This window comes from Cryptocyanus atlanticus LEGE 06306, assembly GCF_056633155.1.
Genome location: NZ_JBSJOZ010000001.1, coordinates 55,662 through 111,176 on the forward strand (window position 1 = coordinate 55,662; position 55,515 = coordinate 111,176).

Here is a 55,515-nt window from a genome sequence, read left to right on the forward strand (position 1 = left end):
CACCCGGGTGAAGAAGCGGGCCATCGTCGCCAGCAGACCGTCCCAGCCGCCCCAGGCGCTCAGGATCGCCAGCGGCACGGCCAGGGCCAGGACCGAGGCGATCAACGTCAGGGCCAGCCGGCGGCGGCTGAACCGGGCATGGGCGGGAGTGGGGGTGTCGTCGCCGTGCAGGGGTCCGATCGGCGCTGGCGCACCGGTGGGCGCGGGACGGGAACCACCGGGTGGGGCCAGAGCAGGGGAGTTGGCGGGGGCCGTGGGGTTGGAGGGGGCGTTGGCGGCCGGCCTGGGACGGAACAGGTGCGGTCGCACGCGGCCACCGATCCAGCCGACCAGGGCGGCCACGCCGATCAGGACGGGGAACGGCAGCCGGGCCAGCGTCAGGCCGAGGAAGGCGAGCACCGCCACGGCCGCCAGGGCGCCGTTGTGGAGCACCCGCTGGCCCAGCCGCCAGGCGGCCTGCATCACGATCGCCGTCACGGCGGGCTTGAGCGCCCAGAACACGGCGGCCAGCAGGGGGAGCTGCCCCCAGACCGCGTAGACGGCGCTGAGGGCGATGAGCAGCAGCAACGAGGGCAGGATGAACAGGCTGCCCGCCACCAGCCCCCCCGGCAGCCCGTGCATCAACCAACCGATATAGGTGGCCAGTTGCTGGGCCTCCGGCCCCGGCAGCACCATGGCGTAATTGAGGGCATGGAGGAAACGCCGCTCCGACAGCCAGCCGCGCCGCGCCACCACCTCGCTGTGCATCAGCGCCACCTGGCCGGCCGGTCCGCCGAAACTGATCAGACCCAGTACAAACCAGTAGCGCGCCGCCTGGCGGAAGGGCACCGGAGCTGCGCTCACCCAGGTTGACCGGCTGGAAGGCCCCCATGATGGCCGAGGTCAGCGGATGGATCCCGGCGATCGGTCGCATCGGCTACATGGAGGGCTGAGCTCGGGCCTCAGGATCCGCTAGTTGCCGGTTCGGGGTGATGCTCCATGCCCCGTTCCACCCTCCAGATCCTCCATCATCCCTGACTCAAGACAATGAAAAAGGTTGAAGCGATCATCCGCCCGGTCAAGCTCGATGATGTGAAAACAGCCCTGGTCGATGCCGGGATCATCGGCATGACCATCACCGACTGCCGTGGCTTCGGTCGTCAGAAAGGGCAGGTGGAGCGCTACCGGGGCGCCGAATTCACCGTCGAATTCATCACCAAGGTGAAGGTCGAGGTGGTGGTCGACGACGACAAGGTGGACGCCGCGATCGAGGCCATCGCCGGCCCTTCCCGCACCGGTGAGATCGGCGACGGCAAGATCTTCGTCACCAATGTCGAATCGGCGGTGCGGATCCGCACGGCGGAAACCGGAACCATCGCCCTCTGAGCCCCAGTCCGGCCGTCACACTGAGCGAGCAGCGGTTCCGACCACGGCTCCATGGAGCTCCATCCCCGACAGTGGCTGATCGGTCCCCCCCTGCCCACCGCCGCCGGCGGCCAGGAACGGCTCAGCCGCCCTGAAGCCCTGGCGGTGCTCAGTTCGGACGCCCTCTCCTCGGTGGCCTACGCCACCCAGGAGATCGTGGTGGTCCTGGCCCTCGCCGGCGCCGGGGCCCTCGCTTTCACCCTGCCGATCACGGGTCTGATCCTGGGACTGATGGTCCTGGTGACCCTCAGCTACCAGCAGACGATCCGGGCCTACCCCCGGGGGGGTGGCTCCTACAGGGTCGCCAGCGAGAACCTGAACCGCTGGGCCGGGCTGGTCGCCGCCGCCGCCCTCTCCACCGACTACGCCCTCACCGTGGCCGTCAGCGTGGCGGCCGGAGTGGCGGCCATCACCTCCTATCTGCCGGCTCTGGATGCCGTCCGCCTGCCGCTCTGCCTGACGGCGCTGGCCCTGCTGCTGCTGATCAACCTGCGGGGCGTGCGTGCCAGTGCCCGGCTGCTCAGCCTGCCCACCTATCTCTTCCTGGCGGTGATGCTCTCCCTGGTGGCAACGGGGCTGATCCAGCTGGCCGGCGGTGGCCTGAGCCCGGCGGCGATGGCGGATGGGGTGGGATCAGCTCCAGTGCCCCCCGCCCTCGAGGTGATCGGACCCCTGCTGCTGATGCGGGCGTTCAGCGCCGGCTGCGCCGCCCTCACCGGCATCGAGGCCATCAGCGACAGCGTGATGGTCTTCCAGCCGGTGGAGTGGCGCCACGCCCGTCAGGTGCTCGGGGTGATGGCCCTGCTGCTGGCGGCCCTGTTCGGCGGCATCAGCCTGCTGGCCAGTCGGCTGGCGATCGTGCCCACCGAGACCGGCCCCACCCTGCTCTATCAGTTGGGAGAACGGATCTTCGGGTCCGGCCCTCCCCTGCTGGTGCTCCAGCTCGCCACCCTGCTGATCCTGCTGCTGGCGGCGAACACGGCCTATGCCGATTTCCCGCGGCTGGCGGCCTTCCTGGCTCGCGATGGCTTCGCTCCCCGCCAGCTGGCCCTGCTGGGGGACCGGCTGGTGTTCAGCAACGGCATCGCCTTGCTCAGCGGCATCGCCGCCCTGCTGCTGCTGGCCTTCGGCGGCACGGTGGGTCGCTTGATTCCCCTCTATGCCCTCGGAGTGTTCCTCAGCTTCACCCTGTCGCAGCTGGGCATGGTGCTGCACTGGGGCCGGCAGCGAAGCCCGGGCTGGCGGTGCTCGGCCCTGATCAATGGGCTCGGCGCCACCGCCACCGGCCTCGTGTTCGGCGTGCTGCTGACCAGCAAATTCCAGGAAGGGGCCTGGATGGTGCTGCTGGCCATCCCCCTGCTGGTGCTGATCTTCCTCGCCATCAGCCGCCATTACCGGCGGGTGATGGCGAGGCTGGCCCTGCGGGAGTCCGGACGTCTCGCCCTGCCGGCTGCTCCGGCGGCGGGGGGATCGGCGGTGGTGGTCGTGGTGGACGGCCTTCACCAGGCCAGCCTGGCGGCACTCCGCTACGGACGCAGCATCGCCGGCGAGCTGGTGGCGGTGCACGTGGATCTGGGACGGGGGCCTGCCGGCTCGCTGGAGGAGCTCCAAAGCCGCTGGGACCGTCAACTGCCCCAGGTGCCCCTGGTGGTCCTCCCGTCTCCCTACCGGTCGCTGGTGGATCCGGTCCGTCGCTTCGTGATCCAGTTCGAGCAGGCCCATCGCCCGGAGTCGACCCCGTTCTGCACCGTGGTGCTGCCGGTGCTGGTGACACGGCGCCCCTGGGAAGCCCTGCTCCACAACCGTTCGGCACCGTTGTTGCGCCGGGCCCTGCACGGGCAGGGGGTCCGGGTGGTGACCCTGGTGGGTTTCCGGCTCTGAGCGCTCCCGGCCGCGGCCGCTTGCCAGCCTGCCCGGCTCAGCCGGGCAGCATCACCCGGTTGATCACGTGCACGATGCCGTTGTCGCAGACAATGTCGGCCGACACCACCGAGGCGTTCTTGACCTCGAAGGGGTCGGCGCAGCGGATCGGGATCGAGGCTCCCTCCAGGCTCTCCCAGCTGGGCTGATCGATCAGGTCGCTGCGGCTGAAGGCCCCGGAGAGCACATGGAACTTGAGAATGCGCGCCAGCTGGGGCGGGTTCTGCACCAGGGTCTGCACGGTGCCCGGCGGCAGGGCGGCGAAGGCGTCATCCACCGGAGCGAAGACGGTGAACGGGCCGGGGCTTTCAAGGGCACCGGTGAGGCCCGCCACCTCGACGGCCGTGAGCAGGGTGGAGAACAGACCGGCGCCCTTGGCGGTTTCGATGATGTTGGCCATGGGTGGGGGTCTCTAGCGGTAGTCCTGGGTCTGGACATCCCGGAGGCGAGCTTCCGGGCGAACGAAGCGATCCAGCTGGGCCTCAAAGAAGGCCCGGTTCGCCTTGAGATGCTCCGGATCGGGATCATCGAGCGGGAACAGCAGGGCGGCGCGCAGGGCCTGGATCACCGCCGAGGTGACGTTGTACATGGAGCGCTGGAAGGTGATGCCCAGCTGCACCAGGATGTCGTCCTCGCCACGCTTGTGCTGCAGGTAGAGCTCGGTGAGATAGGGGGGCAGGAAGTGCAGCATGTCCTGCATCAGCAGGGTGGGGGGAATTCCTGCTGAACCCACCGGGAACACATCCGCATAAAGGATGCCGTAGTGGAAGTCGGCCTGATCGGCGGGAACCTGGCCGGCCTGGGCGTTGTAGCTCTTGGTGCCGCGGAACGGCGCCGTGCGGTAGAACACCGCCTCCACATAGGGAAGGGCGGCCTCGTAGAGCCAGGTGAAGCCCTCTGATTTCGGGATGATCTCGAAGCACTCCCCCCGGATGAAGACGTGGTGGTAAATCGGCCGGCCCGCCACCGCGAAGATGCCGTTGACCAGGAAATCCATGGCGGCGGGAACACCCGTGAAGCCACCCTCGTCGTAGATGTCGCTCATCTCGAAGAAAACCGGCGCCATCACCTCCCAGAACAGGCCCAGATTGGCCACGTAGGAGAGCTTCTTCACCTGCTCCAAGAGCATTTCTGGAAACAGCTTGTACAGGCCGAGCATCAGAGGATTGCCCCTGAAGTAAGCCTTGATGGCACGATCGGCGTTCTCCCGGTACACCGCGCTGTCGAGATAGTCGTTGAAGCGGCCGCCCATGCCCTGGTGCCAGAGCATGGCATCCATGCAGGCTTCGGCGAATTCCATATTGATCCGGTCGTGCCAGAGGTGATGGAGCAGCTTCGGCAGCTTGCCTGTCTCCCCCTTGGCCATGAACTCCAGCAGCTCGGGGTGGGCCGAAGCCTCCCCGCGCCAGATCCGCAGATCGGCCTGATCCCCCTGATAGGAATTGGGGCGATCGAGATACTCCTGGCTGGGGAAATACTTGAAGGCCGGCAGCGGATTGAGGAACACCTGCTCGGCGATGTAGAGAAGATCGCGCCAGTAGAAGTCCATCGGCACGGCATAGGCCTTGTAGATGCCGATGATCTGCATCAGGTTTTCGGGCGTGTCGGGCAGCATCGAGCCGCCGGCCTCCAGCCGCTCCACCACCTCGGCGAAAGGGTGGGTGGAAGGGGGCAGGGCCTGGAACGTGGTGGTGGTGGCCGTCATGTCAGGAGAGCTCCAGGGGGGCGGGGGCTGCGGCGGGCAGGGAGGCCACCAGAACCGATGGGGACGGATGGGTCAGGGCCAGGGCACGGGTTTCGGTTTCACTCCAGCCGAGCAGGGCATTCGGCCAGAGCCCGGCCACGATGACCAGCAGCGAGAGACTCAGCGCCGGCACCCGCTCCTGCCAACTGGTGCTGCTGTAGTCAGCACGGCTGTTGTCGAGGCGCCCGAATCCCACCCGGTTGAACAGCCGCACGGCATACACGGCGGTGAGACCGGAGGCCAGCAGGCAGCCCAGGGTGGGGATCGGGTAGAGGGTGAAGCTGCCCTGGTAGATCACCATCTCGGCCACGAAACCGGCCTGGCCCGGCACCCCGGCCGAGGCCATCAGGGCCAGCAGAAAGAGGCCCAGGGTGAAGGGCAGTCCCCGGCAGGGGTTGAGCAGACCGGAGAGGTCGGCGATCTCGCTGGTGCCCGTGCGGGTCTCGATCATCCCCACCAGGCAGAACAGCAGGGAGGTGATCAGGCCGTGGGCCAGGATCTGGGCCATCGCCCCCTGCAGGCTCAGCGGGGAGGCGGCCGAAAGGGCGAGCATCAGCAGGCCCATGTGACCCAGGGAGCTGTAGGCCACCAGGCGGCGCATGTCCGTCTGGGCGATGGCGTTGAGGGCGCCGTAGAGGGCCGAGGCCATGCCGAGCAGGGCGATGGCCGGGGCCCAGGCGGCCCAGGTGTCCCCCAGCATCCCGACGGCAAAGCGGAGCAGGCCGTAGGCGCCGAGCTTGGAGACCACTCCGCTGAGCTGCATCGCCACCGGGGTGGAAGCCTGGCTGTAGGCCAGGGGCTGCCAGCCGTGCAGGGGGATCACGGGCATCTTCAGGCCAAAGGCGAGAAGCAGCAGGGCCAGGATCCAGCGCTCGGAGCCCTCCGGCAGACGGGCCAGGGCCAGGGCGTCGTAGGCGAAGCTGAAGCCATTGGCGTTGAGCAGCCCCATCGCCAGCACCCCCGCCAGCAGGGCGATGCCGGAGGCCGCCCCGTACATCACGTAGCGGATGGCGGCGGTGGAGCGGCTGGGTCCGCCCCAGATCGCCAGCAACAGGGTGGTGGGGATCAGGGTGATCTCGAAGGCGATCACGAACAGCAGGGCATTGCGGGCCAGGAACGCACCCATCAGGCCCAGGTCGGTGGCCAGCAGCAGGGCATAGAAGAGCCGGGCCCGCGGCTGGGCCGGAGAGCTCTCCCCCACGGACAGCAGGGTGATCAGGGCGGTGAGACCCACCAGGGGCAGACTGAGGCCATCGAGGCCCAGATGGAGATCCAGGCCAAGCTGGGGCAGCCAGGCCCGATGCAACTCCGCCACCGGATGGAGGGCCAGCCAGAGGGTGAGCAGCAGCTGGGAGGCGCAGATCAGGGCGGCACCACGGCGGGGCCAGGGACTGCCGGCCGGCAGCAGGGTGAAAACCAGCAGGGCCGGCAGAGGCAGCAGCAGCAGAAGCAGGAGCAGCATCGGAAGGTCTCCTTCAGAAGATCAGAACGGTGCCGGGACGGCGGGTGAGGATCCACAGACCCATCAGCACCACCCCGAAGACCACCGTCAGGGCGTACCACTGGACCCGGCCGGAGGTGCTGAAGCTGAGGCGCCGGGCACCCTCCAGGGAGAGCAGCCCGCTGCGGGTGCTGAACCCGTCGACCAGCCAGCGTTCGCACCAGTTGCTGGCGGTGGCCAGGATCACCACCAGCCCCACCACCGTGCGCCGATAGAGGGTTTCGGTGTGCAGATCGGAGGCCAGCCACTCCTGCAGCCCGGAGAAGGAGGCCGGCAGCACCGGCTGTCCGATCGACTCAGCGCGGGCATGGGCGGAGGCCGCCGTGGACGGCAGCAGGTAGAGCAGGACGGCGGCCCCTAGACCCACCAGGGTGGAGGCCAGCAGCGGAACCCCCATCGCCCCCCAGCGGGCCCCCAGCCCGGCCTGGGCCAGCAGGATCGGCAGGTGAAGCACCAGGCCTGCGCAGAGGAAGGTGGGCACCACCATCAGCCAGAGCACCTCGGGGGAGCGCTGGGTGAAGACGCTGGGGCGCCCCCCCCAGATGAGGCCGAAGATCCGACCCAGCGCGGCGGTGATCAGGGTGTTGGTGATCAGCACGATCGCGGTGAGCAGGGCCGGGGCCTGGCTGGCGCCGAGCCCATTGGCCAGGGAGGACAGGGCGCCGAAGCCCCCCAGGGGCGGCAGAGCCACGAGCCCTCCGGCTCCGGTCAGGAACGCCAGGCCCATCAGCGGTCGCCTGGACCAGAGACCACCCAGCTGGGTGAGGTCCTGGGTGACGTTGCTGACCACCACCGTGCCCACCGCCAGCAGGATCAGGGCCATCGGCAGGGGGTAGATCAGCAGCATCTGCCAGGCGGAATCGGTGGCGCCGGCCCCCACGGCGAGGAAGAGCAGACCGAGCCAGCTGCTGACCAGGAAGGAGATCGCCCGCTTGATGTCGATCTGGGCCAGGGCGATCAGGGCGGCCACCAGGGCGGTGGTGCCCCCCACGATCACCAGCACCCCCATCACGATCGGGCTGACCGCCAGGAGCGGTTCGATCCGGAGCAGCACCCAGGCCCCACCCACCACCACCACGGAGTTGCGCAGCACGGTGGAGGGGATCGGCCCCTCCATCGCCTCATCCAGCCAGAGGTGAAGGGGGATCTGGGCGCACTTGCCCATGGGGCCGGCGATCAGGGCCAGCAGAATCAGCGTGAGCACCGGGCCGGGGGTAGCCGTTTGCGCCCAGGCATTGAGGGTGTCGATGTTCCAGCTACCCGCCACCGGCAGCAGGGCGATCAGGCCAGCCAGCAGGATCAGGTCGCCCACCCGCTTGGTGAGGAAGGCATCCCGGGCGCCCTTCACCACCAGGGACTGGTTGAACCAGGTACCCACGATCAGGTAGGTGCCGAGGGTGAGAAGTTCCAGAACCACATAGGCGAAAAAGAGCGAATCCGTGAGCACAAGCGCACACAGACCGGCTTCAAACACACTCAGGCAACCGAAGAATCGGGGCCAGCCCCAGTCCATCTCCAGGTAGCCGATCGCGTAGACCTGAGCGAGCACATGCACTCCGCAGATGATCGTCATGGCGATCAGCACCGGGCTGTTGATGGTGCCGTCGAAGTGGATGGTCAGCCCGGCGGTGGAAAGCCAGGTCCAGCGGGTGGTGATCGGAACCCCGTCGTAGGCGATCCAGGCCAGCAGGCTGTGCAGAAAAGCCACCAGGTTGAACAGCAGATTGAGGTACCCGGCGGGCCTCGGCCCCGAGCGCCAGATCAGCCCGGGGGCCCAGAACAGCGAGCAGGTGGCCCCCACCAGGGGATAGAGGGGAATCCACCAGGCCGTTCGGAGGAGGCTGGCGGTCAGGGAGGCCGTCTCAGCGGCAACGACGGTCATCGGGGTGAAGAACGGAAAGGGGGAGGGGCGAGACGACCCGAACGAATCCGCCGGGGATCAGCAGGGACTTCAGGCTGGAATCGGGCCGGGGCTGGAGCTGGCCTGGCGTAGGGGAGGCAGGGATGGCAAACATTAAGTGCCGTGATGCGGGGGCTGGGGGCCCCGTGAAGTTGCATTGCCTATCTCTCAGTTAACGAACGATGATCGCCCAAACCTGCCGCCTCAGACCTGCAGGCGCAGCCAGAGGGCAGCCACCAGCAGCTGCAGCGCCACCGTGGGCAAGCTGGTGCGCAGCCAGCCCCGGAAACTGATCGCCACCCCCTCATGGCGGGCAATGCCGGCGGCCACCAGGTTGGCTGAGGCTCCGATCAAGGTGGCGTTCCCCCCCAGCGTGCCCCCCAGCATCAGGGCCGCGAACAGAGGGACCGGGGGAGCGGGGAAGCCCATCTGCTGGCAGGTTTCCAGCAACAGGGGCGTCAGGGCCGCCAGCAGTGGGATGTTGGGCACCACCGCCGAGAGCAGGGCAGTGCTGAGCAGCAGCAGCAGGCTGGAGCGGAACAGATCCCCGCCCACCAGGCCGGCGAGCCCCGCGGCCACCTCCCCCAGCACCCCGGTGCGCTCCAGGGCCCCGATCAGCACGAACACCGCCATGAAGTAGATCAGCGTCGACCAGTCGAGATCGGAGAGCAGCCGGTCAACCGGCAGCAGACGGCTGGTGCGCACGATCGTGAGGCTGATCGCCGCCCCCAGCAGGGCGACCGCATCGGGAGCGAGGGGCACCGGCAGCTGATCGCCGACGATGAACAGGCCCAGCATCACCGCCACCATGAGGAGCAGCAGCCCCAGGGTGGGGCGATGGTGCAGCGGCGGCGGCGGCGCCACGTGGCGGGGAAACCGGGCCCGCCAGAGGTCGCGATACAACCAGGGCAGGGTGGGCAGCAGAACCGCCAGCACCAGCAGCCCGCCCCCGGCGATCTCCACCAGGTAGCGGCCGAACCCCACGCCGATGCCGTGGGCGACGATGAAGGTGGCCGGATCGCCGATCACGGTGAGCAGACCGCTGCTGTTGGCCGTGAGCACCAGCAGAATGAGCAGGGGCCGGGGGTCAAGGGCCAGTTCCCGGGCCAAGGGCGGCAGCAGGGGCCCCAGCAGCAGCACGGTGGTGGCGTTGGGCAGCCAGGCACCGATCAGGGTGGTGAGGCCCACCAGGGCAAGCAGGAGGCGCCGTCCCTCCCCGCGGGCCAGCACCAGCAGGCGATGGGCCAGCACGGCGAACACGCCGGTGGTCTCCAGGGCCCGCACCACCACCATCATCCCGAACAGCAGCGTGAGGGTGCCCTGGGCCGCGCCGACGCTCTCCACCGCCTGAGCCATGGGCATCACCCCGCTGACGACCAGCAGGGCGGCGCCCAGCAGGGCCGCCTCGGTGAGATGGCTCAGACCGAAGGCGGTGACCAGCAGGACGGCGGCGAAGACGAGGCAGGCCAGCAGGGCTTGGCTGGTCACAGGGGTGCTCAGGAGCGGGAGGCCCCGCTGGTGGGATCAAGCCGCTGTCCCAGCAGCGACACCGGCAGCATCGCCAGCATCGGCAGGGCGCAGACCAGCCACTCTCGCAGGCCCAGCGGGGCCGTCTCAAAGAAGGTGTTCATCCAGGGTGCCTGGCTGAACAGGAGCTGGAGCAGCAGGGCGCCGCCCACGCCCAGCAGGAGGGCCGGAGCCCGGAGGATCGCCCGCCCGCCACCGCTGCCGAGGCGGCGAAGGTCTTGCCCCACCTGGCTGATGCTCACCAGATACACCGCCTGGGAGAGCACCAGGGCCTGCACCGCCATGGTGCGGGCCAGTTCCAGGTCGGCGCCGAGGGCCGTGCCGCCGAGGAAGACGGAGAAGACCAGCGCCCAGTTGAACACCGAAACCAGCAGCACCCGCCGGAGAAGCCCCGTGGTGAGCAGCGGCTGGCCGGGGGGGCGCGGCGGCTGCGCCATCAGCCCCGCCGGCTTGGGCTCGAACGCCAGCGGCACCGACATGGTCAGCGAACTGACCATGTTGAGCCAAAGCACCTGCAGGGCGGTGACCGGCAGCGGCAGCCCCAGCACCGCCGCCAGCAGGATCGTGATCGAGGCACCGCCATTGACGGGCAGCACGAAGGCCAGGGTCTTGCGCAGGTTCAGGTAGACCCCTCGCCCCTCCTCCACCGCCGCCTCGATCGAGGCGAAGTCATCGTCGGTGAGCAGCATGTCGGCCGCCTGGCGGGCCACCTCAGTGCCCCCACGGCCCATGGCGATGCCGATGTCGGCCTGCCGCAGGGCCGGTGCGTCGTTGACGCCGTCGCCGGTCATGGCCACCACCGCCCCCCGGGCCTGCAGGGCGCGCACCAGGTCCAGCTTCTGGGTGGGGGCCACCCGGGCGAACACGTCGACACGATCCACGCAGGCGGCCAGGGCATCCGGGGTCATCCCGGCCAGCTCGCGGCCCTCCAGGCCCACCACGGCGTCGCCCCGGCCGGAGAGATCGATCTGCCGGGCGATCGCCAGGGCCGTGTCCAGGTGGTCGCCGGTGATCATCGCCACGCGGATCCCCGCCCGATGGCAGGCGGCCACGGCCCGCTTCGCCTCCGGCCGGGGGGGGTCGAGCATCCCCTGCAGGCCGAGGAAATCGAGTCCGCCGGCGATGTGGTGGTGATCCAGGTCGGACTGATCGGCCGGGGCGCTGCCCATGGCGAAGGCCAGGACCCGCAGCCCCCGGCCCGCCATGGCGGCCGTGGCCGCCGCCACGGCCGCCCCATCCAGGGGACGCGTGGCTCCGTTCCGGTCGAGCTGCTGCCGGCAGCGGGGCAGCACCGCCTCCACGGACCCCTTGACGAGGATGCGGCGGCTGCCGTGCAGGGTGGCCATGTACTGGTGCTCGGAGGCGAACGGGATCGCATCCCGGCGGGGGTGCCGATCCAGGGCATGGCCCCGATCGAGGCCGGCGGCCTCGGCCGCCACCAGCAGGGCGGCTTCGGTGGGATCGCCGACCAGATCCCCCGTTGGATCGAGGCGGGCGTCGTTGCAGAGCAGGCCCGTGAGCAGGGTTTCCTGCAGAGCCAGGTTGTGGGCCAGGGGATCGGAGCCACTCCGGCGGGTGGGCCAGAGCTCCTCGATGGCCACCAGGCTGCCCCCGGCGTAGATCTCCCGCACCGTCATCCGGTTCTGGGTGAGGGTGCCGGTCTTGTCGGAGCAGATCACGGTGGTGCTGCCCAGGGCCTCCACGGCGGGAAGCTTGCGGATGATCGCGTTCCGCCGCGCCATGCGGCCCACCCCGATCGCCAGGGTGATGGTCACGATCGCCGGCAGTTCCTCGGGAATGGCCCCCACGGCCAGGGCCACAGCCCCGTCGAACATCTCCGCCGCCCCCCGGCCCCGGATCAGGCCGACGGCGAAGGTGAGTCCGGCCAGCACCAGGATCAGCTGCAGCAGGGTGCGGCTGAACCGCCGGATCGTGCGGGTCAGCGGGGTGGTGAGCGCCGAGGGCTGCCGCAGCAGGCCGGAGATCCGCCCCACCTCGGTGCCATTACCGCTCGCCACCACCACGCCGCAGCCCAGACCGGCGGTGACGAAGCTGCCCGCATAGGCCATGTCGCTCCGCTCCGCCAGGGGCGCCTCCGGCCCGACAGGGGCCGCGGTCTTCTGCGCCGGCAGGGATTCCCCAGTGAGCGCCGACTCATCGACCTGGACGTTACGGGCGGCCAGCAACCTCAGATCGGCGGGGATCCGGGCACCCGCCTCCAGGCGGACCAGGTCCCCCACCACCAGGTCCTGGGAGGGAATCAAGCGCCGGTGGCCCTCGCGGATCACCTCAGCGTCGGTGCGCACAGAGCTGGCCAGAGCGGCAATGGCGGTTTCGGCCTTGTTCTCCTGGACAAAGCCGATCACGGCATTGATCAAGGTCACGCTCCAGATCACCAGGGCTTCGCTGAGCGAATGGATCAGGGCCTTGATCGCACCGGTGATCAGCAGGGCATAGAGGAGGGGGTCGTGGAACTGGCCCAGAAAGCGCCACCAGAGCGGCCGCTGCCGTCGTCCGCTCAGCAGGTTCGGGCCGAAGCGTCGCAGGCGCCGAGCCGATTCCGCCTCCCCCAGACCCTGCTCGCCGTCGCTGCCCAGGGCGGCCAGCACCGCCTCCGCCTCCCAGGCATGGCCCTCGGCGGCGGCCCGCTCCAGGTTGGTCCCGACGGGACCCGGCTGCACGGATTCGACCATGGCGGCAGACGCTGGCGGACGGCCCAGGGAGCTAGCGCGAAGCGGCGCCGATCAGCCCGAGGCCGGAATTCTCCCAGCCGGCCAGGGGAGCGATCGCTCCGGCGAGGGCCTGCTCGCGGCAGGCCCTCCGCCGGACCTTTCCACTGGAGGTCATCGGGATCGCCCCGGGCCGCACCAGCAGGATCGCTGCGGCAGAGAGACCATGGGCTTGCATCACCGTCCGCTGGATCGCCCCGATCAGCTGACTCAGGTCGGGACGACGGCCAAGCGCCACCTCCTGAATCACCACCAGGTGCTCCTCACGACCGGAGGAAATGCTGAAGGCGGCCGTGTGGCCACGCCTGAGATCGGGATGACACACGGCGACGCTGCGCTCGATGTCCTGGGGGTAGACATTGCGGCCGGCGATGATGATCAGGTCCTTGAGACGCCCGGTCACGAACACCTGATCGGACCAGAGAAAGCCCAGATCCCCGGTGCGCAGGAACGGCCCCTCCTCGCTGCCGTTCAGGCGCGCCTCGAAGCTGGCCGCCGTCAGCACGGGGTCCCGCCAGTACCCCTGGGCGACGCTGGGACCGCGCACCCAGATTTCGCCGATCCGTCCCAGGGGGCGGGGGCTCCCCGTCTCCGGATCCACGATGCTGACCCCATGGCCGGCCACCGGTGCCCCACAGCCCACCAGGGTTCTCGAGGATTCACCGGGCCCCGGCAGCATGACCCGGTTGCGGCCAAGCGCCGCGTCGCTGAGGCTGAGCACGGTGGGCGCCCGGCCCGAGAGGCTGCCCGACACCCAGAGGGTGCTCTCGGCCAGCCCATAGCAGGGAACAAATGACTCGGCCCGGAAGCCGGCCGGCTCGAAGGCCTCGGCGAACTGGGCGAGGGTCTCCGCATGGATCGGTTCAGCGCCGACCAGGGCAGCGCCCCAGCGGGAAAGATCCAGGGACCCGCGCTGCTCGACCGGGATGCGCTCGATGCAGCGCTGATAGGCGAAGTTCGGCCCCCCACTGAACTGGGCACCGGTCCGGCTGATCGCCTCCAGCCAGCGGACCGGACGCTCCAGGAAGGAGATCGGATCCATGAAGGTGCAGGGAGCACCGGAATAGAGGGCATTCAGCAGGAAGCCGATCAGGCCCCAGTCATGAAAGGCCGGCAACCAGCAGACCAGAGGCTCCCGCACCTGCCCCGCACGGCTGGCGGCGATCAGGTCGAGATTCGCGATCAGGTTCCGATGGCTGAGGATCACCCCCTTGGGCTCACCGGTGGAGCCGGAGGTGTATTGAATGAAGGCCACGTCGCCGGGGGGCCGCCGGGGCCGCCAGCTGTCACCGCCGGAGCCGAGGTCCTCGATGGTCAGCCACTGGATCGGGGCACCGGGATCGGAGAACAGATCGACGCGCCGCCCCAGGGTGTCCGCCGTGGTGAGGATGTGGGACGAGGAACAGTCCCGCTGGATCGCCAGCAGGCGCGGCAGGCTGCGTCGGTGGTGGGGGGTGACCACCGGAACGGCGATCAGGCCGGCCTGGAAACAGCCGAGCAGGGCGACGAGAAAATCGAGGCCGGCCGGGAACATCAGCAGCAGCCGCTCGCCCGCCGGCAACCGTTCCTGGAGGCCCCCAGCCGTGGCCTGAACCCGCCGCTGCAGGGCTCCATAGCTGATCGTCTGGCTGGTTCCTCCGGCGGGAGCGATGAACTCGAAGGCCAGGCGGTCCGGGCAGGCCCCGGCCCAGACGGGCAGACAGTCGTTGAGGCTCTCGAGGAACTCGGAGCGGCCGCCCGGGAAGTGGGTCACCTCAGCCCTCGCTGGCCGGGCCGGAACGGAGCGGCTGAAGGAAGCGGGCTTTCGCCTCGGAGCGCCTGGGCTTGCCGCTGGTCGTCAACGGCAGGGCGTTCCGGGGGACAAACCGCACCTCATCTAGCTCGAAGCCATGGGCGGTGAGGCTCGAGCGCAGGGCCAGCCTCAGCCGATCCCGCGGGCCGGCGGCCGTCTCCGTGTGCTGGCACTCCACCAGCAGCACGAGGCGATCGGTCGACCGGTCAACGCAGTAGTCCCCGACGGCGATGACCCGCCGGACACCGGGGCAGGCCCGGGCGATGTCCTCGAGGTGATCCGGCGAGATCGATCGCCCCTGCTTGATGATGAGATCCTTGTCTCGGCCGAGGACGTACAACTGGCCGGCGAGGAGATAACCCCGGTCTCCGGTGTCGAGCCAGGCCTCCTGCCTGGGGCGATACCCCTCGGGGCCATACACGCCGGACATGATCGATGGGCCTCGGATCCAGATGCGTCCAACTGTGCGTTCAGCCACCCGCCGCTCGGTGGAGTCACGGATCTCTAGGTCGTGCCTGGCCAGGCCGGAGCCGGTGGAGATCACCGCAAGAGCGCCCTCCTGCCCGGGGGGAAGCGGATCGGCCTGGCCCTGGGCCATCACGCGGACCGCATCGATCCAGTCGACGCCGGGAGAGGAACCGGGCCGGGGGATACAGACGGCCAGGGTGGATTCGGCCAGGCCATAGACCGGCCGTAGGGCATGAACTCTGGCCGAGCAGGTGCCCACCAGCACCTTCTGGTACAGCTCCAGAAGCTGGTTGGAGACCAGTTCGGCTCCGACCACGAACTGCTCCACGGCACTGAGATCGACATCGACCAGCGGCCGCCGCTCGAGCAGTCGAAGCACGGCCAGCAGAGACGATGGTGGAGACACCGCCAGGGTGCAGCGGTGCTCGGACAACAGGCGGATCCAGCGGGGCGGATGGCGGGCGAACTGGGAGGAGTCCATCAGATACACGCAGCCGCCCGAATACAGCGGGGACAGCAAGCCGCCGAACAGTCCCATGTCATGGAACAGAGGCAACCAGGAGAGGGTGCGGCGGAACGACTCCCGGGTGAGCCGATCCAGCATGCCGGTGATGTTGGTCGTGATCGATGACCAGGACAGGGCGATTCCCTTGGGGTCTCCGGTGGACCCGGAGCTGAATTGCACGTAGGCGATCGCGTCGGCCTGGTGGGGCTCGAAGGGGTTCCCCTCCAGTTCGTATGCCGGCGGAACGAAGGTCTCCGACCGGAGCAGAGGGGCGGGGGGGGTTTCCAAGGCCAGATCGGAGACGATCGCCCTGGCGTTGAGAACCTGGCAGCGCCGGCGACACTGGCGCAGGAGATCGGCCTGCACCGGTGCCATCACCGTTGGGATGACACCTGCCCAGAAGGCTCCCAGCAGCGCAGCGATCAGGGCCGCACCCGTCGGCAGGCAGAGAATGACGGTCTCTCCGGCCCCAAGGCCATGAATCCGGTAACCCAGAGAACCCGCCCGGGCCAGATGGAGCAACTCGGCATACGTGAACGTCTGGAGCGGCTCCCCAGGCGCGTGGATCAGCCGAATGGCAATCTGATCGGGTTGCGACGATCCGTAGTGCAGCAGAACCTGGTTGATGTCATGGGCTGGCATCATCCGAGTCAACGCTTGGATGCCACCACCTGATAACAGACCGTTCCCCCCTGCCGATAGGTGTTCAGGGCAATGATCAGATAGCGGCGAAGCATCCAATAGGCATCGGCTGACACCGCTTTCATGGCCGCTGCATTGGCATCGATCTGAGTCAGCCAGCCGGCCAAGGTACGGACATAGTGATCACTGATGTCCTGCAGGGAGGAGGGGATCAGGCCAGCACCCTCCAGGAGGCACAACATCTCTCCTCCCGTGACCATATCCATGGTGTAGCCAAACGACTTATCCACTTCGAGGGCTCCACGATCCTTCAGGTACTGGGCGCGATTGGCGGCACGATCATAGTGACTTTCCTGGATGAAGATCTTCCCACCAGGACGCAGCAACTCGAAACACTGATTGAAAATTTGCTGCTTCTCGGGCATGTGGATGATGCTTTCCAGAAAGATGATGTGATCAAAGGAAGCCGCTGGATAGGGAAGATTCAAGACATTGCAGACCTGCACATCAACGCGCTCTGCCACTCCCTGGCGAGAGGCACGCTTGATTCCATACTCCCGCTGGATCTCACTGAGGGTCACACCGGTGATCCGGCAACCGTAGGTTTTGGCAAAGTACACGGCCGGACCACTCCAGCCGCAGCCGATATCAAGGATCTTCTGGTCCGCCTCAAAGCCCATCTCAGTGGCGATTCGGTCCATCTTGCGGACCTGAGCCTGGTCGAGAGTGCTGCCGGCGGCATCAAACACGCCGGAGGAATAATTTAGATGCTCATCGAGGAAGAGTTCGAACAGCTCTGGGCTGTTGCTGTAGTGAACACAACTGTCGCGGGTCAACGTCTGCTCAGACATGGGCGGCAATCCGGGTGTCGGTCTGCTTGCGCTGGCGGATGAATCGGGAGAGTTCGGCCAGCGATTGAAGCTTGCTGCCCGTCATCTCAGAAAGAACGGAGAGAATCCCCGCCGCCATCCTGGATTCATCCTCAGGCCGGATTGTGGCCTGGATCATCGCCTCAAAGCGCTCGTGGTTAGGAATCCTGTCTTTGACTGACTCCGTATCCGGACCATTCACCCGCATGGTGGTGGGATGTTTATCTCCGGAAGGATTGTAAATCATCCATTTGGACATCTCCAGGAATTGATCGATGACATCAGGCTGTTTCTTGGCTGATTCAATCATGAAGAGGCGATAGCAGTTGGCATGCCTGAATTCATCCTGACTGACGCGCTCATAAATCAGTTTGAGAACAGGCTCTCGAAACTCCTGGCTCCAACGCTCATACCACATGCCAAGCCTGAGTTCGCCACAGAAATGCATGGCCAGAGTGCTTGCCCATGGGGCAGGGTCAAGTTCAATGCCAAGATCTTCGATTTCGGAAGGTCCGGGTTCATAGTCAAACATTTTGAGATATTCCCTGAGCACGAGATAGTGCTTCATCTCCTCGTAATACCAGATGCTCATGAACTGACAGAAATCAGGCATGTGGCTGAAATCTCTCAGGAACATGCGCGTGGCATAGAGCGAGGAGAGCTCATAGCAGCAATTGACTCTGACATGCTCCAGATCGCTCTGACTGACCAGGGACCGATCGATGCGATCAAAGGGGATCTGCTTAAGCGGCCATCGAATCGCCTCCAACTGTTTGAACAGGCGATCGTAATGGGGTTCCAGATGGGCAGCCATGGCCAATCACACCGTCTGAGGTTGGGGATTTGCCAGGGATTGAGATGGAGGGTTCCTGAACTGCTTGAAGAAGTGGGTGAGGTCAATGGCCATCTTTGATCTCCACTCAGGCCCCCAGAAGCTGATGTAGAGATCAGTGGCGTAGCCATTGTCCTTGAATAAATCGATATGCTCCTGGGGCATTGAGAAGTTATTCCAAACCTCCTTGAACTGCGGCCAGATCAGAGCCTTCTGCTCGGGAGTGGCCGTTTTGACATACTCCTTCAGAGCCAGCTGAAAAAAGCTGCAGTGGCGCATTTCATCGTTGGCCATGCGGCGAAGAATGGAAGCCAGAACAGGATCCTCCACGGCTTCGCTGACGCTGTTGTAAGCAACATAAGCAGAATATTCCTGCAAGACATTGTAAATCATCTGCTGTAACGGCCTGCTGATGTCAGGGCTGACCTTGGATTGATCCAGATACGTTTCACTATTTTCCATGTATTGACCTGCCTCCAATCCTAGGAATTCAGCCGTGGTGATATCAGCATCTAGGGCCTTCAGGCACTGCCTCAGAACAAGATAGTGAAGATATTCCTCGCCGCCCCACAACGTAGCCCAGACCGACATGCGGTAGTCATCTCCGTAGGAGCGAAAATAACCTTTAACATAATGGGCAATTCCGTATTCATTCATGCAGGTGCTGCGCATGAATGAGATCACCTTATCGGAAACTTTTGTTCGATCGAGCGTGAGGCCCCGTTTGATCTCCTTCAGGTCGGGCCAGAGGCTGCGGCCTACTGTGAAGAAATGCTCCAGGGTCTCGTTGTCCGCGAGAACCTTGTCGATGGTCTCAACGGTCATCTGGCTCATCGTCATGGGGCCTCCATGCGCAGGGTTTCGATCAGGGTTACGGCATCGCCGAGGGTGAGCAGGTCGGCGGGGTTCACGGTGGAAGGGAAGCTGACGGAGAATCGCTCCTCCACCACCACGATGAAATCGACAAAACCGAGGGAGTCGATCCCCAGGTCTTCCTTCAGACGCGCTTCCGGAGTGATCTCCGTGGCATCTTCCAGAAGAAGTAGATCCTGAACGATCAGTTTCATCTCTTCGAGCACCTTGGGCTGAAGAGAAGCAGCTTCCATGGCTGGGCTCATTCAGAGAGGACTTACACTCGAATCAGAGTCTACACTCCAATTCAGGAAATTTCCCTGATGCTCCTGAGATCATTCTTCACTGCCTGCACGTAGCCAGCGCTACCAATCCTGTCCCCCCTGGAGGCCCGGATGGAGCCGGGCCTCCCCCGGAGTTCCCTATCGCGGGGGGGGACCGCCGGGGGGATCGGCCCCGGTTACACCGTTGTGGAATGGGTGACTGCCTGCTCGAGGGCGGCGGAGCGGGACAGGTTCACTCGCTCGGGGGGGAGCAGCTCGAACATCCGCAGTTTTTCCAGCCGCTTGTAGGTGGTGCCGGTAGCCCCCACCACATAGACGAGACGCCCCTTCTCAACCGCCTCCTCAACGGCGTTCTCGAGCGCCAGAGCCGCGGTGACGCCGAGGTGGGAGACGGAACCGAGGTCGAAGATGACGGAATCGCAGGTGGTGATGGCGTTGTGCTCCCTGGAGATCGCCTTGGCCACCCCGAAAATCATGGCGCCATTGAGCTGAAACAGCAGCACTTTGCCCTGGGCCAGATCGAGCAGGCGCTTTTCCGACACGGGCAGGTCGGTATCTCCGTCCCCGGTGCTGATCGCCTTGACACCCCTGGATTCCAGTTCATTCATGCGCTCGATCGTGAGGAAGTTGGCCACGAACACCCCGATGCCCACCGCCACCATCAGATCCACGAGCACGGTGAGCAGGATCACCCCATACATGATCACAGCCCCCTTGAGCGAGAGCTGGTGCGCCCGCTTGAGGAAACCCCAGTCGATGATGTCGATGCCCACCTTGAGGGCGATGCCGGCCAGCACCGCCATCGGAATGGAGGAGGCCAGCCCTGAGGCGCCCAGGATCACCACCATCAGCACCAGGGCCCGGGTGAGGCCGGAGAGGGCCGATCGGCCTCCCGCCTGGATGTTCACCACCGTGCCCATGGTGGCGCCGGCCCCGGCAATGCCCCCGAACAGACCCGACATGACGTTGCCCAGACCCTGGCCCAGCAGCTCCTTGTTGGAGTTGTGCTCGGTGCGGGTGAGGCTGTCGGCCACCATCGAGGTGAGCAGGGCATCGATGCAGCCCAGCATCCCGAGCACGGCGGCATAGCCGACCATGCGCTCGAACTGGCCCGGCACCAGGGTGGGCATCTGGATCGGTGGAAGGCCTGAGGGAATCCAGCCGATGCGTCGGATGTCCTCTCCGCCGAAGATCACCAGGGAAATCACCGTTCCCACCACCAGGGCGAGCAGCTGGGGGGGAACCAGCCGCTTCATCCGCGCGGGGGTGAACCAGATGATCGCAACCGTGAGCACCGCCAGCAGGGTTTCGACCGGGCTCACCTGGGAGACCAGCTCCGGGATCGAACGCAGGGTTCCCATCACGCCGCCAGGGGGAATGGCCTGGCCCAGGAACGGTCCGATCTGAAGAATGATCAGAATGATTCCGATCCCGGACATGAATCCGGAGATCACCGTATAGGGCATCATCGTGATGTAACGCCCGAGCTTCAGAATTCCGAACAGGATCTGAAACAGCCCAGCCATCATCACCACCGTGAAGGCCATCGCCAGACCATTCTCGGGATCAGCGGCGGTGAGCCCGGCGATCACGGTGGTCATCACCACGGTCATCGGACCGGTGGGCTCGGAGATCAGGGTGGGTGTGCCCCCGAAGAGGGCCGCGAAGAATCCCACCAGGACAGCCCCCCAGAGACCGGAGGCGGCGCCGGCGCCGGACGCCACGCCGAAGGCGAGGGCCATCGGCAGGGCCACAACGGCCGCGGTCAATCCTCCGAACACGTCCCCTTTGATGTGCTGGGAGCTGATTTTGTTCAGAATGGACAACGGTCCGGCGACAGCCACATGGGACAGGCAATTGGTTGCGGGGACAATAGGGGGCTGGCCTGACCAACTCCGCCGCATTCACGGCCCCGCACACCCCCTGTCACGGAGACCCGGGGGCAGAATCACTCCGCATCCGCAGGCCCACCGTGCTCAGCGCCGTCGAGATCGTGGTGGGCATCCTGCTGCTGTTCGGCGGAGGGGAGCTGTTCGTGCAGGGTTCGGTGGCCCTGGCTCTCCTGCTCGGTCTGCCCCAGGTCGTGATCGGCCTCACCGTGGTGGCCATGGGCACCAGCGCCCCCGAGCTGTTCGTGAGCCTGCTCTCCACCCTGGAGGGCGCCGATGAACTGGCTGTCAGCAACGTGGTCGGCAGCAACATCTTCAACGTGCTGGTGGTGCTGGGCTGCAGCGCCGCGATCCTGCCCCTGCGGGTCCACAGCCGGCTCATCCGCCGGGACGTGCCCCTGCTCCTGGCAGTCTCGATGGCCGTGTGGGGCATGGCCTCGGCGGGCCGCGTCACCTGGCAGGCGGGGGTCGCCCTGCTGATGGCCATGGTGATCAACACGGTCTGGGAGATCCGCACCGCCTCCGAGGAGGGCCAGGAGGAGGGGGAGGAGATCGACCCCTCCGAGGCCGAAGGGGGCTTCGGGCCCGCCCTGCTCAAGCTCCTGGCCGGCCTGGCTGTGCTCGTGTGGGGATCCCAGATCCTGGTGAAGGGCGCCTCCGCCGTGGCCCTCGACCTGGGGGTGAGCAAGACCCTGATCGGACTCACGATCGTGTCGGCCGGCACCTCGATGCCGGAACTGGTGACCTCGATCGTGGCCGCCTTCAAGGGCAGGACCGACCTGGCCATCGGCAACGTGGTGGGCAGCAACCTGCTCAACCAGCTGGTGATCCTGGGCAGCTGCGGCCTGGTCTCGGGCGCCAGGGGCCTGAGGGTGGATCCGACGCTGATCGGACGGGATCTGCCGATCATGGTGGCCACCACCCTGGCCTGCCTGCCGATCTTCTGGAGCGGCGGAGTGATCACCCGCCGGGAGGGAGCCATGCTGCTGGGTCTGTACGGGCTCTACCTGCTCGATCAGATCCTTCCCCTCACCCAGCCGGCCCTGGCGGGACCGGTTCGGCTGTTCAGCCTGGCGGTGGTGATTCCTCTGGTGCTGATCTACCTGGCCTTCCAGTGCCAGCGCTTCTGGCGGGGCTCCCGGCGCCTGGCGGCCGCGGAGCGCTCCACGGCCGCCTGAACCGCTCCGCTCGCTTGTCCTTCCCGGGCCGAGGGTGCGAGGGTGCAACCAGCATGACGTCCCGCTGATGGCCCCGATTTTCGCCGACAGCAGCCTCAGCATCGGCGGCACGCCCCTGGTGCAGCTCAACCGGGTGGTGGGCAGCAGCACCGCCACCGTGCTGGCCAAGATCGAAGGGCGCAATCCGGCCTACTCGGTGAAGTGCCGGATCGGGGCCGCCATGATCTGGCAGGCCGAGCGGGATGGGAGGCTCGGGCCCGGCAAGGAACTGATCGAGCCCACCAGCGGCAACACGGGCATCGCCCTGGCCTTCGTGGCGGCCTCCCGGGGAATCCCGCTCACGCTCACCATGCCGGAGACGATGAGCCTGGAGCGCCGCAAGCTCCTCACCGCCTACGGAGCCCGCCTGGAGCTCACCGATGGGCGTCTCGGCATGACCGGGGCGGTGGGCCGGGCCCGGGAGATCGCCGCCTCCGACCCCGACCGCTACGTGCTGCTGCAGCAGTTCTCCAACCCCGCCAACCCCCGCATCCACCACGACACCACCGGGCCGGAGATCTGGAACGACACGGAGGGGGCGATCGACGTGCTGGTGGCGGGCGTGGGCACGGGTGGCACCATAACCGGCGTCAGCCGCTACATCAAGCAGACCCTCGGCCGGCCGCTGCTGTCGGTGGCGGTGGAGCCGGTCAACAGCCCGGTCATTGCCCAGGCGAAAGCGGGGGAGCCCCCGCAGCCGGGCCCCCATAAGATCCAGGGCATCGGAGCGGGCTTCGTGCCGGAGAACCTCGACCTGGACCTGGTCGATCGGGTCGAAGCGGTGAGCGATCAGGAGGCGGTGGCGATGGCCCGCCGCCTGATGCGCGAAGAGGGCATCCTGGCGGGTATCTCCTGCGGGGCGGCCACGGTGGCGGCCGTTCGCCTGGCCGCCGAAGAGGCCTGCGCCGGCCAGACGATCGTGGTGGTCCTGCCGGACTCCGGTGAGCGGTATCTCAGCTCGGTGCTGTTCGAAGGGGTCTTCGACGCCAGCGGACTGGCGCCGGCGATCCGCTAACGCTCCCGCCACCAGCACCAGCCTTCCCGGTTGATCAGCAGGCCGATCAGCACCAGCACCACCATCAGGGCGATCTGATCGCCCCGGGCATCGGGCACCAGGATGTCGGCGAGCAGGTGGGGCAGGTTAGTGACGGTGTAGAGGACGCTGATCCAGAAGTGGAGACGCCGCCAGGGCCGCCAGCGCACCGCAGGGCCCGGATCGCTGGCGGCATAGGCGATCAGCACGATTGACGCCAGGGGCACCAGGAAATAGGCCAGCATCGCGGCGAACAGCAGCGGCAGCTGGGCCGGATCCACGTGACTCTCGATCTCGGGCGACTGGCCATGGAACAGGGGCATCAGCCCCAGGTCGACATGGAAGAGCATGGCCAGCAGCCAGGCGAACCAGAGGCTGCGCAGCCGCAGGGCGCGATCGACCGGGGGGAGCGAAGCGGAAGGGGCCATGGCTCAGGGAGCGATCGGGAGCGGGGGGCGGGTGGGGCCGGCGGAGGGCGCCGGCGCTCTTACCTTCAGGCCAGCCCCGGGCCCCCGCCCATGCCCCACGGTCCTGACCATCTGAACTGGAGGACCCGGCCGGGAGCGGGCCCCGAAGCCCGGCGGGATCCGGAGCTGATCCGTCAGATGATGCCCGCCTGGGAATGGCTCTACCGCCACTACTTCCGGGTGCGCACCAGTGGCTGGGAGCACGTGCCGGCCGAAGGACAGATGCTGCTGGTGGGATCCCACAACGGCGGGCTGGCCGCGCCGGATCTGCCGATGTTCCTGGTCGACTGGTTCCGGCGCGTCGGCTACGAACGCCAGGTCTACGGGCTCACCCACCCCAAGGTGTGGCGGGCCTGGCCCGCCGCCGCCGCACTCGCCGCCCGGGTGGGGGCGATCCCCTCCTACCCCCGCAACGCCCTCTCGGTGCTCGGCCAGGGACACAGCCTGCTGGTGTATCCCGGCGGCGGCCAGGATGCCTTCCGGCCCCATCGGCTGCGGGGCCGGATTCAGCTCGGCGGCCGGACGGGCTTCCTGAGGCTGGCCTTGTGGCACGGGCTGCCGATCATCCCCCTGATCTCCTGGGGCGCCCATGACACCCTGCTGGTGCTGGGGGACTGCTATGGGGCCATGAGCGAGGTCCACAGGGGAGGTCTCCCCTGGCTGTTGGGCATCGATCCGGAGGTGTTCCCGCTCTATCTGGGTCTGCCCTGGGGGGTGGCGATGGGTCCCCTGCCCAATCTGCCCCTGCCGGTGCGGATCCACACCCGGGTCTGCCGGCCGATCCGGTTCGAGCGGAGCGGCTACCGGGCCAGCCGAGACCCCGCCTACGTGCAGGCCTGCTACCGGCGCGTGGCCGGTGAGATGCAGGAGCAGCTCGACGCGCTGGCGGCGGAGCCCCCCCGCTGATCTCTCAAGCGGGGGACCGTCCTGCGGGCGGCTCACGGCCGCAGCCGGTTCCAGGGCATGGCCGCCAGCAGCCGGGCCATGCCGCAGAAGCCGGTGATGCCGGCCACGACCAGCCCGGCCCCGACGGCGCCGCTCAGCCAGATCCAGCCGATCGCCACCGTCTGGCTGAGCACCACCCCAAGCAGCACCAGGCTCCCCGCCGCGATCTGCACCTGGCGCATCAGCGGCAGGGGGGCTGACGGGCTGCGCTCGAGCGGCAGGGAGAGCTGCTCCCAGGCCATCAGGCCCCCGTCCAAATCGGCCACTCCCTGACTGTGGCCCCGCCGCCGCAGCTGGGCCAGCGCGCGCTGGCTGCGGTTGCCGCTGTTGCAGACCAGCACGATCGGCCCCGGGGGCAGGTCGGCCCCGGCGAGGCTGGCCAGCGGCAGGTTGCGGCTGCCCGGGATGTGACCGGTGGCGAACTCGATCGGTTCCCGCACATCGACGATGGCGACGGAGCCCTGCAGGCGCTGCTGCTCCAGGGCCCGCGGATTGAGGCGAAGCCCCGTCATCGGGGCCGGGACGGCGGGTGGCGTGGTGGCTGGGGTGGTGGTCATGGGCCCTTGCCCCCCGGGGCGGGGGCAGCGTGACATAGTCACCTATGAGCATAGCCCCATATTGACAAGTCCAAGCCACGGCTGGGCGGCGGGCCGGCATCGGCTCGGCGCCATCGGCCTCCTTCCGACATAATCACGCTAACGTTTCGCGCCGCCGTGGATTCCGTCGCCCTCACTGCCCGACCCAGCCCGGAGCTGCTCGAGGAGTTCAGCCGGTTCTTCCGGCTGCTGAGCGAGCCGGCGCGTCTGCAGCTGCTCTGCCTGCTGCGGCCCGCTCCACTGGATGTGGCCAGCCTGATCCAGGCCACCGGCTTCAGCCAGTCCCACATCAGTCGCCAGCTGGGCCAGCTGCAGCGGGCCGGGCTGGTGCGCTGCGAACGGGACGGCTCCCGTCTCCTTTACGTCGCCGACGATGAGCTGGTCGAGGAGCTCTGCGCCCTCGTGCAGGGGCGGCTGAGACAACGGCTCGAGGACCAGCTCCGCCAGCTCCGGGCCGCCTGAGCCTCAGCGCGGCGCCAGCGTCTTTCGCCGGGTGAGCCCCAGGAGTCGGGCGAGGGGTTCGAGCGGCTTGAGAAAGCGGCTCTCGTGGGGCCGGCCCTTCAGCATCCGGTTCCAGTAGATCCAGGGGAGCAGCTTCGTCTTCACCAGCCACATGCTCCAGCGCTCCCGGGTGGGATCCACCAGGAAGGAACTGACCGGTTCGAGGTCGTAGTCGAACTCCGCCATCACCACCGTGTCGTAGCCGGTGATCAGCGGGCAGACGCTGTAGCCGTCGTAGCGGGCGGTGAGGGGGCGGCCGGCCAGTTGGGCCAGAAGGTTGGCCACCAGCACGGGGGCCTCGCCGCGCACCGCTCCCGCCGTTTTGGAGGTGGGCAGCGAAGACACATCACCCAGGGAGAAGACATTGGGAAAGCGCCGGTGCTGGGTGGTGTCACGGTCCACCTCCACCCAGCCACCGGGGCCGTCCACCGCCAACGGGCTGGCGGCCACCACCTCCGGGGCCGCCATGGGCGGCACGGCGTGAAGCAGGTCGAAGGGAATCTCCCGCCGCGTGGTGCTCCCCTCGGCGTCGGCGACGGCGAAGACGGCCACACCCTTCTCGGGGCACACCTCGATGAGGGTATGGCGCAGCAGCACCTCGATGCCCCGCTCCCGCATCACCCTCTCCAGAACCCGGGCATAGGCGGGAACCGCGAAGATCCCCGCGCCGGCGGTGCAGTACAGCACCCGGGTGTTGACCCCGACGCCGCTGCGGGCCTGGAAGACATCGTCGGCCATGTACAGGACCTTCTGGGGCGCCCCGGCGCACTTGATCGGTGTGTCCGGGAAGGTGAAGATCGCCGTGCCGCCCTGGAAGGTGCGGATCGTCTCCCAGGTGTAGGGGACATGGGCGCGGGAGTAGTTGCTGGTGATGCCGTGGCGGCCGAGCGCCTCGGGCAGGCCCTGGATCCGATCCCAGCGCAGGGCGATGCCGATGGCCACCACCAGGGCGTCGTAGCTGATGCTCTCCCCGTCGGCGGTGATCACCCGGTTCGCCTCCGGCTCAAAGCGCGTCGCCGCCGAGCGGATCCAGATGCAGCCGGCCGGGATCAGGCCGGCCTCCTCCCGCCGGGTCTCCTCCAGGGTCAGCACGCCACCGCCCACCAGGGTCCAGCCGGGCTGGTAGTCGTGATCGGCCGAAGGCTCCAGGATCGCCACGTCGAGCCCGGGCTGGGCCGCCAGCAGCTGGCTGGCGGTGGTGAGACCGGCAGCGCCCCCGCCGACGATCAGGACCCGGTGGTGCCGCTGCGGCGGAGAGGGGGTGGCGGTGGTCATGCTGGGGAGCTGCTCCGCCTTGGTCTAGGCGGTGAACGGCGGCGCCGCAGCCCTGGCCATGGCCAGACTGGGTCCGTCAGCCGGGATCGAAGCGGATGGAGCGGACCCTGCCGGAACGGCTTCAGGCCTGGGGCTTCAGCTGGGTGGGACTGCGCGACAACCGCCACGGGGAATGGTGGGTTCTGGCCCAGATGGGGCTGATCGCGGCCCATCTGCTGCCGGCCATGCCCAGCCCCGCCGCCCTCGGCCTGCCCTGGCCGCCGCTGCTGCGGGTGGTGGGTCTCAGCCTGTTCGTGGCCGCTCTGGCCCTGGGCGGCCAGGGGGCACTCAACCTGGGCGACAGCCTCAGCCCACTGCCCGAACCCATCCCCGGGGCGCCGCTGGTGCGGAACGGGGCCTACGGCCGCTGCCGCCATCCGCTCTATCAATCGCTGCTGCTGTGCTCCCTGGGGGTGACGCTGGCACGGGGAAGCCTGTTGCACCTGGGGCTGCTGCTGTCCCTGGCCCTCGTGCTGGGCGGCAAGGCCCGCCGCGAGGAGGGGCGCCTGTGCGCCGTCCATCCGGAGTACGCCGCCTACCGCCTCGCGACCCCGGCGATCGTGCCCCACCTGCCCTGGCTCGACTGGCGGGCGGGTCCGGGCACGCCCCCATCGGGCTGAGCTCACCCCCCCCCAGGCCCACCAGGATGCTCTTGCGCAGCGTGGCCGGCAGGTTGCGTCAGACTGGGCAGAGCCCCATCCGCTCACTGACTGAAAGGCAGGCCCCGCTCCTGGGCATTGGCCACCCGATACACAGGCTGGCAGAGCAGGATCGACGGCAGATCGAGCCGACATCCCGGGGTAGTGAGGCTGGGATTCTGGGGTTGCCACGGGCCCGATTCATGGAGCGGTTCCACCTCCAGCGAGCGGGTGGCGCGATCAGGACCGCCATGGCTGCTGCGCAGAACGGCCCGGGGGGCGGGGCTGCGGCCGATGGAGGGGTGGTTCTGGCGCCGCAGCGCTTCGAGGCCGGTGAGCAGGGCCGAGCCGATCAGCAGGGCCGCGAAGCCCTGGCGCAGCCGGCGATCGCTCAGATGGGGAGCCAACCGCTGACCCAGCACCCCCCCCATGGCGCCGCCAGCCACCAGGGGCAGCATCAGGCCCAGGCTGGCGGCGGGCCAGTGGCCAAGTGCTTCCAGAGCCACCAGGCTGTTGGTGCCGATCACCAGCAGGCTGGTGCCGCTGGCCAGCGGCATTGGCAGTCCAGCGAGCAGAACGAGCGCCGGCACGATCGCGAAGCCCCCTCCCACGCCGGCAATGCCGGTGAGCAGACCCACCAGTACCCCCTGACCGGCGAGGGCCCCGGGGGATCCGGGTCGTCGCGGGGGTCCGGCAGCGCCGGTCGTCCTGGCCGGGGAGCGGGTGAGCAGCCAGGAGGCCAGCAGGGCCGCCACGGTGAAGATCCCCAGCTGAACCGGCTCGGGAATCAGGCCGGCCTTGACCAGGCTGCCGCCGATCCAGGCCCCCGCCAGGGCCGGCAGCCCCAGGATCAGCGCCGGCTTGGGCGCCACCTGACGGCGGCGCAGGTAGGGGCCCAGGTTGCCCAGGGCCAGCAGGGTCACCACCAGGAGGGAGAGGGGAACGGCCTCCCGGGTGGGCAGGCCGGCGCCGCTGACCAGCAGGGGCAGCAGCAGGATCGAACCACCGGCCCCCAGCACCGCCAGCAGAAAGCCGATCAGGGCCCCACCGGTGATCAGCAGCAGCACGGTGCCACTGATCACCGGCCCACCCGGATCCAGGGCCTGATAGGACGGCTCCAGGACCGTTCAGGAAAATCGCCGGGATGGAGCCGAGCGGCTGCGGTTGATGCCATGGCTCGAGCGGGGGCGGCGGGCGGATCAGGCGGGTGTGTCGGTGACGAGCGGATAGCCGCCGGAGTGCCAACCGAGCAGGCCGCCATGCAGGTTGGCCACCTGGGGATGTCCGGCCCTGAGCAACTGCTGGGTGGCCAGGGCCGAGCGGCTGCCGGAGTGGCAGAGCACCACGGTGGGCGCGTCAGCGGGGATCTCGCCGGCCCGCTCCTCCAGCTCGGGAAGCGGAATCAGCAGGCTGCCGGCGATGTGACCATCGGGCCCGTGGAACTCCTCGGCGGAGCGCACATCCACCAGGGTGATCGCGCCGCTGTGGGCGGCGACCCAGGCGGGGGGGAGCTCCGGCAGCCCGGCATAGCTGCGCCGAAGCGGCGCCCAGTCCGTCGCCCCGGCCGCCGGATCCGCCCGGGGGCGACCGCTGCGCAGGTTGGCCGGCAGGGCCTCGGCGATCCTGTGGGGATGGGGAAGCTTCAGGGTCTCCATGTAGATCACGAAGTCGCGCTCATCGGCCTGGCCGCCGAGGCGGGCGTTGTAGGCCTTCTCCTCGGCCACGGAGGTGACGCCGCGGCCGGTGTAGTCATGGGCGGGGTAGAGCAGACAGGATTCGGGCAGGGAGAGGATCTGCTCGGTGATCGAGCGAAAGAGCGTGTGGGCATCGCCCTGCTGGAAATCGCAGCGGCCGCAGCCCCGCACCAGCAGCGCATCGCCGGTGAAGGCCAGGCTGTGGTCGTCGAGCACGAAACTGAGGCAGCCGTCGGTGTGGCCGGGGGTGGCACGCACCTCCAGGGCCCGGCTGCCGAAGGCCACCCGATCGCCCTGCCGCAGGGGCCGGGTCACGTACTCGGCCCCTGCGACGGCCGCCAGACCGATGGCGCAGCCCGTGGCCGCATGCATCAGCCAGCTGCCGGTGACGTGGTCGGCGTGGGCGTGGGTGTCGAGGCTGGCCGCCAGGTCGATGCCCAGCTCCTGGACCAGGGCGAGATCGCGGGGATGCTGCTCGAAGACCGGATCGATCAGCACGCCCCGACGGCTGGCCACATCGGCGAGCAGATAGGTGAAGGTGCCGGTGTCGGCATCGAACAACTGACGGAACAGCAGGGTGCCGCCGCCTGCGGCGGCAGACAGGGAGAGGGCGCTGGCGGGGGCGAGAGCCATCGGAGGTCGGGCCTCAACTTCTATGAGCATAGCCGCATTACATTGTGCTCCATTCCCACGGCCGTCCCCCGGATCGATCACGGAGGGGGGGCGTGGCCCGTGGGGCAACGGCTCAGGCCGCGGCTGGAGCAGCGACTGCTTCCGCCGCCGGCACTGGGATCACCCCTGTCGGTGCGCCAGAGTGAGCCAGCGCACCAGCGGGGCGAACGGTTTCAGGAACCGCCCTTCGTGCAGCCGGCCCCTGAGCACCCGGTGCCAGTAGATCCAGGGGAACAGGCGCGTTTCCACCAGCCACATGCTCCAGCGCTCCCGGGTGGGGTCCACCAGGAAGGAGCTGACCGGCTGGAGGTCGTAGTCGAACTCCGCCATCACAACCCTGCCGAAGCCGGTGATCAGCGGACAGGCGGTGTAGCCGTCGTAGTGGGCCGCAAGCGGGCGTCCATCGAGCTGAGCCAGCAGGTTGGCCACCAGCACCGGCGCCTGGCCACGGATCGCGGCCAGGCTTTTGGAGGTGGGCAGAGAACTCACATCCCCGAGAGCGAACACATCGGCAAAGCGCTTGTGCTGGCAGGTGAATCGGTCCACCTCCACCCAGCCGCCGGGACCCTCGATCGCCAGGGGGCTGCGGGCCACCACATCCGGCGCCGCCATCGGCGGCACCACATGGAGGAGGTCGAAGTGAATCTCCTCCATGGAGGGTTCACGGCCTTCCGCTCTGACCTCAAACACCGCCACCTGCTCCTCGGGGCGCACCTCGATCAGGTTGTGGAGCCGATGGGTTTCGATCCCCCGGCGCGCCACGACGCGCTCGACGGTGGCGTTGTAGGCCTTGACCGGATACAGCAGCGCCATCGCGGTGCAGAAGATCACCCGGGTGTTCACCCCCACGCCGCTGGTGCCCTGGAAGATGTCGTCGGCCAGGTACATCACCTTCTGGGGAGCGCCGCCGCATTTGATCGGCGTGGCGGGGTGGGTGAACAGGGCGGTCCCCCCCTGAAAGCCGCGGATTGCTGCCCAGGTGGCGGCGATGTGGGAGCGGGAATAGTTGCTGACGATGCCGTGGCTGCCAAGCGCCTCCGGCAGGCCCTTGATGCGGCTCCAGTCGAGCTGGAGCCCCATGGCCACCACCAGCACCTCGTAGCTGAGGGTTTCTCCAGCCGCCGTGATCACCCGGTGGGCCTCCGGCTCAAAGGTGGCGGCGCTGTCCTGGATCCAGACGGCGCCGGCGGGAATCACGGCGGCTTCCAGTTGATGGGTCTGCTCGATGGGCAGCAGACCGGCACCGGCCGGGATCCAGCCGGACTGGTAGTCGTGAACGGCCGAGGGCTCCAGGATCGCCAGATCCAGGCCTGGGCGGGCCCGCAGCAACTGGCTGGCCGCGGTAAGCCCGCCGGAGCCGCCCCCGACGATCAGCACCCGGTGGTGTCTGGCAGCTGGAGCGGAATCGACCATGGCGCCGTCACAGCTCAGCTTCACACCTAGCCCTGCCATCGCCGTTCGGCACCCGTCCAACCATTTGTTCATGCGTGAGCAGGCCACCAAGGATTGAGTCGTGGCGTGAGGGGCCGGACCGAGGCCATCCCGGCATCTAGCCGTTAGTATTGAGACGACATTATGCTTTATAAGTCATGTGGTCTCCCATCCGCCCTCACGCGCGTCTGAAGCGGTCCCTGCTGGGAGTTCTGCCGCTGCTGCTGACGTTGCTGCTGGGGGCAGCCCCGGCCCTGGCCCTGGCACCGAACAGCTGGTCGCTCAGCGATCGGGCGGGCCATCGCCTCAGCGCCCAGGTCTTCGAGCAGCCCTTCGAGGAGTATCCCTCCGGCCTGCGCATCCGCCTGAACGACCTGGAGGGGACCACGTCCCTGGATCACAGCGCCGATCTCGTGATGAACGATTCGATGGGTCAGAAGTGGACCCTGCCGAATCGCAGCGAGGAGATCGTTCCCCGGGATGGCTCGCCGGTTCCGAGCGGATCGGCTCAGTTCGATCTCGATGCCCTGATGCCCCGGCCCAGTGAAGCGCTACCCCTGCGTCTGACGGTCTCCAGCGGCCAGGGAGGGCTCAGCTTCGACCTCAGGCCCGAGCAGGTGATGGAGCTCCACGCCATGGGATCCGTGCCGCGCCGCAGCGACAGGACCTGAGCGTCACCGCGGCCTGAGCTCGCCCGAATCGCTGGGGGTGGGGGCTAGGGCGCCAGCCGCTCGATGCTCCAGGCCCCGTTCTGCAGCCGGTAGCGGAAGCGATCGTGCAGGCGGTTCTGGCGCCCCTGCCAGAACTCGAACTCCTCCGGCACCACCCGCAGGCCACCCCAGGCCGGCGGCAGGGGCACCTCCCCGCCGGCGAAGCGGCGCTGCATCGCCTGCCACTGCGCTTCGAGAATCGAACGTGAGCCGATCACAGCACTCTGCTGGGACACCCACGCCCCCAGCCGGCTTCCGTAGGGACGCGAGAGGAAATAGGCCAGGGATTCGGCGGCGCTGATCCGCTCGGCCCGGCCCAGGACCATCACCTGGCGCTCGAGCCCGTACCAGGGAAACAGCAGGCTCACCTGGGGATGGGCGGCGATCTCGCGGGCCTTGCGGCTCTCGTAGTGGGTGAAGAAGACGAAGCCCCGGGCATCGAAGGCCTTGAGCAGCACGGTGCGGGCGCTGGGGCGGTTGCCATGGGTGGTGCCCAGCACCATGGCGTTGGGCTCACTCAACTGGGCCGCCACGGCCTGATCGAACCAGTGGCGGAACTGCGCCACCGGGTCGGCCGCCAGATCGGCCCGCCGCAGGGCGGCGCGGCGGTAGTCGCGGCGCAGCTGGGCGGGATCAGTGGGCGCGGGATCAGTGGGCGCGGGATCAGCGGGGTCAGGTGGCGGCATGGACGCTTCGGCGGGGCCCGCATCAGCCGGGCCGCGGCTCCCAGCCTGGCGCGTGGTGTCGTGGCGAGGCCCCGTGGCCTTGCGCCAGAATCAGCTTCATGGCTGAACCCGCCCTCACCCTGCTCTTCGATGGCGCCTGTCCCCTGTGCCGCCGCGAGGTGGACGCCCTGCGGGCGCGGGACCGGGGCCGGGGCCTGATCCGCTTCGTCGACATCGACGCGCCGGGCTACGACCCGGCCGCCCACGGCGGCATCAGCTACCGGGAGGCGATGGGGAGCATGCGCGGGATCGGCGCCGACGGCCAGGTGATCCGTGATGTGGCGGTGTTCCGGGAGGCCTACCGGCTGGTGGGACTGGGCTTGCTCTATGCCCCCACCGCCTGGCCCCTGATCGGCCCGCTGGTGGATGCGCTCTACGGGCTCTGGGCCCGCTGGCGGCTGCGGCTGACCGGGCGGGACACGCTCGAGCGCCTCTGTGAACGTCGCCTCTGTGAACGTCGCCAGGGGGCCAGCGACGCCCGACCCCTGGCGGCGAGCCTGATCGGCACAGCGGCGGCCAACCCCCAACAAACCCCGTCATGAGCGAGCGCCCCCCGGCCCACAGCGAGCGCTACGACGCCGCCCTCGCCTGGGCCGCCCAGCTCCACCGCCGCCAGACCCGCAAGGGCAAGCCGGTTCCCTACCTCTCCCATCTGATCGCCGTGAGCGGCCTGGTGTGGGAGGACGGCGGCAGCGAGAACGAGGCGATCGCCGCCCTGCTGCATGACGCGATCGAAGATGCGGGCCAGACCCACGGCTCGATCGCCGAACACTTCGGGGAGGAGGTGGCCGGCCTTGTGCGCGACTGCACCGACACCGCTGAGGGCCTCACCGGCGCCCGCAAGGAACCCTGGCTGCTGCGCAAAAGCCGTTATCTCGCCGCGCTGGAGCACAAGGGCGAGGGCGCCCTGCGGGTAACGGCCGCCGACAAGGCCCACAACGCCCGCGACATGGTGCTCGATGCCCGCCGCGACCCCGGCAGCTGGAACCGCTTCAACGCCGGCCTCGATGGCACCACCTGGTACCTGCTGCGGGTCCACCAGACCCTCAGCCACCGTCTGCCCGGCAGCCGCTCCAACGAACTGCTCGGCGAATCGGTGCGCGAGATCCTCGCCAGCGCCCCCTACCAGCGCCTGGCCCCTGCCGGCATCGCCCCGGCAGTGTGGGCGGCGGGCTACGGGGAGCGCGCCGCCGCCAGCCAGTCGCGGAGCTGAACGGGCCGGGCGCCGGAGCGATTCCCCCAACCCGACCCAATGGCAGGCAGACTCCCCGAAAGGTTGACGACCCAGCCCATCGATGCCCGATCCGGAGCGGCTGGACGACTTCCTTGAAGCCCTGGAGAAGGTCGGCAGCCCCGCCAGAAACCCCGCCCTGCGTGAGTCGCTCGGCTGGGATGCCCCCCTCTACGAAGAGGTGAAGGCGGCACTGGTGGCCAAGGGGATCGTGGTGCGCGGCAGGGGCCGCAGCGATTCGGTGTCCCTGGTGGGCGCCGAGCCAGTGGCGCCACAGCCCGCTCCCGCCAAAGCCCCCCGCAAAGGAAAAGCCACCAGCAACGGCACCGCCAACCTGGGCTTCGAAGCCAAGCTCTGGCTCACGGCCGACAAGCTGCGCAACAACATGGACGCGGCCGAGTACAAGCACGTGGTGCTCGGCCTGATTTTTCTCAAATACATCGCAGGCAGCTTCGAAGAGCACCGCGCCAAGCTGCTGGCCGGCGTTGGCGACTACGAAGGCGCCAACCCGGAAGACCCTGACGAATACAAGGCCAAGAACGTGTTCTGGGTGCCGGCCGAGGCCCGCTGGAGCCAGCTGCAGGCCAACGCCAAGCAACCCACCATCGGCAAGCTGGTGGACGACGCCATGGTGGCGATCGAGCGCGACAACCCCCGCCTCAAGGGGGTGCTGCCGAAGGACTACGCCCGTCCGGGGCTGGACAAGCAGCGCCTGGGGGAACTGATCGATGTGATCGCCACGATCGAGCTCACTGCTTCCAGAGAGAGCGGCGCCAGCGAGGGCGAACAGACCCACCGCTCCGTGGATCTGCTGGGCCGGGTGTATGAATACTTCCTCACCCGCTTTGCCTCGGCCGAGGGCAAGAACGGCGGCCAGTTCTACACGCCCAATTGCGTGGTGCGTCTGTTGGTGGAGATGCTCGCACCCCAGGCCAATTCCCGCATCTACGACCCCTGCTGCGGGTCAGGCGGCATGTTCGTGCAGAGCGAGAAGTTCATCGAAGATCATGGCGGCCAGCGCGACAAGACGGCCATCTACGGCCAGGAGAGCAACGCCACCACCCGCCGGCTGGCGGTGATGAACCTGGCCCTGCGCGGCATCGAGGCCGACTTCGGCGCCGAACACGCCGACAGCTTTCGCCGCGACCTACATCCGGATCTGCGCGCCGACTACGTGCTCGCCAACCCGCCGTTCAACGACTCCGACTGGTTCCGCCGTGACGACGACGTGCGCTGGCAGTACGGCGTGCCGCCGAAGGGCAACGCCAACTTCGCCTGGGTGCAGCACTTCATCCACCACCTGGCGCCGCAGGGCATGGCCGGCTTCGTGCTCGCCAACGGCAGCATGAGCTCCAACCAGAGCGGCGAAGGCGAAATCCGCCGCGCCCTGATCGAGGCCGATCTGGTGGACTGCATGGTGGCCCTGCCCGGCCAGCTCTTCTACAGCACCCAGATCCCGGTGTGCCTCTGGTTCCTGGCGAAGAGCAAGGCTGCCGACGGCCAACGGGGCTTCCGCGATCGGCGCGGGCACACGCTGTTCATCGATGCCCGCAAGCTCGGCAGCCTGATCGATCGGGTGCACCGGGAGCTGCTGGAGGCCGACCTGGAGAAGATCAGCGGCACCTATCACCGCTGGCGGGGTGCCAACGGCGCGGGCGATTACGACGATGTGCCGGGGTTCTGCAAATCGGCCACCACCGCCGAAATTGCTGCCCACGGCCATGTGCTCACGCCGGGGCGTTATGTGGGGGCGGAGGAGGTGGAAGATGACGGCGAGCCGTTTGAGGAGAAGATGCCGCGGCTGGTGGCGGAGCTGGAGGCCCAGTTTGCTGAGTCCGCGAAGTTGGAGCAGGCCATCACGGCGAATCTGAAGAACATGGGCTTCCCGCTTCGATGAAGCGCAGCTTCTCCATCTTCGTGAGCAGCGTCCAAAAGGAGTTGGCGGCAGAACGCCGCGCCATGAAGGACTACATCACGCGCGATCCGATGCTGGGGCGGTTCTTTCCGGACGTTTTCCTGTTCGAAGATCTTCCCGCCCGGGACCAGCGCCCCGACGGGCGATACATCGGAGAAATCGACCGACGGGACATTTATCTTGGGATTTTCGGCCTGACCTACGGCGCAAAGGATCTCGATGGCTTGTCTCCCACCGCTCGGGAGTTCCAGCAGGCCACTCACGAAGCCCCCAACCAGCCGGAGAGGATCATCTTCATCAAGGGCCTCGACGACAGCGACCGTGAGCCAGACATGTCGAAACTGATTGCCGATGCGGGTGCACAGCTGACTCGTCGCCGCTTTATCGATATCCCCAGTCTTTTGCGTGAGGTTTACAACAGCCTCGTCGATTTCCTCGATGAGCGTCACCTCCTGCGTACGCCGCCGTTCGACTCCGCCCCCTGTGCCGGTGCAACCTTGAACGACATCTCGGCGGCGAACGTTCGGGAGTTTCTCCGTCTTGCGGAAGAGAATGGACGCTTCCAGCCGGTCGGCCCCCGTACCCCGGCGGATGTGCTGCGCCACTTCCATCTTCTCGCCGATGGACAACCCACACAGGCGGGCATCTTCCTCTTTGGCGACCGACCGACACACTTTCTCCGCCAGACCCAGCTTCAGTGCCTCCAGTTCGAGGGAACCGAAAAACGCAAGCCGATCGCCGACCAACGCGCCTTCGAAGGCTCGGTCTTCGAAACGATCGATGCCGCCCGCCAATTTGTCCTTGCCAAGCTCACAACGCGGGTCGGGCTTGCTGCCGCCGACGCGTCAGCTCCGGTCCAACCCGAAATCCCGACCTTCGTGATTCGCGAGGCCATCGTCAACGCCGTGGCCCATCGCGACTACACCAGCGATGGCTTCGTCCAGGTGATCGTCTTCAGCGACCGCGTGGAGATCTGGAATCCCGGCCATCTTCCTGCAGGCCTCAGCGAAGACGACCTCCGCCACCCCCACGGCCCCCTGCCACGCAACCCGCTGATCGCGGAACCGCTTTACCGTGCCGGTTATGCCGAAAAGGCCGGCTCCGGCACCACCGACATGATTGACGCCTGCCGCGACGCCGGGGTTCCTGAGCCCACCTTCCAACAGCACGGCCCCCATTTCGTCGTACCCTATGGCGCGACTGGCTCACCGACGACGTGCTGGCCGGGCTTGGCCTCAATGACAGGCAGTTGAAAGCCCTCCCCGCCATCCGGCGGCAGCCGCGCTTTGCCAACAGCGACTATCAGGCGACCACGGGCACCAGCCGCGCCACCGCCAAGCGCGATCTCGAGGACCTGATTGCCAAGGGACTGATCGTGCCGAAAGGAAGCGGCCGCGGCGCCTATTACGAGTTTGCCCGCAAACGGCCCAACAATGGCTCCAATGGCCCACCGAGGCAGGCGTGATCAATGGCTCACCAATGGCTCAAATGGCCCAGGCCAGCCACCGGGGCGTGGGACCACCAGCCCTGCCTCGTCGCCAAACTGCACGCCCAGTTCACCCGGCCTGCGAAACTGGAGCTGGTGCGTTCGGTGTTTCGGCTGCATCCCGAGGTGAAGAGCGCCACGCTGTTCGGCTCACGGGCCAAGGGCACCCACACCCACCGCTCCGATGTGGACCTGGTGGTGGCTGGCGACATCGAGCCGATCCGCGCCGAGGCGATCGCGGCCGAATTGGAGGAGCTGCCGTTGCCCTATCGGTTTGACGTGCAATCCCTGGATCACATTAAGCAACGCCCGCTGCTGGAGCATATCCAGCGGGTGGGGATCCTCATCTATCCGGTGTCATGATGGTGAATCCCGCAATGTCGAGCTACGCCTTTCAACGGCGCGGCCCGTTGGCCGAGGAAGAGGAACTGGGTCTGGCCATCCAAACCAAACTGAGGGGGCTGGGTTATGGAGGTTGATTGGGAGGAAACAACGCTCGGCGAATGTGCAGCGTGGTTGTCTGGCGGAACGCCGTTCAAGGGCAACGAGGCGTTCTGGTCTGGGCCCATTCCGTGGGTCAGTGCAAAAGACATGAAGTCTTTCCGCCTTCACGACGCTGAGGACCACATCTCACCGCTCGCAGTCGGCAATGGCGGAAAGCTCGTCCCTGCAGGAACCATTCTCCTCCTGGTTCGCGGAATGACGCTGCACAACGACGTGCCGATTTGCATGGTCACGCGGGAGATGGCTTTCAATCAGGACATCAAAGCGCTCCGGCCAGCGAAGAATGTCGATGGTGCGTTTCTCGCCTACTGGTTGCTCGCCAATAAGCCTGAGCTCTTGGCGTCGGTGGACCATGCAGGACATGGAACCGGGAGGCTTGTCACCGACACGTTGAAGGAAAAGCACGTCCTTCTCCCACCCCTCGCCGAACAAATAGCCATCGCGGCGGTGCTTGGAACGCTGGATGACAAGATCGAGTTGAACCGGCGGATGAACGCGACGCTGGAGGCGATGGCGCGGGCGCTGTTCCAGAGCTGGTTCGTGGATTTCGATCCTGTGCGGGCCAAGTCGGATGGGCAGCAGCCTGTTGGGCTTGATCAAGCAACAGCAGCTCTCTTCCCCGACTCATTCCAAGACTCGGAGGTCGGTCACATCCCGAACGGCTGGTCAGTGGGACGAGTCGCCGATGCCTCTGATTTCAGCCGCTCATCAATCAACCCCGGCGGGTTTGCCTGCGAGACCTTCGATCACTACAGCCTGCCCGCCTTCGACGCAGGCCGAACCCCGAAGGCGGAACTCGGCAGCGCCATCATGAGCAACAAGCTCGTCGTGATGTGCAACAGCGTGCTCCTCTCAAAACTCAACCCTCACATTCCACGCATCTGGCTACCAGACCTCCACGCGACAAGACGCTCCGTCTGCTCCACCGAGTTAATCGTTGCCTCGACTCGCCCCGGTTATTCCCGCGAGTTCCTTTTCTCGCTCTTCACCAACGCCGCCTTTGCCTCGACCTTCTGTACGCTCGTCACGGGCACTACCGGCAGCCATCAACGCATCCGACCCGAGAGCGTGCTGGACATGAAGACTGTCATTCCACCGTCGCCTCTGGTCGAAGCCTTCACGGCCATGGCAAAGCCTATATTCGACAAGATCAACCGTAACATCGATCAATCCCGCACCCTCGCCATGTTGCGAGACACGCTGCTGCCGAAGCTACTCTCGGGTCAGCTGCAAGTGCCTGAAGCGAGACAGTTGACCGAGGTCCACGCATGATCAGGCGAGCTACCAACTCCAGTGCCCCAGCGCGGATTGAGTATCTCAAGGTGAGCAACTTCCGTGTCCTGCACGAAGTGGAGTTCAAGGACCTCACGCCGCTCACCGTATTGCTGGGGCCCAATGGCAGCGGCAAGTCCACGGTGTTCGACGTGTTCGCTTTCCTCGCCGAGTGCTTTGAGCTGGGGTTGCGACGCGCTTGGGACAAGCGCGGCCGGGCCAAGGAACTCAAGTCCCGTGGTAGTGAAGGCCCCGTCACCATCGAGATCAAATACCGCGAGCCCGGCTTTCCGCTCATCACCTATCACCTCGCTGTCGATGAACGGGCCGGCGCCCCGATCGTGGTGGAAGAGTGGTTGCGCTGGAAGCGAGGCAGTCATGGGCAACCGTTCCGTTTTCTCGACTACCGCGAAGGACAGGGCCGCGCGGTCAGTGGCGAGCTGCCGGATCTGGAGGATCAGCGGGTCGATACGCCGCTGAAATCTGCCGACCTGCTCGCCGTGAATGCCCTGGGGCAGTTCGCCGAGCACCCGCGAGTGGCGGCTTTGCGCGATTTCATCACCGGTTGGTATGTCTCGTACCTTTCCGCCGACAGTGCCCGCGGCCAACCGGAAGCAGGGCCGCAAGACCGTCTGAGTCGCTCTGGCGACAACCTGGCCAATGTGATCCAATTTCTGGCCGAGCAGCATCCGCAGCGGCTGGAGCGGATCTTCGCTGTGTTGCGTCGGCGGGTACCGCGAATCGAGAGCGTCTTGTCCGAAACCATGCCCGATGGTCGGCTGCTGCTCCAGATCAAGGACGCCCCGTTTTCCCATCCGGTGTTGGCCCGCTTTGCCTCCGACGGCACCCTGAAGATGCTCGCCTACCTGGTGATGCTCAACGATCCCTCCCCTCCCCCCTTCATCGGCATCGAAGAGCCGGAGAACTTCCTCCATCCGCGCCTGCTCCCGGAACTCGCTGAGGAGTGCCGCGCCGCCATCGCCCAGACCCAACTCCTGGTCACCACCCATTCCCCCTTCTTTCTCAACGTCTTGCGGCCGGAGGAGGTGCGCGTGCTCTGGCGCGATGCTCAGGGCTACACCCAGGCCCAGCGGGCCAGCGACCTGCAGGGCGTCCAGGCGTTCGTGGAGGAAGGCGCCCTGATGGGCCAGCTGTGGATGGAAGGCCAGCTCGGAGTGGGCGACCCCCTCGTGAACCAGGGTCAACCCACCCCCAGCAGGCCGCTTCCAGCGCGATGACCATGGCCGCCAGCCATCTGGAGTTCCTGGTGGAGGAACCTTCCATGGAAGCCTTCCTGCGCGCCCTGCTGCCGAGGCTGCTTCCTCAGGGCCGCACCTTCGAAGTGCGCCCGTTTCAGGGAAAGAGCGATCTGCTCGCCAAGCTGGGAGCCCGCCTACGTGGTTATGCCAGTTGGCTCCCAACCGATTGGCGCCTTGTGGTGGTGGTCGACCGTGATGATGACGACTGCCTTGCTCTCAAGCAGCAGCTCGAAGCCATCGCCACAGGCTCCGGTCTGCGCACCCGAAATTCGGCGGGGAACGACACGTGGCAGCTCGTCAACCGGGTGGCGATCGAAGAACTCGAAGCCTGGCTCTTCGGCGATTGGGAAGCAGTGCGGCAGATCTATCCACGCGCGCCCGCCAACCTGCCCAGCCGGCAAGGCTTTCGTAATCCCGATGCCATTGCGGGAGGCACATGGGAAGCCCTCGAGCGAGTGCTCCAACGACATGCGTACATGCCGGGCGGGCTGCGCAAGATCGACACCGCGCGTGCGATCGGTGCCGTTCTGGATCCACAGCGCAGCCGATCAGCCAGCTTCAGGGCCTTTCATCAAGCGGTCATCGAGGCAGCGGGATGACCGGCCTCAACGTTTCCCTTGGCGGAGCGTCCGCAGGATGTCCTTCATCAGCAGCACCAGGTGCAACGGGTCGGTGGGGGAGAGCTCGAATTCCGGAATGAGATGCAGATAGAACGCCCTGGCCGCCGTGCTCTCGGCATGGACGAGCAACCCGCGGCAACCCACTTCGGAGCCAATCTGCGCGGTGCGGCTGATCACATCCGCCAGCAGGGCGGCTCCAAGGCCCCGTCCTTCATGGTGAACGTCAACCCCGAGCCGGGCCAGCAACGGAACGGCCTGCGCCGGCGTGATGCTGGCCATGCACCAGGCGTAGTACGCCACCACATCGCAGCCACCGGCTTCGGTGACCACGAACACCCTGCTGGGTCCGCCACGGGCATGGGCCTGGCGGGCGTGCTTGTTCAACCAGAGCGTCTGCTCCTCGGACCGGCATTGGAAACCGTCCAGGCGATCGGCGGAGGCCAGCAGCCGGGGCGACAGGGTGCCGGCGCTCACTCCTGAAGCGGTGAGGGCCGATCCATCAGCGCCCGCAGCCCCTTCAACGAGCGTGCCGGCCGTTCGTTGATGCGCTCCCAGGCGTCGAGCGCCTCGGCGTCAAGGCGGAAACCCTCGCGGTCGGCCAGCACCTGCTGGGCGGCCAGGCGCAGATGGGTGATCACGAACCCGGTGAGATCAGTGCCGGAAGCGATGACGGCCCGATCAATCAGTTGGCGATCTTCAGCCGTTGCCCTTACTTCGATGCGTCGATTGCGGGAACGGGTGCTGGCGGCGTCCAAGGGTTTGCCTCTCTGTGCGGCCATTGTACGGCCACTCAGTAGGCCACCAGGGACTGGCACGAGACCTGCCAACACCCCAGGCACCGTCTAGCCTCTGGCCAGTGGATGGCAGCGTTGCCAAGACCATGATGAGCGTGGACGTCACCGGCAAGCCCTGGGCGGTGACCCCCGAGAAGATCGCAGAAGCCGTGCGGCGGTTGGTGGACGCGGCGGCTCCCACGCGACTGATCGCCTTTGGCTCTGCTGCCACAGGTGATCTCAGCGTTGCCAACGACCTTGACCTTCTCGTGGTGGAAGCCCAGGTGGCCGACCGCTACCAGGAGATGCTGCGCCTGCGCCGTGTCCTGCGCGGGCTGCTGATGCCGATCGACCTGATCGTCACCAGCGAGGCCCTCTACGATTCTCGCGCCCAGGTGCCGGGCACGGTGGAGTTCGCTGCCCGCACACAAGGCCGGGTGCTCTATGCGGGCGATTGAACAGGCCCAGCTGCTGCAACGCAAGGCTGCACAAGACATTGCCGTGCTGCAGAAGCTGATCAACGATCCCACCATCAACACCGAGACCCTCGGCTTCCATGCCCAGCAGGCGGCTGAGAAGCTGATCAAGGCATTGCTGGCGCTCGGCGGTCACGACTACCCCCGCACCCATGATCTGGGCCTGCTGCTGGATCTGCTCGCTGCCTTGGATGTACTCCTTCCCGAGGCTCTGCTGACGGTGGAAAACCTGACCCCTTTCGCCACCGTGTTCCGCTACGACGACCTCCCGTTCGAAGCCACCATCGATCGGCAGGAGTGGCTGCCAATACTCTTGGCGTTGGAGGATTTCGTCGGCGGGGCCATCGGGGCTGCGACGGGTCCATTGAATCCGCCATGACCCTCAACGAAGCCCTCATCGAAGAGGCGGCTCTCAGCTGGTTCCAGGAACTGGGCTATGTCGTGCTCCCCGGCCCCCAGCTGGCTCCCGGCGAACCGGCGGCGGAGCGCGACTCGTTCAGCGATGTGGTTCTGGTGGGCCGGCTGCGCGAGGCCATCCGCCAGCTGAACCCCACCATTCCTGAGGAGGCCCGGGAAGAAGCGCTGCGCAAGCTCTTGCGCCTCGCTACCCCCTCGCTGCTGCAGACCAACCGCGCCTTCCACCGCCTGCTGCGTGAAGGTGTGCCGGTGGAATACCCCCGGCCCGATGGCAGCATCGCCGGCGACCATGTGCGCCTGGTCGACTTCACAACCGTTGCCACCAACGACTGGCTGGTGGTGAACCAGTTCTCCGTCAGCGATGGCCAGCACAACCGCCGGCCCGACCTGGTGGTGTTCCTCAACGGGCTCCCCCTGGGCCTGATCGAGCTCAAGAACGCCGCTGCGGAAGACGCCACCATCTGGAGCGCCTACGCCCAGCTGCAGACCTACAAAGCCGAGATTCCCTCACTCCTCCAGACCAACGCTGCCCTGGTGGTGAGCGATGGGCTGCAGGCCCGCATCGGCTCGATCACCGCCAACCAGGAGTGGTTCAAGCTGTGGCGCAGCATCGATGGCGAAGCCGAGGCGCCGGCCACAGCGCTGGAGCTGGAAACGCTGATTCGTGGCGTGTTCGCGCCGCAGCGCTTTCTCGATCTGCTGCAGCACTTCATCGTCTTCGAGGAAGACCCGGATTCGGGTGCCCTGCACAAGATCATCGCCGGCTATCACCAGTTCCATGCCGTGAACGCGGCGGTGCAGGAAACCGTGCGCGCTAGCGGCATGGGTCCTGCGTGCCGCAGCCAGGGCGGCCGGCCGGGCGACCGCCGCGCCGGCGTGGTGTGGCACACCCAGGGCAGCGGCAAGAGTTTCACCATGCTCTTCTTCGCCGCCCGCATGATCCGCGCGGCCGCGATGCAGAACCCCACCCTGGTGGTGCTCACCGATCGCAACGATCTCGACGACCAGCTCTTCGGCCAGTTCCAGCGCTGCGCCGACATCCTCGGCCAGACACCCGTGCAGGCCGCCAGCCGCGAGCAGTTGCGCGACCTGCTCAACCGGGCCAGCGGCGGCGTGGTGTTCACCACCATCCAGAAGTTCATGCCCGACAAGGGCGAAGCGATGCCCGAGCTGAGCGCCCGGCAGAACATCGTGGTGATTGCCGATGAAGCGCACCGCAGCCAGTACGGCTTCGGCGCCAAGGTGAACGAGAAGACCGGTGAAATGTCCTACGGCTTCGCCAGCAACCTGCGCGATGCCCTGCCCAATGCCTCCTTCATCGGTTTCACCGGCACCCCGATCGAGCAGACCGACGCCAACACCCGGGCGGTGTTCGGCGATTACATCTCCATCTACGACATCCAGCGCGCCGTGGCCGACAAGGCCACCGTGCCGATCTACTACGAGAGCCGCATCTCCAAGCTCTCCCTGAATGCCGCCGCGCTGCCCGCTCTGGATGCCGAGTTCGAGGAGATCACCGAAGGCGAGGAGCTCACGCAGAAGGAAAAGCTGAAAACCAAATGGGCCGCCCTCGAAGCCTTGGTGGGCGATCCCGATCGCCTCGCGCTCGTGGCCGCCGACCTGGTGGCTCACCTCGAGAAACGCCTGGAGGCGATGGATGGCAAGGCCATGGTGGTGTGCATGAGCCGCCGCATCTGCGTCGATCTCCACAACGCCCTGATCCAGCTGCGGCCCGAGTGGGCACACGACACCCTCAAGGTGGTGATGACGGGAAGCGCCGATGACGGCCCCGACTGGCAGCCCCACATCCGCAGCAAGGAAGCCCGGCGCCAGCTGGCCAACCGCTTCAAAGATGCCGCCGACCCCTTCAGGATCGTGATCGTGCGTGACATGTGGCTCACCGGCTTCGATGCCCCCTGCCTGCACACCATGTATGCCGATAAACCGATGCAGGGCCACGGCCTGATGCAGGCGATCGCCCGCGTGAACCGGGTGTTCCGCGACAAGCCCGGCGGCCTGGTGGTGGACTACCTCGGCCTCGCCGATCAGCTCAAGCGCGCCCTGGCCAGCTACACCGAAAGTGGCGGCCAGGGCGACCCCACCTTCGACCCTGCCCAGGCCATCGCCGTGATGCTCGAAAAGCACGGCATCGCCTCGGATCTGCTGCACGGTTTCGACTGGTCGGCCTGGAGCAGCGGCAGCCCCAGCGAGCGCCTGCAGCTCCTTCCCGCCGGCCAGGAGCACATCCTGCTGCAGGAGAACGGCAAGCAGCGCTGGTTGCAGGTGGTGGCCGAACTCTCCCGCGCCTTCGCCCTCTGCGCCGCCAGCGACGAGGCCACCGCCATCCGCGACGACGTGAGTTTCTTTCAGGCCATTCAGGCGGCCTTCTCCAAGGCAACCAGCGGCACCAGCCGGGCGCCCGAGCAGATCGACGCCGCCATCCGCCAGCTGGTGAGCAAAGCCATCACCACCGATGGCCAGGTGATCGATGTGTTCACCGCCGCCGGCCTGCCCAGGCCCGACATCTCCATCCTCAGCGATCAGTTCCTGGCTGAGGTGCGGGGTCTCAAGCACAGGAACGTGGCCGCCGAGCTGCTGGAGAAGCTGCTGAAAGACGAACTCAAAGTGCGCTCCAAGCGCAACCTGGTGCAGAGCCAGGTGTTCTCCGAAAAGCTCAAAACCACCCTGAATGCCTATCACAGCCGCGCCATCACCACAGCCCAGGTGATCGAAGAGCTGATCGCCCTCGCCAAGGAACTCGATGCCGCCAGCAAGCGCGGCGAATCCCTTGGCCTCAGCCACGACGAAGTCGCCTTCTACGACGCCCTCGCCGCCAACGACAGCGCCGTGCAGGCGATGGGTGACGCCAAGCTCAAACTGATTGCTGCTGAGCTGATCACCCAGGTGAAGAAGAGCGTGTCGATCGACTGGACCCTGCGCGAAAGTGCCCGCGCCCGGATCCGCGTGATGGTGAAGCGCATCCTCAACAAATACGGCTATCCCCCCGATCTGCAGGACGCCGCGGTGAAAACCGTGCTCGCCCAGGCGGAGCTGCTCTGCGCCGCCTGGGTGTGAGAGCATCGCCAGATCATGAAGCAGGCTCATGAGCAAGCAGCACCCCTCAGCCGTTCAGTCGATCGAGGAGATGCAGAACAATCTGCCCTACGCCGAAACGATCGACAAGAAGCCCTACAAGCGCGACCTAGAATCGCTCCAGATTGAACTGCTCAAGGCGCAGCGTCACATCAAGGCTGTCGGAGAGCGCGTGGTGATCCTGTTCGAAGGTCGCGATGCGGCGGGCAAGGGTGGATCAATCAAGCGGTTCCGCGAACACCTCAATCCACGCGGCAGTGAACATGTGGCGCTGGCCAAACCCAACGATGCCGAAGCAACCCAGTGGTACTTCCAGCGCTATGTTCCGCACCTGCCAGCGGCGGGAGAAATCACGATGTTCGACCGGTCCTGGTACAACCGGGCGGGCGTCGAAAAGGTGATGGGCTTCTGTACACCGCAGCAGCACGCCCTGTTTCTGCGCCAGGTTCCCGGCTTTGAGCAGTCCCTCGTGAGCAGTGGAATTAGGCTGTTCAAGATGTGGTTCACCGTGTCGCAGGGCAGGCAGAAACTGCGTTTCGACGATCGACGCGACGATCCGCTCAAGCAGTGGAAGATTTCGCCCATCGACGAAGCCAGTGTGGCGAAGTACGACGCCTACACCGAAGCCCGCAACGAGATGCTGCTCGCCACCGACACCCTCGTGGCGCCATGGACGATCGTCAACTCCAACGAGAAGAAACGGGCCCGCCTCGGCGCCATCCGCAGCGTCCTCCACGCCCTGGACTACGAGCACAAAGACCACGACGTGGCCTGTGAGCCCGATCCACGGGTCGTGCGCACGGCCCATTCGCTGTTCATCGACAACTGATCAGCGCGCCTCAGCGGCGCTGCAGGCAGGCTCGTGCCGTTCAACCCGTTCAACAGGGTGTCCTTCAGCCCAGCCCTGTGAGACGCCTGGGGCACTGATCAGTGCAGCCGCCCCACCGTCTTGGCCACCCGCGCCGTCTACTCCTTCGCCGGCTTTCCGGGGAGCCCGGAGCGCCATCTCTACCTCCACCACGACGGCTACCCCACCGGCGCCGCCTGGCGGTTCACCACTGCCCTGCGGGAAGCCCCAGCCAGCGATGCCTTTTTCAACGCCTTTCTGAGCACCCAGGCACGGGCTGAAGTGCTCAGTAGTCCAGCGCAGGCCGCCGATGCGGCGTACCGCTACCGGATCCTGCTGGTGCAGGCCGGCCCAGCCCAGCTGCTGGTGCAGTGCTGGCGGCGGTGGCCTGGAGCCGCCTGGCAGCCCCATTGCGGCCCCACACCGATGGACCTCTTCATCCGCCGGTTTCTGCCTCCAGCGCAGCTTCCGCCCAGCAACTCGGTCTAGACACCGATGCTGCTGCTGCTGCCGTGTCGCCCCGGCTCAGAATCCCCGGACGTCACCGGCCGGCATGGTCACCGTTGTCCTTCCCCTGGCGCTGGCCTTCATCATGGTTGCCCTGGGGATTTCACTCACCCCGGCGGATTTCGGCCTGGCCCTGCGCCGGCCCCAGCCGCTTTTGGCTGGGGTGATCGCTCAGGTGCTGCTGTTGCCCCTGGTGGCCTTCGGGCTGATCCGCCTGTTCAACCTGCCGGGGGAGCTGGGCGTGGGGGTGCTGGTGCTGGCCTGCTGCCCGGGGGGGATCACCTCCAACGTCATGACCCGCCTGGCGCGGGGTGACGTGGCCCTCTCGATCTCCTTCACGGCCCTGGCCAGCCTGATCACCACGCTCACCCTGCCGCCGATCCTGAGCCTGGGGGGGCGGGCCCTGATGGGCACCGCACTGCCGGCGGTGAGCATCACCGGCCTCGGCCTGAAGATGGGTCTGATGACCACCCTGCCGGTGCTGCTGGGGGTGCTGCTGAGGCAGCGGCAACCCGCACTGGCCAGGCGCTGGGAGCATCCCGCCGAGCGGATCGCCACCGGGCTGTTCGGGCTGATTCTGGCGGTCACGATCCTGGCCGAATGGCAGACCCTGATCGACAACCTGGCGTCGCTGGGGCCGGTGTTGCTGACGCTCAACGTGGGCATGCTGGCCATCGGCACGGCCCTGGCCCAGGGGCTGCGCCTGCCCGCGAGCCAGGTGAGCACGGTGGCGATCGAAAGCGGCTTCCAGAACGGCGCGGTGGGAATCGCGGTGGGCGCCCTGCTGCTGGAGGCCTCCGGCTCGGATCTGGGGCTCTCGGCCTACAGCCTTCCCTCGGCGGTCTACGGGGTGCTGATGCTGGTCACCATCGTTCCCTATCTGGCCTGGCGGCGTTCGATCCAGCCTGGGGTTGATCCCTCCGAGATCAAGCGCTGACGCCTCCGGCGCCTCCGGCCCGGTGCGCCGTTCGGATCCAGCCGATCCGCCTCACTCCACCTCCACAAGCGCCTGCTGCAGCTCGGGAAGGAACACGGCGTACATGCCGCGCAGATCGCCCTCCTTGAAATCGAAGGCCCGATCCTGGGGGTAGTTCTCGCTCACGAAGGCCGGCCGGCTCGCCCTGGTGCCGTGGCAGGCCAGGCAACTGGGCTCCACGTTGATGCGGCGGTAGTAGGTCACACCGGCGCTCGGCCCGGCGACGGTCGGCTCCCACAGGCCGGTGATCTCCGGATGGCGTTCCAGCAGATCCATCACCTGCTGCTCCTGCGGCCCGGCGGGGGCATGGTCGGGGTTGCGGAACTTGCTGGCCACCTGGCGCACCTGCCAACCGTTCTCCTTGCCGATCGCCATCGCCCGCATCCCCACCGGCTTGCACACCTCCTTCATGGTCTGCAGGCTGGGCTCTTCGCTGCGGCCTTCGAGCGTGGAGGCCAGCGACACGCGCATCGCGTCGAGCTGCTCCATCTCCACCACCGCCTTGGCGAGGGCAGCGGGCTCCAGCGGTGCCTGGGCCGCCAAGACCACGCCGGGCACGATGACGAGCTGGACGGCCAGCAGCGGCAGGGCCAGCAAGGCCAGCACCCAGCTGGTGGCTGTGCGACCCAGGAGCCGTGGGGTCTCCCTCAGCAGCGATCGCCTGGCGCCGGGACTGCTGGCACAGGGAAGGGGGGAGCAGGTCATGGGGGGCGCCGGGCGAGAGGGCAGAGGGAGCTGGGAGGTGGGAGTGGAGAAAGGGCCCGGAGAGCCTCCGGGCCCCGATCGATCAACGAAGCGGCTGGGCGGGGGTCAAAGTCCCACTAACCGATCGCCGGGGCGGTGAGCGCCACGGGGGTGCTGGCGGTGGTGGCCAGATCGAGCGGGAAGTTGTGCACGTTGCGCTCGTGCATCGCCTCGATACCCAGGCCGCCGCGGTTGAGCACATCAGCCCAGGTGTTGATCACCCGGCCCTGGTGATCCATCACCGAGTGGTTGAAGTTGAGGCCATTGAGGTTGAACGAGAAGCTGGCCACCGCCAGGGCGGCGAACCAGATGCCCACCACCGGCCAGGCGGCCAGCAGGAAGTGGAGGCTGCGGCTGTTGTTGAAGGAGGCGTACTGGACAATCAGCCGGCCGAAATAACCGTGGGCAGCCACGATGTTGTAGGTCTCCTCCTCCTGGCCGAACTTGTAGCCCTTGTTGAGCGACTCGGTTTCGGTGCTCTCCCGCACCAGCGAACTGGTGACCAGCGAACCGTGCATGGCGGCGAACAGGGCCCCGCCGAAGACGCCCGCCACCCCCAGCATGTGGAAGGGATGCATCAGCACATTGTGCTCGGCCTGCAGCACCAGCATGAAGTTGAAGGTGCCCGAGATCCCCAGCGGCATGCCGTCGGAGAAGGAGCCCTGGCCCACCGAATAGATCAGCAGCACGGCGGTGGCCGCCGCCACCGGGGCGCTGTAGGCCACGGCGATCCAGGGGCGCATCCCCAGCCTGTAGCTCAGTTCCCACTCCCGCCCCATCCAGCAGAAGATGCCGATCAGGAAGTGGAAGATGATCAGTTGATAGGGCCCCCCGTTGTAGAGCCATTCATCCAGGCTCGAGGCGGCCCAGATCGGGTAGAAGTGCAGGCCGATGGCGTTGGAGGAGGGCACCACCGCGGCGGTGATGAGGTTGTTGCCGTAGAGCAGGCCGCCGGAGACGGGTTCGCGGATGCCGTCGATGTCGACGGGAGGCGCGCCGATGAAAGCGATCACGAAACAGACCGTGGCCGTCAACAGGGTGGGGATCATCAGCACCCCGAACCAGCCCACGTAGAGGCGGTTCTCGGTGCTGGTGACCCAGTCCTGGAAGCGGCTCCAGGGGTTGCCCCGGGAGCGACGCAGTGCAAGGAAGGACATGGGGACCTCGGGGGTGGGGGTCAGGATCAAGCCGGGAGGCAGATCCTTTTATCACGCTATCGTTGAAAGGACGTTATGCGCAAGTGATCGAATGGCTCATTCGACCCTGGCTCAGGCCTCGCCCAGGCCCCACGGGCTCCGGATCCGGGGCTGGATGGCCGTTCTGCTCCGCCTGGCCCTGCTGCTGCCCGTGCTGCTGCCGATGCCTCTCCTACCGATCGAGTCGGCGGCGGCCCGGGCCTCGCCGGCAGCGCCCAGCACGGCGGCCACCACCGCCGCCCGCGCCTGGAGCCTCACTGATCAGGCCAGCCAGCGCTTCTCCCTGGGCCTGTTCGAGCAGCCCGATCCCGCCTTTCCCGCCGGCTGGCGCCTGCGGCTGACCGGCCTCTCGCCTGCACTTCAGCTGGATCACAGCCAGCCCCTTCGGCTCACCGACGGCATGGGCCACCACTGGAGCCTGCCGAACCGCAGCGTGGAACTGGTGCCCCCCGGCCGCGTCGAGCTGCCGGCGGGGTCCGCCCAGTTCGATGCCGGCGCGCTGGTGCCCAGGCCCAGCCAGGCCTTTCCGCTGCAGCTCAGCCTCGAAACGGCCCGCGGGACCAGCCGGCTGATGCTCCCCGCCGACGGAGTGAAAACCCTCGGCGCCCTGCCGAGGCCGGAAGACCTCCCGCCGGCTCCACGGGCCTAGACGGCGCCGGCGACGCCGCTGCCGATCGAGCGGCGCATCACCTCCAGCAGCAGGGGCAGTTCCCAGTGGTCGGGGCCGCAGGTGGAGGCCAGGCCTTCGGTGAGGGTCTGAAGGGTGGAGAACTGGGCCCCCATCTGGATCAGCTCGGCCTGCAGACGCTGCCGGAGCAGCCGGTTGCCACAGCGGGCATGGGCCACGCTCAGCTGCCGGTGGCGGATGCCCAGATACCAGGCTCGTCGGGTGAGTTCGGCAATGCCGCCAGACCCTGCGCTGCTCACGGCCCCACGTTCAACTGCAACTGACTGTAGTTCTCAACTGAACCGCCGTTCGTCCCCCGGTTGCCGATCTTCGCGGACCCCGGGGTGTCGCCGATCACCCCGGGGCGGCGCCCACGGCGCACGGCCCAGCCCATCTGGCCCAGGAGGCCCTTTGTATGCTGAACCGAACGGCCTGATCGACGATGGTGACCACCAATCCGGCTCCAGCCTCGCGAGCGCTGGCCGAACCCCTGCTGTCTCGCCGGCCCGTGGCCCAGGCGATGGAGCCCGAGTTGCTCGCCGGTCTGCTCCATCATCTGCAGATGGAGCTGCACGCCAGTTACACCTACTGGTCCCTGGGAATCTGGTTCGCCCAGAGGGACCTGAGCGGCTTCGCGGCCTATGCCCGGGCCGAATCCGATGGGGAACGGGCCCATGCCGGCCTGTTCGCCGATTATCTGGTGGCCCGCGGCCAGGCGGTGGACCTGGCGGCGATCGATCAGCCCCGCCTCGCCTGGCTGAATGTGGAAGAGGTGTTCGAGTCGGTGTTCGAGATGGAAACCGACGTCACCACGTCGCTGCAGCAGCTTTACGGACTCGCCGAACGCTGCGGCGATTACCGCACCTCCGTGTTCCTCGATCCGATGATCCAGAGCCAGGTGGATGCCGAAAATGAGGTGGCCCACCTGCTCGGCCAGGTGCGCCATTGCGGCACGGACATGGGCGCCCTGCTGATCGTGGACCAGTCCCTGCCCGCGGGTGCGGCCCCCGCGCCGGCCGCCTGAGATCCTCGGATCAGTCGCGGCCGCAGCGGCAGCGGCCGCCTTTGTAATTCGAGCACTTGCTGCCCTTGCAGCCTTTTTTCTTGCTGTGGCGAAGCAGGGGGCAGCCGCCGCAGGTCTTGTGAAGCTCGCTCGGGGGGGTGGAAACGTCCAAGGGGCGTGCGGAAGGGGAACGGTTCAGAACCCCATCCAAGCGTCCCGGCGGGTACGCCGATGTGCAGCGATGACCGAACCCCGTGCCATTTGATACATCCGCCCGCCGGGGCGTCAGGCCGTGAGCGGATCCGACCAGCCCCCGGCGGAGGCGGGGGACCGGACGGGCAGATCGAGGCAGTAACCCACCCCATAGATGGTGGTGATGAACTCCGGCCGTCGTCGGTCGCGCTCCAGCTTGCCCCGCAGGTGCCGGATGTGGGTGCGGATGCACTCAGTGTCTTCGCCCGGCCCGTGGCCCCAGATCTCCTGGAGGATCAGGGAGAAGCGGACTGTCTGGCCGTGGCGCTGCAGCAGGCAGTGCAGCAGCTCGAACTCGATCGGGGTGAGCCGCACGGGGTGCTCGAACCAGATCGCTTCGTGGCGCTCCGGCACCAGCTTGAGGGGGCCGTAGCTGAGCACCTCGGGGGGAGCCCCGGGCCGCGGGGCCGGCCCCAGGGTGCGCAACAGCGACTGCAGGCGCACCAGCAGTTCCTCCCTGGCATAGGGCTTGGTGAGGTAGTCATCCGCCCCGGCGTTGAAGGCCCGCACCTTGTCGTCCATGCTGCCCAGGGCGGTGAGGATCAGCACCGGTGTGCGAGCGGTGCGGGGATCGTGGCGCAGGCGCCGCAGCACGGTGAGCCCATCGATCCTGGGCAGCAGAAGATCCATTGCGATCAGCTGGGGAGCCTCCTGCAGGGCCAGGGCCTGGCCCCGATGGCCATCCTCGGCCTGGCTCACCCGCCAGCCGGTCTGGTCGAGGAAGCGCCCGAGCGCATCCAGGCCGCCGCGGTCGTGGTCGATCAGCAGGACGCGGGGCTTCACGCCGTGGTGGGGTGGGGCTTGAACGGTGCTGGGATTCAGGGTAGGGACCGGGACGCAAACGTCATCTCCCCGCCTGGGGCGGCCCGATCAGCCGGCGGATCCAGACCGCCCGATCAGCCCCCCGCCATCGTGACGAACTCCTCGGCGACGGTGGGGTGAAGCGCCATGGTGCGATCGAAATCCTCTTTGGTGGCGCCCATCCCGATGGCGATCGCCGCCATCTGAATGATTTCGGCGGCATGCTCGCCGACCATGTGACAGCCCAGCACCCGCGAGCTTTCGACCTCCACCACGAGCTTGAGCAGGCAGCGGGGACCGCGCTGGGGCAACGCCTGGGCCATCGAGCGGAAGCGGGCGCGATGGATCCGGATCGCCTCCACCCCCAGCCGCTCCACCGCCGCCGCTTCGCTGAGCCCCACCGTGGCCAGCTCCGGCTGGCTGAACACGGCGCTGGCCACCAGATCGTGGTTGACCCGGCGGGGCCGAGCGCCGTACACGCTGTCGGCGAAGGCCCGCCCCTCATCCACCGCCACGGGGGTCAGATTGATCCGATCGGTCACGTCCCCGACGGCGAAGATGTGGGGCACGTTGGAGCGCTGATCGGCGTCGACCGGAATGCGGCGACCCTCGCAGGAGACCCCGGCGGCCTCGAGGTCGAGGGGATCGAGGAAGGGGGCCCGGCCGGTGGCCAGCAGCACGCCGCCACAGGGGATCCGTTCCCCGCTCGCGCTGGTCACCACCAGGTCGCCGGGGGTGCCGGTGATGGCGGCAGGGCTGTGGCAGAGGCGCAGGTCGATGCCATCGGCCTCCATGGCGTCGCGCACCGCGTCGGAGAGCTCCCGGTCGAAGCCCCGCAGCAGATGGTCGCCCCGCACCAGCTGGGTCACCGCCACCCCGAGGCCGTTGAGGATGCCGGCGAACTCACAGGCGATGAACCCCGCCCCCACGATCACCACCCGCTCGGGCAGCGACTCCAGCCGGAACAGATCGTCGCTGACCCAGCCCAGCCCGGCGCCCTCGAAGGCGGGCCGCACCGGGCGACCGCCGGTGGCGATCAGGATCCGCTGGCCCAGCAGCTCGCGCTCCGCTCCCTCGGCGCGGCGGACACCGACGCGGTGGGGATCAAGAAAGCGGCCCCAGCCGGGCACCAGTTCCACACCGGCCCGCTCGAGCAGGCCGATATGCAGGGTGTTGAGCCGGTCCACCTCCGCCCGCACGTTCGCCAGCAACCGGCCCGGATCGCAGTGAGGGGCCTCCACACGCCAGCCGTAGCTGGCGGCATCGCCGAGCAGGTGGCGGTAGGCGGAGCCGTAGACGAGCAGCTTCTTGGGCACGCAGCCCCGGATCACGCAGGTGCCGCCCACCCGATCGCCTTCGATCACGGCCACGCGGGCCCCGTGGCTGGCGGCCCGCTTGGCGGCGGCCAGGCCGCCGGAGCCGGCCCCGATCACGATCAGATCGAAACGGTCGGGGGCGGCCATGGCAGGACAGGGGCAGGGACTCCCGCTCAGAATGGTGGATCGATCACGCCAGCGGGCAGCAGGGTGCCCTCCAGGGCGGCATGGCGGAGGGTGGCACCACCGAGCTGGCAGTCCCGCAGATCGCAGCCCCTCAGATCAGCGCCCTCGAGCAACGCCTGGCGCAGATCGGCGCCGTAGAGGCAGGCGCCGCGCAGGTTGGCCCCGTGGAGCTGGGCGCCCTGCAGCAGGGCGAAACTGAGATCGGCGGCTTCGAAGTCGGCTTCGCCCAGGTCGGTGAGCTGATCGAGGCCGGAGCGGAAATCCGCCTCCACCAGCCGGGCTCCCCGCCAGCGGCTGGCCGCCGCCAGCACCCCCCGCAGGCAGCAGCGGTGCAGCAGGGCCCCGCTGAAATCGGAGCGCTGCAGCCGCGATCCCGACAGATCGGCCTCATGCCAGCAGGAGCCCTGGGCCTGCAGGCCGGAGAGGTCGGCACCCCAGAGCAGCGCCTGCTGGAATCGGGCTCCGGCCACGGTGGCCCCGCGCAGGGAGGCATGGCCGAAGCGGGCTTCGCGAAAGCAGCCGCCGCTCAGATCACAGCCGGAGAGATCCAGGTCGACCCCATCGGCATCCGGCAGCCGCAGGCCGACAAAAGCCCGGCGACCTTCCGCCAGGGCCTGGCGCAGCTCCAGCATCGTGGTCGGCAGCGCGGCGGTGTCGCCGCCCGGGCACGGGCCCATCAGAAGATGGCCGCCAGGGCATCGAGCTGCTGGCGACGGGCGGTCATCAGCAGTTTCTCGGCCTGGGCGAGCAAACGGAACACCCCCTTGTCGATGACGTCGTAGAAGACGAGGCTGCCCTCCGGGCGGCGGCGCACCACACCGGCGATCGTGAGCAGCTTCAGATGCTTGGACACCAGCGCCTGGCTGAGCCCGGTGGCCTCCACCACGGCCGTGACATTGAGGGGGCCGGCCCGCAGGGCCTTGAGCACCGCCAACCGGTTGGGTTCGGAGAAGACCTTGAAGTAGTCGGCGAGGGCTTCCATGGACGGAGGGGAACGGATCGGGGAGTCCCGGCGCCCGGCGCCGGGCCGCGGAACGCTCAGATGATATGGTAGCGCACTCCCGCAAAGACAGTTGGTCGCATTGATGGCGTGATGTAGTATCACGTTGTTGTTATGCCATGGGTGCGATGCCAGGGATCGAGGCGGGTGGGGCCATCGCCCCGACTCCGGTG

Annotated in this window: 57 protein-coding genes (2 of these 57 running past the window's edge); 26 read left to right on the plus strand and 31 right to left on the minus strand. The window is 67.5% G+C overall.

What is annotated here, in order from left to right; all coding sequences use genetic code 11:
• Positions 1–843, minus strand: partial view of a chromate transporter gene (locus tag ACWJI7_RS00260; RefSeq protein WP_479934322.1) — the 5' portion only. It extends 567 nt beyond the left edge of the window; 843 of the gene's 1,410 nt are visible here — the first part of the coding sequence; its start codon is at positions 841–843; its stop codon lies off the left edge, out of view.
• Positions 844–1,026: 183 nt separating this feature from the next.
• Here ACWJI7_RS00260 and ACWJI7_RS00265 point away from each other — a divergent pair, with 183 nt between their 5' ends.
• A complete protein-coding gene (locus tag ACWJI7_RS00265) occupies positions 1,027–1,365 on the plus strand; it encodes a P-II family nitrogen regulator (RefSeq protein WP_479934324.1) in 339 nt (112 codons plus the stop codon).
• 51 nt (positions 1,366–1,416) lie between these two features.
• On the plus strand, positions 1,417–3,285 hold the full coding sequence (locus ACWJI7_RS00270; protein ID WP_479934326.1) for an APC family permease: 1,869 nt from the start codon (positions 1,417–1,419) through the stop codon (positions 3,283–3,285).
• A 37-nt stretch (positions 3,286–3,322) separates the two neighbouring features.
• Here ACWJI7_RS00270 and ACWJI7_RS00275 read toward each other — a convergent pair whose 3' ends face one another.
• The 13 genes from ACWJI7_RS00275 to bicA form a co-directional block, all read right to left on the minus strand.
• Positions 3,323–3,724 carry a fasciclin domain-containing protein gene (locus tag ACWJI7_RS00275; protein ID WP_479934327.1) on the minus strand — a complete coding sequence of 134 codons (402 nt, stop codon included), beginning with the start codon at positions 3,722–3,724 and terminating at the stop codon, positions 3,323–3,325.
• 12 nt (positions 3,725–3,736) lie between these two features.
• Entirely contained in the window at positions 3,737–5,029 is a 1,293-nt protein-coding gene (locus ACWJI7_RS00280; protein ID WP_479934328.1) for a CO2 hydration protein, read from the minus strand.
• 1 nt (position 5,030) lies between these two features.
• On the minus strand, positions 5,031–6,530 hold the full coding sequence (locus ACWJI7_RS00285; RefSeq protein ID WP_479934329.1) for a complex I subunit 4 family protein: 1,500 nt from the start codon (positions 6,528–6,530) through the stop codon (positions 5,031–5,033).
• A gap of 13 nt (positions 6,531–6,543) precedes the next feature.
• The gene (locus tag ACWJI7_RS00290) at positions 6,544–8,451 is read right to left on the minus strand and encodes an NAD(P)H-quinone oxidoreductase subunit F (protein ID WP_479934330.1); all 1,908 of its coding nucleotides are present in this window, start codon (positions 8,449–8,451) and stop codon (positions 6,544–6,546) included.
• Positions 8,452–8,673: 222 nt separating this feature from the next.
• Positions 8,674–9,957 (minus strand): ArsB/NhaD family transporter, encoded by a 1,284-nt coding sequence (locus tag ACWJI7_RS00295; RefSeq protein ID WP_479934332.1) that lies wholly within the window; start codon positions 9,955–9,957, stop codon positions 8,674–8,676.
• Between the two features lie 8 nt (positions 9,958–9,965).
• Entirely contained in the window at positions 9,966–12,650 is a 2,685-nt protein-coding gene (locus ACWJI7_RS00300; RefSeq protein WP_479935105.1) for a cation-translocating P-type ATPase, read from the minus strand.
• 70 nt (positions 12,651–12,720) lie between these two features.
• Entirely contained in the window at positions 12,721–14,478 is a 1,758-nt protein-coding gene (locus ACWJI7_RS00305) for a fatty acyl-AMP ligase (protein ID WP_479934333.1), read from the minus strand.
• Between the two features lies 1 nt (position 14,479).
• Positions 14,480–16,135, minus strand: a complete 1,656-nt coding sequence (locus ACWJI7_RS00310) for an AMP-binding protein (RefSeq protein WP_479934334.1) — start codon at positions 16,133–16,135, stop codon at positions 14,480–14,482.
• Positions 16,136–16,140: 5 nt separating this feature from the next.
• A complete protein-coding gene (locus ACWJI7_RS00315) occupies positions 16,141–16,983 on the minus strand; it encodes an SAM-dependent methyltransferase (RefSeq protein WP_479934335.1) in 843 nt (280 codons plus the stop codon).
• Positions 16,976–17,815 carry a hypothetical protein gene (locus tag ACWJI7_RS00320; protein WP_479934337.1) on the minus strand — a complete coding sequence of 280 codons (840 nt, stop codon included), beginning with the start codon at positions 17,813–17,815 and terminating at the stop codon, positions 16,976–16,978. The genes ACWJI7_RS00315 and ACWJI7_RS00320 overlap by 8 nt, the downstream gene beginning before the upstream one ends.
• A gap of 6 nt (positions 17,816–17,821) precedes the next feature.
• Complete coding sequence (locus ACWJI7_RS00325) at positions 17,822–18,658, minus strand: ferritin-like domain-containing protein (RefSeq protein ID WP_479934339.1); 837 nt, start codon at positions 18,656–18,658, stop codon at positions 17,822–17,824.
• Positions 18,659–18,669: 11 nt separating this feature from the next.
• Positions 18,670–18,939 carry an acyl carrier protein gene (locus ACWJI7_RS00330; protein WP_479934341.1) on the minus strand — a complete coding sequence of 90 codons (270 nt, stop codon included), beginning with the start codon at positions 18,937–18,939 and terminating at the stop codon, positions 18,670–18,672.
• A 206-nt stretch (positions 18,940–19,145) separates the two neighbouring features.
• Positions 19,146–20,795 carry a bicarbonate transporter BicA gene (gene bicA / locus ACWJI7_RS00335; RefSeq protein WP_479934342.1) on the minus strand — a complete coding sequence of 550 codons (1,650 nt, stop codon included), beginning with the start codon at positions 20,793–20,795 and terminating at the stop codon, positions 19,146–19,148.
• 146 nt (positions 20,796–20,941) lie between these two features.
• Between bicA and ACWJI7_RS00340 the strand changes: the two genes are divergently transcribed.
• On the plus strand, positions 20,942–22,036 hold the full coding sequence (locus tag ACWJI7_RS00340; RefSeq protein WP_479934344.1) for a calcium/sodium antiporter: 1,095 nt from the start codon (positions 20,942–20,944) through the stop codon (positions 22,034–22,036).
• A 67-nt stretch (positions 22,037–22,103) separates the two neighbouring features.
• Positions 22,104–23,090, plus strand: coding sequence for a cysteine synthase A (gene cysK / locus ACWJI7_RS00345; protein WP_479934345.1), 987 nt, complete (start codon positions 22,104–22,106; stop codon positions 23,088–23,090).
• On the opposite strand, the gene ACWJI7_RS00350 is transcribed toward cysK, so the two are convergent.
• Complete coding sequence (locus ACWJI7_RS00350; RefSeq protein ID WP_479934346.1) at positions 23,087–23,536, minus strand: hypothetical protein; 450 nt, start codon at positions 23,534–23,536, stop codon at positions 23,087–23,089. The genes cysK and ACWJI7_RS00350 overlap by 4 nt on opposite strands.
• A gap of 90 nt (positions 23,537–23,626) precedes the next feature.
• Between ACWJI7_RS00350 and ACWJI7_RS00355 the strand changes: the two genes are divergently transcribed.
• Entirely contained in the window at positions 23,627–24,481 is an 855-nt protein-coding gene (locus ACWJI7_RS00355; protein WP_479934348.1) for a lysophospholipid acyltransferase family protein, read from the plus strand.
• Positions 24,482–24,513: 32 nt separating this feature from the next.
• Here ACWJI7_RS00355 and ACWJI7_RS00360 read toward each other — a convergent pair whose 3' ends face one another.
• Positions 24,514–25,077, minus strand: coding sequence for a rhodanese-like domain-containing protein (locus tag ACWJI7_RS00360; protein WP_479934350.1), 564 nt, complete (start codon positions 25,075–25,077; stop codon positions 24,514–24,516).
• Positions 25,078–25,233: 156 nt separating this feature from the next.
• On the opposite strand from ACWJI7_RS00360, the gene ACWJI7_RS00365 reads away from it, so the two are divergent.
• Positions 25,234–25,578 carry an ArsR/SmtB family transcription factor gene (locus ACWJI7_RS00365; RefSeq protein WP_479934351.1) on the plus strand — a complete coding sequence of 115 codons (345 nt, stop codon included), beginning with the start codon at positions 25,234–25,236 and terminating at the stop codon, positions 25,576–25,578.
• Positions 25,579–25,581: 3 nt separating this feature from the next.
• Here the strand turns inward: ACWJI7_RS00365 and ACWJI7_RS00370 are convergent, their stop codons facing one another.
• The gene (locus tag ACWJI7_RS00370) at positions 25,582–26,892 is read right to left on the minus strand and encodes an NAD(P)/FAD-dependent oxidoreductase (RefSeq protein WP_479934353.1); all 1,311 of its coding nucleotides are present in this window, start codon (positions 26,890–26,892) and stop codon (positions 25,582–25,584) included.
• Positions 26,893–26,987: 95 nt separating this feature from the next.
• Here ACWJI7_RS00370 and ACWJI7_RS00375 point away from each other — a divergent pair, with 95 nt between their 5' ends.
• On the plus strand, positions 26,988–27,551 hold the full coding sequence (locus ACWJI7_RS00375) for a methyltransferase family protein (RefSeq protein ID WP_479934354.1): 564 nt from the start codon (positions 26,988–26,990) through the stop codon (positions 27,549–27,551).
• Positions 27,552–27,634: 83 nt separating this feature from the next.
• Here the strand turns inward: ACWJI7_RS00375 and ACWJI7_RS00380 are convergent, their stop codons facing one another.
• The 3 genes from ACWJI7_RS00380 to ACWJI7_RS00390 form a co-directional block, all read right to left on the minus strand.
• A complete protein-coding gene (locus tag ACWJI7_RS00380; RefSeq protein WP_479934356.1) occupies positions 27,635–28,651 on the minus strand; it encodes a sulfite exporter TauE/SafE family protein in 1,017 nt (338 codons plus the stop codon).
• A gap of 117 nt (positions 28,652–28,768) precedes the next feature.
• Entirely contained in the window at positions 28,769–29,896 is a 1,128-nt protein-coding gene (locus tag ACWJI7_RS00385; protein WP_479934358.1) for a rhodanese-like domain-containing protein, read from the minus strand.
• Between the two features lie 159 nt (positions 29,897–30,055).
• Positions 30,056–31,348 carry an NAD(P)/FAD-dependent oxidoreductase gene (locus ACWJI7_RS00390; protein ID WP_479934360.1) on the minus strand — a complete coding sequence of 431 codons (1,293 nt, stop codon included), beginning with the start codon at positions 31,346–31,348 and terminating at the stop codon, positions 30,056–30,058.
• 176 nt (positions 31,349–31,524) lie between these two features.
• On the opposite strand from ACWJI7_RS00390, the gene ACWJI7_RS00395 reads away from it, so the two are divergent.
• Complete coding sequence (locus ACWJI7_RS00395; RefSeq protein ID WP_479934362.1) at positions 31,525–32,037, plus strand: DUF3122 domain-containing protein; 513 nt, start codon at positions 31,525–31,527, stop codon at positions 32,035–32,037.
• Between the two features lie 44 nt (positions 32,038–32,081).
• Here the strand turns inward: ACWJI7_RS00395 and pdxH are convergent, their stop codons facing one another.
• Positions 32,082–32,762, minus strand: a complete 681-nt coding sequence (gene pdxH, locus ACWJI7_RS00400) for a pyridoxamine 5'-phosphate oxidase (RefSeq protein WP_479934363.1) — start codon at positions 32,760–32,762, stop codon at positions 32,082–32,084.
• Positions 32,763–32,860: 98 nt separating this feature from the next.
• Here pdxH and ACWJI7_RS00405 point away from each other — a divergent pair, with 98 nt between their 5' ends.
• The 9 genes from ACWJI7_RS00405 to ACWJI7_RS00445 all read left to right on the plus strand — a co-directional run bounded on the left by ACWJI7_RS00405 (position 32,861) and on the right by ACWJI7_RS00445 (position 41,067).
• Positions 32,861–33,343 (plus strand): thiol-disulfide oxidoreductase DCC family protein, encoded by a 483-nt coding sequence (locus ACWJI7_RS00405; protein WP_479934365.1) that lies wholly within the window; start codon positions 32,861–32,863, stop codon positions 33,341–33,343.
• On the plus strand, positions 33,340–34,014 hold the full coding sequence (locus ACWJI7_RS00410) for an HD domain-containing protein (RefSeq protein ID WP_479934366.1): 675 nt from the start codon (positions 33,340–33,342) through the stop codon (positions 34,012–34,014). The genes ACWJI7_RS00405 and ACWJI7_RS00410 overlap by 4 nt, the downstream gene beginning before the upstream one ends.
• Before the next feature lie 82 nt (positions 34,015–34,096).
• Positions 34,097–35,929 carry a class I SAM-dependent DNA methyltransferase gene (locus ACWJI7_RS00415; protein ID WP_479934368.1) on the plus strand — a complete coding sequence of 611 codons (1,833 nt, stop codon included), beginning with the start codon at positions 34,097–34,099 and terminating at the stop codon, positions 35,927–35,929.
• Complete coding sequence (locus ACWJI7_RS00420) at positions 35,926–37,200, plus strand: ATP-binding protein (protein ID WP_479934370.1); 1,275 nt, start codon at positions 35,926–35,928, stop codon at positions 37,198–37,200. The genes ACWJI7_RS00415 and ACWJI7_RS00420 overlap by 4 nt, the downstream gene beginning before the upstream one ends.
• The gene (locus ACWJI7_RS00425; RefSeq protein ID WP_479934372.1) at positions 37,164–37,412 is read left to right on the plus strand and encodes a hypothetical protein; all 249 of its coding nucleotides are present in this window, start codon (positions 37,164–37,166) and stop codon (positions 37,410–37,412) included. Before ACWJI7_RS00420 ends, ACWJI7_RS00425 begins: the two co-directional genes overlap by 37 nt.
• A gap of 3 nt (positions 37,413–37,415) precedes the next feature.
• Positions 37,416–37,796: a nucleotidyltransferase domain-containing protein gene (locus ACWJI7_RS00430; RefSeq protein WP_479934374.1), complete on the plus strand. Its 381-nt coding sequence runs from the start codon at positions 37,416–37,418 to the stop codon at positions 37,794–37,796.
• Between the two features lie 105 nt (positions 37,797–37,901).
• Positions 37,902–39,209, plus strand: a complete 1,308-nt coding sequence (locus ACWJI7_RS00435; RefSeq protein WP_479934376.1) for a restriction endonuclease subunit S — start codon at positions 37,902–37,904, stop codon at positions 39,207–39,209.
• Positions 39,206–40,447, plus strand: coding sequence for an AAA family ATPase (locus ACWJI7_RS00440; protein WP_479934378.1), 1,242 nt, complete (start codon positions 39,206–39,208; stop codon positions 40,445–40,447). Before ACWJI7_RS00435 ends, ACWJI7_RS00440 begins: the two co-directional genes overlap by 4 nt.
• The gene (locus ACWJI7_RS00445) at positions 40,444–41,067 is read left to right on the plus strand and encodes a DUF4276 family protein (RefSeq protein ID WP_479934380.1); all 624 of its coding nucleotides are present in this window, start codon (positions 40,444–40,446) and stop codon (positions 41,065–41,067) included. Before ACWJI7_RS00440 ends, ACWJI7_RS00445 begins: the two co-directional genes overlap by 4 nt.
• Before the next feature lie 6 nt (positions 41,068–41,073).
• Here ACWJI7_RS00445 and ACWJI7_RS00450 read toward each other — a convergent pair whose 3' ends face one another.
• Both ACWJI7_RS00450 and ACWJI7_RS00455 read right to left on the minus strand, forming a co-directional pair.
• Entirely contained in the window at positions 41,074–41,562 is a 489-nt protein-coding gene (locus tag ACWJI7_RS00450) for a GNAT family N-acetyltransferase (RefSeq protein WP_479934382.1), read from the minus strand.
• Positions 41,559–41,843 carry a type II toxin-antitoxin system TacA family antitoxin gene (locus ACWJI7_RS00455; protein WP_479934384.1) on the minus strand — a complete coding sequence of 95 codons (285 nt, stop codon included), beginning with the start codon at positions 41,841–41,843 and terminating at the stop codon, positions 41,559–41,561. Before ACWJI7_RS00455 ends, ACWJI7_RS00450 begins: the two co-directional genes overlap by 4 nt.
• Before the next feature lie 128 nt (positions 41,844–41,971).
• Between ACWJI7_RS00455 and ACWJI7_RS00460 the strand changes: the two genes are divergently transcribed.
• The 6 genes from ACWJI7_RS00460 (at position 41,972) to ACWJI7_RS00485 (ending at position 48,138) form a co-directional block, all read left to right on the plus strand.
• Positions 41,972–42,319 (plus strand): nucleotidyltransferase domain-containing protein, encoded by a 348-nt coding sequence (locus ACWJI7_RS00460; RefSeq protein ID WP_479934385.1) that lies wholly within the window; start codon positions 41,972–41,974, stop codon positions 42,317–42,319.
• Positions 42,306–42,716, plus strand: coding sequence for a HEPN domain-containing protein (locus ACWJI7_RS00465; RefSeq protein WP_479934387.1), 411 nt, complete (start codon positions 42,306–42,308; stop codon positions 42,714–42,716). Before ACWJI7_RS00460 ends, ACWJI7_RS00465 begins: the two co-directional genes overlap by 14 nt.
• Complete coding sequence (locus ACWJI7_RS00470) at positions 42,713–45,829, plus strand: type I restriction endonuclease subunit R (protein WP_479934389.1); 3,117 nt, start codon at positions 42,713–42,715, stop codon at positions 45,827–45,829. Before ACWJI7_RS00465 ends, ACWJI7_RS00470 begins: the two co-directional genes overlap by 4 nt.
• A 28-nt stretch (positions 45,830–45,857) precedes the next feature.
• Positions 45,858–46,676, plus strand: coding sequence for a polyphosphate kinase 2 (gene ppk2, locus ACWJI7_RS00475; RefSeq protein WP_479934390.1), 819 nt, complete (start codon positions 45,858–45,860; stop codon positions 46,674–46,676).
• Positions 46,677–46,796: 120 nt separating this feature from the next.
• Positions 46,797–47,183, plus strand: coding sequence for a hypothetical protein (locus ACWJI7_RS00480; protein WP_479934392.1), 387 nt, complete (start codon positions 46,797–46,799; stop codon positions 47,181–47,183).
• Between the two features lie 64 nt (positions 47,184–47,247).
• The gene (locus tag ACWJI7_RS00485; protein ID WP_479934394.1) at positions 47,248–48,138 is read left to right on the plus strand and encodes a bile acid:sodium symporter family protein; all 891 of its coding nucleotides are present in this window, start codon (positions 47,248–47,250) and stop codon (positions 48,136–48,138) included.
• A gap of 51 nt (positions 48,139–48,189) precedes the next feature.
• Here the strand turns inward: ACWJI7_RS00485 and ACWJI7_RS00490 are convergent, their stop codons facing one another.
• Together ACWJI7_RS00490 and psbA are read right to left on the minus strand one after the other, a co-directional pair.
• Entirely contained in the window at positions 48,190–48,882 is a 693-nt protein-coding gene (locus ACWJI7_RS00490) for a Tll0287-like domain-containing protein (RefSeq protein WP_479934396.1), read from the minus strand.
• A gap of 116 nt (positions 48,883–48,998) precedes the next feature.
• A complete protein-coding gene (gene psbA / locus ACWJI7_RS00495; RefSeq protein WP_479934397.1) occupies positions 48,999–50,078 on the minus strand; it encodes a photosystem II q(b) protein in 1,080 nt (359 codons plus the stop codon).
• Positions 50,079–50,232: 154 nt separating this feature from the next.
• Here psbA and ACWJI7_RS00500 point away from each other — a divergent pair, with 154 nt between their 5' ends.
• Complete coding sequence (locus tag ACWJI7_RS00500; RefSeq protein WP_479934399.1) at positions 50,233–50,766, plus strand: DUF3122 domain-containing protein; 534 nt, start codon at positions 50,233–50,235, stop codon at positions 50,764–50,766.
• Here ACWJI7_RS00500 and ACWJI7_RS00505 read toward each other — a convergent pair.
• Entirely contained in the window at positions 50,763–51,044 is a 282-nt protein-coding gene (locus tag ACWJI7_RS00505) for a hypothetical protein (RefSeq protein WP_479934400.1), read from the minus strand. The genes ACWJI7_RS00500 and ACWJI7_RS00505 overlap by 4 nt on opposite strands.
• Before the next feature lie 182 nt (positions 51,045–51,226).
• Here ACWJI7_RS00505 and ACWJI7_RS00510 point away from each other — a divergent pair, with 182 nt between their 5' ends.
• Complete coding sequence (locus ACWJI7_RS00510; RefSeq protein ID WP_479934402.1) at positions 51,227–51,808, plus strand: ferritin; 582 nt, start codon at positions 51,227–51,229, stop codon at positions 51,806–51,808.
• Positions 51,809–51,818: 10 nt separating this feature from the next.
• Here ACWJI7_RS00510 and ACWJI7_RS00515 read toward each other — a convergent pair whose 3' ends face one another.
• The 5 genes from ACWJI7_RS00515 to ACWJI7_RS00535 form a co-directional block, all read right to left on the minus strand.
• Positions 51,819–51,959: a hypothetical protein gene (locus ACWJI7_RS00515; protein WP_479934404.1), complete on the minus strand. Its 141-nt coding sequence runs from the start codon at positions 51,957–51,959 to the stop codon at positions 51,819–51,821.
• Positions 51,960–52,072: 113 nt separating this feature from the next.
• A complete protein-coding gene (locus tag ACWJI7_RS00520; protein ID WP_479934405.1) occupies positions 52,073–52,822 on the minus strand; it encodes a response regulator transcription factor in 750 nt (249 codons plus the stop codon).
• Positions 52,823–52,935: 113 nt separating this feature from the next.
• A complete protein-coding gene (gene gorA, locus ACWJI7_RS00525) occupies positions 52,936–54,303 on the minus strand; it encodes a glutathione-disulfide reductase (RefSeq protein WP_479934407.1) in 1,368 nt (455 codons plus the stop codon).
• A gap of 26 nt (positions 54,304–54,329) precedes the next feature.
• Positions 54,330–55,019: a pentapeptide repeat-containing protein gene (locus ACWJI7_RS00530; protein WP_479934409.1), complete on the minus strand. Its 690-nt coding sequence runs from the start codon at positions 55,017–55,019 to the stop codon at positions 54,330–54,332.
• Complete coding sequence (locus tag ACWJI7_RS00535; protein WP_479934410.1) at positions 55,019–55,324, minus strand: ArsR/SmtB family transcription factor; 306 nt, start codon at positions 55,322–55,324, stop codon at positions 55,019–55,021. Before ACWJI7_RS00535 ends, ACWJI7_RS00530 begins: the two co-directional genes overlap by 1 nt.
• Before the next feature lie 146 nt (positions 55,325–55,470).
• Here ACWJI7_RS00535 and acsF point away from each other — a divergent pair, with 146 nt between their 5' ends.
• Positions 55,471–55,515, plus strand: the start of a protein-coding gene (gene acsF, locus ACWJI7_RS00540; RefSeq protein WP_479935107.1) for a magnesium-protoporphyrin IX monomethyl ester (oxidative) cyclase. The gene runs 1,011 nt beyond the window's last position; the window shows 45 of its 1,056 coding nt (coding positions 1–45); it begins with the start codon at positions 55,471–55,473; its stop codon lies off the right edge, out of view.

Coding starts and splice junctions, on each gene's coding strand:
- ACWJI7_RS00315 (WP_479934335.1), bottom strand. CDS start 16,983: ATGTCTGAGCAGACGTTGACCCGCGACAGTTGTGTTCACTACAGCAAC.
- ACWJI7_RS00310 (WP_479934334.1), bottom strand. CDS start 16,135: ATGATGCCAGCCCATGACATCAACCAGGTTCTGCTGCACTACGGATCG.
- ACWJI7_RS00330 (WP_479934341.1), bottom strand. CDS start 18,939: ATGGAAGCTGCTTCTCTTCAGCCCAAGGTGCTCGAAGAGATGAAACTG.
- ppk2 (WP_479934390.1), top strand. CDS start 45,858: ATGAGCAAGCAGCACCCCTCAGCCGTTCAGTCGATCGAGGAGATGCAG.
- ACWJI7_RS00470 (WP_479934389.1), top strand. CDS start 42,713: ATGACCCTCAACGAAGCCCTCATCGAAGAGGCGGCTCTCAGCTGGTTC.
- pdxH (WP_479934363.1), bottom strand. CDS start 32,762: ATGCCGCCACCTGACCCCGCTGATCCCGCGCCCACTGATCCCGCGCCC.
- ACWJI7_RS00265 (WP_479934324.1), top strand. CDS start 1,027: ATGAAAAAGGTTGAAGCGATCATCCGCCCGGTCAAGCTCGATGATGTG.
- ACWJI7_RS00415 (WP_479934368.1), top strand. CDS start 34,097: ATGCCCGATCCGGAGCGGCTGGACGACTTCCTTGAAGCCCTGGAGAAG.
- ACWJI7_RS00325 (WP_479934339.1), bottom strand. CDS start 18,658: ATGACCGTTGAGACCATCGACAAGGTTCTCGCGGACAACGAGACCCTG.
- ACWJI7_RS00465 (WP_479934387.1), top strand. CDS start 42,306: ATGCGGGCGATTGAACAGGCCCAGCTGCTGCAACGCAAGGCTGCACAA.
- ACWJI7_RS00420 (WP_479934370.1), top strand. CDS start 35,926: ATGAAGCGCAGCTTCTCCATCTTCGTGAGCAGCGTCCAAAAGGAGTTG.
- ACWJI7_RS00270 (WP_479934326.1), top strand. CDS start 1,417: ATGGAGCTCCATCCCCGACAGTGGCTGATCGGTCCCCCCCTGCCCACC.
- ACWJI7_RS00460 (WP_479934385.1), top strand. CDS start 41,972: ATGAGCGTGGACGTCACCGGCAAGCCCTGGGCGGTGACCCCCGAGAAG.
- psbA (WP_479934397.1), bottom strand. CDS start 50,078: ATGTCCTTCCTTGCACTGCGTCGCTCCCGGGGCAACCCCTGGAGCCGC.
- ACWJI7_RS00445 (WP_479934380.1), top strand. CDS start 40,444: ATGACCATGGCCGCCAGCCATCTGGAGTTCCTGGTGGAGGAACCTTCC.
- ACWJI7_RS00280 (WP_479934328.1), bottom strand. CDS start 5,029: ATGACGGCCACCACCACCACGTTCCAGGCCCTGCCCCCTTCCACCCAC.
- ACWJI7_RS00535 (WP_479934410.1), bottom strand. CDS start 55,324: ATGGAAGCCCTCGCCGACTACTTCAAGGTCTTCTCCGAACCCAACCGG.
- ACWJI7_RS00405 (WP_479934365.1), top strand. CDS start 32,861: ATGGCTGAACCCGCCCTCACCCTGCTCTTCGATGGCGCCTGTCCCCTG.
- gorA (WP_479934407.1), bottom strand. CDS start 54,303: ATGGCCGCCCCCGACCGTTTCGATCTGATCGTGATCGGGGCCGGCTCC.
- ACWJI7_RS00370 (WP_479934353.1), bottom strand. CDS start 26,892: ATGACCACCGCCACCCCCTCTCCGCCGCAGCGGCACCACCGGGTCCTG.
- ACWJI7_RS00430 (WP_479934374.1), top strand. CDS start 37,416: ATGGCTCACCAATGGCTCAAATGGCCCAGGCCAGCCACCGGGGCGTGG.
- ACWJI7_RS00290 (WP_479934330.1), bottom strand. CDS start 8,451: ATGACCGTCGTTGCCGCTGAGACGGCCTCCCTGACCGCCAGCCTCCTC.
- cysK (WP_479934345.1), top strand. CDS start 22,104: ATGGCCCCGATTTTCGCCGACAGCAGCCTCAGCATCGGCGGCACGCCC.
- ACWJI7_RS00385 (WP_479934358.1), bottom strand. CDS start 29,896: ATGGCTCTCGCCCCCGCCAGCGCCCTCTCCCTGTCTGCCGCCGCAGGC.
- ACWJI7_RS00500 (WP_479934399.1), top strand. CDS start 50,233: ATGGCCGTTCTGCTCCGCCTGGCCCTGCTGCTGCCCGTGCTGCTGCCG.
- ACWJI7_RS00395 (WP_479934362.1), top strand. CDS start 31,525: ATGTGGTCTCCCATCCGCCCTCACGCGCGTCTGAAGCGGTCCCTGCTG.
- ACWJI7_RS00375 (WP_479934354.1), top strand. CDS start 26,988: ATGGAGCGGACCCTGCCGGAACGGCTTCAGGCCTGGGGCTTCAGCTGG.
- ACWJI7_RS00440 (WP_479934378.1), top strand. CDS start 39,206: ATGATCAGGCGAGCTACCAACTCCAGTGCCCCAGCGCGGATTGAGTAT.
- ACWJI7_RS00320 (WP_479934337.1), bottom strand. CDS start 17,815: ATGGCTGCCCATCTGGAACCCCATTACGATCGCCTGTTCAAACAGTTG.
- ACWJI7_RS00530 (WP_479934409.1), bottom strand. CDS start 55,019: ATGGGCCCGTGCCCGGGCGGCGACACCGCCGCGCTGCCGACCACGATG.
- ACWJI7_RS00490 (WP_479934396.1), bottom strand. CDS start 48,882: ATGACCTGCTCCCCCCTTCCCTGTGCCAGCAGTCCCGGCGCCAGGCGA.
- ACWJI7_RS00435 (WP_479934376.1), top strand. CDS start 37,902: ATGGAGGTTGATTGGGAGGAAACAACGCTCGGCGAATGTGCAGCGTGG.
- ACWJI7_RS00485 (WP_479934394.1), top strand. CDS start 47,248: ATGGTCACCGTTGTCCTTCCCCTGGCGCTGGCCTTCATCATGGTTGCC.
- ACWJI7_RS00275 (WP_479934327.1), bottom strand. CDS start 3,724: ATGGCCAACATCATCGAAACCGCCAAGGGCGCCGGTCTGTTCTCCACC.
- ACWJI7_RS00410 (WP_479934366.1), top strand. CDS start 33,340: ATGAGCGAGCGCCCCCCGGCCCACAGCGAGCGCTACGACGCCGCCCTC.
- ACWJI7_RS00350 (WP_479934346.1), bottom strand. CDS start 23,536: ATGGCCCCTTCCGCTTCGCTCCCCCCGGTCGATCGCGCCCTGCGGCTG.
- ACWJI7_RS00360 (WP_479934350.1), bottom strand. CDS start 25,077: ATGACCACCACCCCAGCCACCACGCCACCCGCCGTCCCGGCCCCGATG.
- ACWJI7_RS00390 (WP_479934360.1), bottom strand. CDS start 31,348: ATGGTCGATTCCGCTCCAGCTGCCAGACACCACCGGGTGCTGATCGTC.
- ACWJI7_RS00285 (WP_479934329.1), bottom strand. CDS start 6,530: ATGCTGCTCCTGCTTCTGCTGCTGCTGCCTCTGCCGGCCCTGCTGGTT.
- ACWJI7_RS00355 (WP_479934348.1), top strand. CDS start 23,627: ATGCCCCACGGTCCTGACCATCTGAACTGGAGGACCCGGCCGGGAGCG.
- ACWJI7_RS00510 (WP_479934402.1), top strand. CDS start 51,227: ATGGTGACCACCAATCCGGCTCCAGCCTCGCGAGCGCTGGCCGAACCC.